Annotated in this window: 51 protein-coding genes (1 of these 51 running past the window's edge); 21 read left to right on the top strand and 30 right to left on the bottom strand. The window is 45.2% G+C overall.

Features of this window, described 5'->3' with window-relative positions:
* Together A3735_RS04540 and A3735_RS04535 are read right to left on the bottom strand one after the other, a co-directional pair.
* Positions 1-1,143, bottom strand: the 5' portion of a protein-coding gene (locus A3735_RS04540; RefSeq protein WP_197485666.1) for an efflux RND transporter periplasmic adaptor subunit. The gene continues 606 nt to the left of window position 1, outside the view; 1,143 of the gene's 1,749 nt are visible here — the first part of the coding sequence; its start codon is at positions 1,141-1,143; its stop codon lies off the left edge, out of view.
* Positions 1,144-1,264: 121 nt separating this feature from the next.
* Positions 1,265-2,629, bottom strand: coding sequence for a TolC family protein (locus A3735_RS04535; RefSeq protein ID WP_068637650.1), 1,365 nt, complete (start codon positions 2,627-2,629; stop codon positions 1,265-1,267).
* A 1,147-nt stretch (positions 2,630-3,776) separates the two neighbouring features.
* On the opposite strand from A3735_RS04535, the gene A3735_RS04525 reads away from it, so the two are divergent.
* The gene (locus tag A3735_RS04525; RefSeq protein WP_068507004.1) at positions 3,777-4,775 is read left to right on the top strand and encodes a putative solute-binding protein; all 999 of its coding nucleotides are present in this window, start codon (positions 3,777-3,779) and stop codon (positions 4,773-4,775) included.
* A gap of 68 nt (positions 4,776-4,843) precedes the next feature.
* On the opposite strand, the gene A3735_RS04520 is transcribed toward A3735_RS04525, so the two are convergent.
* The 3 genes from A3735_RS04520 to A3735_RS04510 all read right to left on the bottom strand — a co-directional run bounded on the left by A3735_RS04520 (position 4,844) and on the right by A3735_RS04510 (position 7,992).
* Positions 4,844-6,571, bottom strand: coding sequence for a bifunctional protein-serine/threonine kinase/phosphatase (locus A3735_RS04520; RefSeq protein ID WP_068507072.1), 1,728 nt, complete (start codon positions 6,569-6,571; stop codon positions 4,844-4,846).
* A gap of 48 nt (positions 6,572-6,619) precedes the next feature.
* Entirely contained in the window at positions 6,620-7,432 is an 813-nt protein-coding gene (locus A3735_RS04515; protein WP_068507001.1) for a formate/nitrite transporter family protein, read from the bottom strand.
* A 215-nt stretch (positions 7,433-7,647) separates the two neighbouring features.
* The gene (locus A3735_RS04510) at positions 7,648-7,992 is read right to left on the bottom strand and encodes a copper-binding protein (RefSeq protein WP_068510116.1); all 345 of its coding nucleotides are present in this window, start codon (positions 7,990-7,992) and stop codon (positions 7,648-7,650) included.
* 125 nt (positions 7,993-8,117) lie between these two features.
* On the opposite strand from A3735_RS04510, the gene A3735_RS04505 reads away from it, so the two are divergent.
* The gene (locus tag A3735_RS04505) at positions 8,118-8,570 is read left to right on the top strand and encodes a hypothetical protein (protein ID WP_068506996.1); all 453 of its coding nucleotides are present in this window, start codon (positions 8,118-8,120) and stop codon (positions 8,568-8,570) included.
* Here A3735_RS04505 and A3735_RS04500 read toward each other — a convergent pair.
* Positions 8,567-9,229: an HPP family protein gene (locus A3735_RS04500; RefSeq protein WP_068506990.1), complete on the bottom strand. Its 663-nt coding sequence runs from the start codon at positions 9,227-9,229 to the stop codon at positions 8,567-8,569. The genes A3735_RS04505 and A3735_RS04500 overlap by 4 nt on opposite strands.
* A gap of 132 nt (positions 9,230-9,361) precedes the next feature.
* On the opposite strand from A3735_RS04500, the gene A3735_RS04495 reads away from it, so the two are divergent.
* Entirely contained in the window at positions 9,362-9,661 is a 300-nt protein-coding gene (locus A3735_RS04495; RefSeq protein ID WP_068506983.1) for a hypothetical protein, read from the top strand.
* A gap of 164 nt (positions 9,662-9,825) precedes the next feature.
* Here A3735_RS04495 and A3735_RS04490 read toward each other — a convergent pair whose 3' ends face one another.
* From A3735_RS04490 to A3735_RS04485, 3 genes are all read right to left on the bottom strand, one after another.
* Positions 9,826-10,260, bottom strand: coding sequence for a PilZ domain-containing protein (locus A3735_RS04490; protein ID WP_068506981.1), 435 nt, complete (start codon positions 10,258-10,260; stop codon positions 9,826-9,828).
* A gap of 153 nt (positions 10,261-10,413) precedes the next feature.
* On the bottom strand, positions 10,414-10,575 hold the full coding sequence (locus A3735_RS28700; RefSeq protein WP_082865452.1) for a DUF2986 domain-containing protein: 162 nt from the start codon (positions 10,573-10,575) through the stop codon (positions 10,414-10,416).
* A gap of 133 nt (positions 10,576-10,708) precedes the next feature.
* Entirely contained in the window at positions 10,709-11,191 is a 483-nt protein-coding gene (locus A3735_RS04485; RefSeq protein WP_068506978.1) for an SCP2 domain-containing protein, read from the bottom strand.
* A gap of 151 nt (positions 11,192-11,342) precedes the next feature.
* Between A3735_RS04485 and A3735_RS04480 the strand changes: the two genes are divergently transcribed.
* Genes A3735_RS04480 through A3735_RS04470 form a run of 3 tightly spaced genes read left to right on the top strand, consistent with a single transcriptional unit; the run spans position 11,343 to position 14,152 of the window.
* Complete coding sequence (locus tag A3735_RS04480) at positions 11,343-12,338, top strand: peptidase U32 family protein (protein WP_068506974.1); 996 nt, start codon at positions 11,343-11,345, stop codon at positions 12,336-12,338.
* A gap of 23 nt (positions 12,339-12,361) precedes the next feature.
* Entirely contained in the window at positions 12,362-13,258 is an 897-nt protein-coding gene (locus tag A3735_RS04475) for a U32 family peptidase (protein ID WP_231882381.1), read from the top strand.
* 3 nt (positions 13,259-13,261) lie between these two features.
* Positions 13,262-14,152 carry a TIGR01212 family radical SAM protein gene (locus tag A3735_RS04470; protein ID WP_082865453.1) on the top strand — a complete coding sequence of 297 codons (891 nt, stop codon included), beginning with the start codon at positions 13,262-13,264 and terminating at the stop codon, positions 14,150-14,152.
* Here A3735_RS04470 and A3735_RS04465 read toward each other — a convergent pair.
* The gene (locus A3735_RS04465; RefSeq protein ID WP_156499399.1) at positions 14,149-15,606 is read right to left on the bottom strand and encodes a hypothetical protein; all 1,458 of its coding nucleotides are present in this window, start codon (positions 15,604-15,606) and stop codon (positions 14,149-14,151) included. The genes A3735_RS04470 and A3735_RS04465 overlap by 4 nt on opposite strands.
* 188 nt (positions 15,607-15,794) lie before the next feature.
* On the opposite strand from A3735_RS04465, the gene gmk reads away from it, so the two are divergent.
* The 4 genes from gmk (at position 15,795) to A3735_RS04445 (ending at position 19,489) form a co-directional block, all read left to right on the top strand.
* The gene (gene gmk, locus A3735_RS04460) at positions 15,795-16,445 is read left to right on the top strand and encodes a guanylate kinase (RefSeq protein ID WP_068508644.1); all 651 of its coding nucleotides are present in this window, start codon (positions 15,795-15,797) and stop codon (positions 16,443-16,445) included.
* A 94-nt stretch (positions 16,446-16,539) separates the two neighbouring features.
* Complete coding sequence (gene rpoZ / locus A3735_RS04455; RefSeq protein ID WP_068508646.1) at positions 16,540-16,755, top strand: DNA-directed RNA polymerase subunit omega; 216 nt, start codon at positions 16,540-16,542, stop codon at positions 16,753-16,755.
* Between the two features lie 199 nt (positions 16,756-16,954).
* Positions 16,955-19,069 (top strand): bifunctional (p)ppGpp synthetase/guanosine-3',5'-bis(diphosphate) 3'-pyrophosphohydrolase, encoded by a 2,115-nt coding sequence (locus tag A3735_RS04450; RefSeq protein WP_304439959.1) that lies wholly within the window; start codon positions 16,955-16,957, stop codon positions 19,067-19,069.
* Positions 19,070-19,093: 24 nt separating this feature from the next.
* Positions 19,094-19,489 (top strand): RidA family protein, encoded by a 396-nt coding sequence (locus A3735_RS04445; protein WP_068508651.1) that lies wholly within the window; start codon positions 19,094-19,096, stop codon positions 19,487-19,489.
* Here A3735_RS04445 and A3735_RS04440 read toward each other — a convergent pair.
* On the bottom strand, positions 19,486-20,364 hold the full coding sequence (locus A3735_RS04440; protein ID WP_068508652.1) for an NAD(P)H-binding protein: 879 nt from the start codon (positions 20,362-20,364) through the stop codon (positions 19,486-19,488). The genes A3735_RS04445 and A3735_RS04440 overlap by 4 nt on opposite strands.
* A 110-nt stretch (positions 20,365-20,474) precedes the next feature.
* Between A3735_RS04440 and recG the strand changes: the two genes are divergently transcribed.
* The 3 genes from recG to A3735_RS04425 all read left to right on the top strand — a co-directional run bounded on the left by recG (position 20,475) and on the right by A3735_RS04425 (position 25,132).
* Positions 20,475-22,568 carry an ATP-dependent DNA helicase RecG gene (recG, locus tag A3735_RS04435; RefSeq protein WP_068508654.1) on the top strand — a complete coding sequence of 698 codons (2,094 nt, stop codon included), beginning with the start codon at positions 20,475-20,477 and terminating at the stop codon, positions 22,566-22,568.
* 80 nt (positions 22,569-22,648) lie between these two features.
* Complete coding sequence (locus A3735_RS04430) at positions 22,649-24,064, top strand: aminoacyl-tRNA deacylase and HDOD domain-containing protein (RefSeq protein WP_197470228.1); 1,416 nt, start codon at positions 22,649-22,651, stop codon at positions 24,062-24,064.
* A 129-nt stretch (positions 24,065-24,193) separates the two neighbouring features.
* Complete coding sequence (locus A3735_RS04425; protein WP_068508656.1) at positions 24,194-25,132, top strand: sel1 repeat family protein; 939 nt, start codon at positions 24,194-24,196, stop codon at positions 25,130-25,132.
* Between the two features lies 1 nt (position 25,133).
* Here the strand turns inward: A3735_RS04425 and A3735_RS04420 are convergent, their stop codons facing one another.
* Positions 25,134-26,630, bottom strand: a complete 1,497-nt coding sequence (locus A3735_RS04420; RefSeq protein WP_197470227.1) for a DUF3336 domain-containing protein — start codon at positions 26,628-26,630, stop codon at positions 25,134-25,136.
* 102 nt (positions 26,631-26,732) lie between these two features.
* On the opposite strand from A3735_RS04420, the gene A3735_RS04415 reads away from it, so the two are divergent.
* The gene (locus A3735_RS04415; RefSeq protein ID WP_197470226.1) at positions 26,733-27,569 is read left to right on the top strand and encodes an ABC transporter permease; all 837 of its coding nucleotides are present in this window, start codon (positions 26,733-26,735) and stop codon (positions 27,567-27,569) included.
* A gap of 38 nt (positions 27,570-27,607) precedes the next feature.
* On the opposite strand, the gene A3735_RS04410 is transcribed toward A3735_RS04415, so the two are convergent.
* From A3735_RS04410 to A3735_RS04390, 5 genes are all read right to left on the bottom strand, one after another.
* On the bottom strand, positions 27,608-28,384 hold the full coding sequence (locus A3735_RS04410) for a peptidylprolyl isomerase (RefSeq protein ID WP_068508658.1): 777 nt from the start codon (positions 28,382-28,384) through the stop codon (positions 27,608-27,610).
* A 117-nt stretch (positions 28,385-28,501) separates the two neighbouring features.
* Positions 28,502-29,185 (bottom strand): respiratory nitrate reductase subunit gamma, encoded by a 684-nt coding sequence (narI, locus tag A3735_RS04405; RefSeq protein ID WP_068508659.1) that lies wholly within the window; start codon positions 29,183-29,185, stop codon positions 28,502-28,504.
* A 4-nt stretch (positions 29,186-29,189) separates the two neighbouring features.
* Positions 29,190-29,954: a nitrate reductase molybdenum cofactor assembly chaperone gene (gene narJ, locus A3735_RS04400; RefSeq protein WP_068508660.1), complete on the bottom strand. Its 765-nt coding sequence runs from the start codon at positions 29,952-29,954 to the stop codon at positions 29,190-29,192.
* 1 nt (position 29,955) lies between these two features.
* Positions 29,956-31,494, bottom strand: coding sequence for a nitrate reductase subunit beta (gene narH / locus A3735_RS04395; protein WP_068508661.1), 1,539 nt, complete (start codon positions 31,492-31,494; stop codon positions 29,956-29,958).
* A 2-nt stretch (positions 31,495-31,496) separates the two neighbouring features.
* Positions 31,497-35,240 carry a nitrate reductase subunit alpha gene (locus tag A3735_RS04390; protein ID WP_068508662.1) on the bottom strand — a complete coding sequence of 1,248 codons (3,744 nt, stop codon included), beginning with the start codon at positions 35,238-35,240 and terminating at the stop codon, positions 31,497-31,499.
* A 330-nt stretch (positions 35,241-35,570) separates the two neighbouring features.
* On the opposite strand from A3735_RS04390, the gene A3735_RS04385 reads away from it, so the two are divergent.
* The gene (locus tag A3735_RS04385; protein WP_082865087.1) at positions 35,571-37,415 is read left to right on the top strand and encodes a histidine kinase; all 1,845 of its coding nucleotides are present in this window, start codon (positions 35,571-35,573) and stop codon (positions 37,413-37,415) included.
* A gap of 110 nt (positions 37,416-37,525) precedes the next feature.
* Positions 37,526-39,316 (top strand): hybrid sensor histidine kinase/response regulator, encoded by a 1,791-nt coding sequence (locus A3735_RS04380; RefSeq protein WP_068508663.1) that lies wholly within the window; start codon positions 37,526-37,528, stop codon positions 39,314-39,316.
* A 50-nt stretch (positions 39,317-39,366) separates the two neighbouring features.
* Here A3735_RS04380 and A3735_RS04375 read toward each other — a convergent pair whose 3' ends face one another.
* Both A3735_RS04375 and A3735_RS04370 read right to left on the bottom strand, forming a co-directional pair.
* Positions 39,367-40,008, bottom strand: coding sequence for a response regulator transcription factor (locus A3735_RS04375; protein ID WP_068508664.1), 642 nt, complete (start codon positions 40,006-40,008; stop codon positions 39,367-39,369).
* Between the two features lie 176 nt (positions 40,009-40,184).
* Entirely contained in the window at positions 40,185-41,798 is a 1,614-nt protein-coding gene (locus A3735_RS04370) for an MFS transporter (RefSeq protein ID WP_068508666.1), read from the bottom strand.
* 379 nt (positions 41,799-42,177) lie between these two features.
* On the opposite strand from A3735_RS04370, the gene narL reads away from it, so the two are divergent.
* Complete coding sequence (gene narL, locus A3735_RS04365; RefSeq protein ID WP_068507590.1) at positions 42,178-42,822, top strand: two-component system response regulator NarL; 645 nt, start codon at positions 42,178-42,180, stop codon at positions 42,820-42,822.
* Positions 42,823-42,836: 14 nt separating this feature from the next.
* Here the strand turns inward: narL and A3735_RS04360 are convergent, their stop codons facing one another.
* Entirely contained in the window at positions 42,837-43,418 is a 582-nt protein-coding gene (locus tag A3735_RS04360) for a DNA-3-methyladenine glycosylase I (RefSeq protein WP_068507588.1), read from the bottom strand.
* 102 nt (positions 43,419-43,520) lie between these two features.
* Between A3735_RS04360 and A3735_RS04355 the strand changes: the two genes are divergently transcribed.
* Genes A3735_RS04355 through A3735_RS04345 form a run of 3 tightly spaced genes read left to right on the top strand, consistent with a single transcriptional unit; the run spans position 43,521 to position 48,025 of the window.
* Positions 43,521-46,322: a DUF748 domain-containing protein gene (locus A3735_RS04355; protein WP_068508668.1), complete on the top strand. Its 2,802-nt coding sequence runs from the start codon at positions 43,521-43,523 to the stop codon at positions 46,320-46,322.
* Between the two features lie 26 nt (positions 46,323-46,348).
* Positions 46,349-46,951 (top strand): 5'-deoxynucleotidase, encoded by a 603-nt coding sequence (yfbR, locus tag A3735_RS04350; RefSeq protein WP_068508671.1) that lies wholly within the window; start codon positions 46,349-46,351, stop codon positions 46,949-46,951.
* Between the two features lie 45 nt (positions 46,952-46,996).
* Positions 46,997-48,025 carry a zinc-binding alcohol dehydrogenase family protein gene (locus A3735_RS04345; RefSeq protein ID WP_068508673.1) on the top strand — a complete coding sequence of 343 codons (1,029 nt, stop codon included), beginning with the start codon at positions 46,997-46,999 and terminating at the stop codon, positions 48,023-48,025.
* A gap of 35 nt (positions 48,026-48,060) precedes the next feature.
* On the opposite strand, the gene trxC is transcribed toward A3735_RS04345, so the two are convergent.
* The 3 genes from trxC to A3735_RS04330 all read right to left on the bottom strand — a co-directional run bounded on the left by trxC (position 48,061) and on the right by A3735_RS04330 (position 51,922).
* On the bottom strand, positions 48,061-48,492 hold the full coding sequence (gene trxC, locus A3735_RS04340) for a thioredoxin TrxC (RefSeq protein ID WP_068508675.1): 432 nt from the start codon (positions 48,490-48,492) through the stop codon (positions 48,061-48,063).
* A 125-nt stretch (positions 48,493-48,617) separates the two neighbouring features.
* A complete protein-coding gene (locus A3735_RS04335; protein WP_068508676.1) occupies positions 48,618-50,690 on the bottom strand; it encodes a TRAP transporter large permease subunit in 2,073 nt (690 codons plus the stop codon).
* 173 nt (positions 50,691-50,863) lie between these two features.
* Positions 50,864-51,922, bottom strand: a complete 1,059-nt coding sequence (locus A3735_RS04330) for a hypothetical protein (protein WP_082865257.1) — start codon at positions 51,920-51,922, stop codon at positions 50,864-50,866.
* A 319-nt stretch (positions 51,923-52,241) separates the two neighbouring features.
* On the opposite strand from A3735_RS04330, the gene A3735_RS04325 reads away from it, so the two are divergent.
* A complete protein-coding gene (locus A3735_RS04325; RefSeq protein ID WP_068508677.1) occupies positions 52,242-52,517 on the top strand; it encodes an HU family DNA-binding protein in 276 nt (91 codons plus the stop codon).
* Between the two features lie 54 nt (positions 52,518-52,571).
* On the opposite strand, the gene A3735_RS04320 is transcribed toward A3735_RS04325, so the two are convergent.
* From A3735_RS04320 to A3735_RS04290, 7 genes are all read right to left on the bottom strand, one after another.
* The gene (locus A3735_RS04320; RefSeq protein ID WP_068508678.1) at positions 52,572-53,003 is read right to left on the bottom strand and encodes a helix-hairpin-helix domain-containing protein; all 432 of its coding nucleotides are present in this window, start codon (positions 53,001-53,003) and stop codon (positions 52,572-52,574) included.
* A 33-nt stretch (positions 53,004-53,036) separates the two neighbouring features.
* Positions 53,037-54,314: a dihydroorotase family protein gene (locus A3735_RS04315; RefSeq protein WP_068508679.1), complete on the bottom strand. Its 1,278-nt coding sequence runs from the start codon at positions 54,312-54,314 to the stop codon at positions 53,037-53,039.
* The gene (locus A3735_RS04310; protein ID WP_068508681.1) at positions 54,311-55,294 is read right to left on the bottom strand and encodes an aspartate carbamoyltransferase catalytic subunit; all 984 of its coding nucleotides are present in this window, start codon (positions 55,292-55,294) and stop codon (positions 54,311-54,313) included. The genes A3735_RS04315 and A3735_RS04310 overlap by 4 nt, the downstream gene beginning before the upstream one ends.
* 39 nt (positions 55,295-55,333) lie before the next feature.
* On the bottom strand, positions 55,334-55,831 hold the full coding sequence (gene pyrR / locus A3735_RS04305; protein ID WP_068508682.1) for a bifunctional pyr operon transcriptional regulator/uracil phosphoribosyltransferase PyrR: 498 nt from the start codon (positions 55,829-55,831) through the stop codon (positions 55,334-55,336).
* Positions 55,824-56,276, bottom strand: a complete 453-nt coding sequence (gene ruvX, locus A3735_RS04300; RefSeq protein WP_068508683.1) for a Holliday junction resolvase RuvX — start codon at positions 56,274-56,276, stop codon at positions 55,824-55,826. The genes pyrR and ruvX overlap by 8 nt, the downstream gene beginning before the upstream one ends.
* Positions 56,276-56,791 carry a YqgE/AlgH family protein gene (locus A3735_RS04295; protein WP_068508684.1) on the bottom strand — a complete coding sequence of 172 codons (516 nt, stop codon included), beginning with the start codon at positions 56,789-56,791 and terminating at the stop codon, positions 56,276-56,278. The genes ruvX and A3735_RS04295 overlap by 1 nt, the downstream gene beginning before the upstream one ends.
* Before the next feature lie 28 nt (positions 56,792-56,819).
* Positions 56,820-57,671, bottom strand: an 852-nt coding sequence (locus tag A3735_RS04290; protein WP_068508691.1) for a TonB family protein, incomplete at its 5' end; no start/stop codon positions are given.

Raw genomic sequence — 57,671 nt, 5'->3', positions numbered from 1 at the left:
AGCGTCTTCCATACGCATTAGTTCGGCCTCGATGTTGGATTCCGAATCAATCAGGAATTGCGCTGAAACAACAACGTCATCGCCACTAGACAGACCTTTAAGTATCTGTACCTTTGATTCCATGACCTCAACATCCCCCTTCATCGTCGATACAAGGCCTTCGAGACCGAGTTCTACAATGACCGATTTATAACGCCCGTCGCCCAGCGACTTCACGACACGATTGTGATTTCCTGCTTTGATAACAGCTGATCTGGGCACCGTTGTCATGGCCTCTTGTGTCATATTCTCAACGCGTAAATTCGCCAACATATGAGGTCGCAAGGCAAAATCTGGGTTGTGTACTCGCGCTCGGAATTGCAAGGTGCGTGTTTTCTGATCAAGAGACGGATAGATGTAATTGATTATGCCGTTCCATTTGCCATCAGGTGACGAATTGAGATTTATCGCTACACTCTGACCACGTTCGATGAGATAAGCTTGTCGTTCATAGACTTCACCACGAACCCAGACGCTTTCCAGCGACCCTATCGACATCACCTCAGTCATTGGTTTGATATGCATGCCTTCGCGCACTTTAAGATCGATGACAATGCCATCTTGTTCAGCCGTAAACTTCACCAATTGATCGACCTTACGTCTCTTCTGTAAATCATTGATATGGGTGTCTCTCAAACCTAGTGAACGAAGGCGTGACTTCGAAGCCTTAATCAGGTTTCTGTTTTTACTGCGCAATGCGGCAAGGTATTCTTCCTGCGCATTGACAAGCTCTGGACTGTAAAGCTCAAAAAGCGTTTGACCTTGTTTAACCGGATCGCCACTTGCAGCAACATTCAGCCGTTCAATCCAACCTTCTACCCGCGGATGAATATGGGAGATACGGCTCTCATCAAACTGGACGGTTCCTACGGTATCGATTGGCACCATAATCTCTTCGTTTTTAACCTTAGCGACTTTAACGCCGAGATTATTCTCAACAGTGGCTAAGATCTTCACTGTATTATCATCACCGCTGTCTTCTTCATACACCGGAACTAAATCCATACCCATCGGGGAGAGTCCAGGGCCATCGCGTCGATAGTTTTTATCCATCGGAGCAACCCAGTACATTGGTTTCTTCTCGCTACTGTCGGCGGAGGACATATCTCCATCACCCATTGTCCCCTGCATGAGTTGAGGGCCGAAAAAGGTCCCCAAGGCCAAACCAATGGCTAGGACAGTAATGGCTAAAATAAATTGCTTCATGTGTTGATTCTCCTTAGCTTTAGTTCAGCCAATAATTAATACGAGATAGAATAAGTTGTTCATTCACCAGCAAGCGCAAACGCTGCACTTTTGCGCTTTGTTCCTTCAGAAACAGCTCAGATACGATGCGGAAATTGCCCTTATCTGACTCGTAGCTATGCATGGCGCTGTGCTTCTGTTTGTCTAATGTGGGTAATATTTTTTCTTCATAAAGCACACGCTGATCGCGAGTGATGTCATATTGGTTGGCGAGATCTTTCAATGCAAAGCGAGCTTGCTCAAATGCTTCTGCACGCTCCAACTCAATGGCTGCCTGACGATGCTTAGCTGCGCTGATCTGGCTGGTTTGCTGACCTCGATTGAAAAAGGGGTACTGAACACTCACACCCGCTGAAAAGAAGTCGGCACGAGAAGATCCATCCATATTGTCGCCACTTCTCAGGCCGTAGCTCAACTCCACACCATAAGAGGGCTCCAAAGACTGCTCGGTCAAATTCACTTTGCTTTTTGCAATGTTAATTTTCTGATTTATCAAACGAATTTTTGGATGGTTTTGTAACGAAGAAACGAGGCCATTTGATTTAGCCAAAGTCAGTGTTGAAATATCAAAAGATTCCAGTTTCTTTGGCAATTGAGTACTCGTTAGCGTTTCGTTTGCGAGGGTATTAAGGCTATCCAGATTCTTTTGAAAACTTCGTCTTGCTTTGATCAAACGCTCTTCTAACTTGATGAGTTCGAGTTCCGCGCCAATCAGGTCNCTCTGATCCTTACTGCCTACTTCATATAATGATTGAATAAATTCATGTATTTGCTCTAGAAATACACGGTCTTCAGAAATGAGTTCAATATTCTGCTGCCAAAACCAAGCTTCTAACCAAGCTTTCTCAATGTTTTGTTTACGCCCTAGCCAATAAGCTTCCTGCTTGACGGTCTGAAGGCCCACTTTCTCCTGGTTAATATCTTCGCGCAGCGATAAGGTGTCGCCTTTGGGGAACATTTGTCTGACGCCTACCCGTAATTGGGTCATAGGCTCCTGATCAAATTCAAATGTGTCTGTCGGTAAGCTCTGTATCGCCGCAAACAGAGTAGGGTCTGGCAAAAAGTCACTCGCTTTTGCCTCAGCTTCAAAAGCCTTCGCCTGAATACCCAGGGACTTTAGCCTGAAATCATTGGCGCGAGCTCTAGTGAGCACATCAGATAGGGAAAGCAAGCCTCCTTGCTCAGACTGAGTTTGAACTGACTGGGCTTGAACTAACTTAGTCGTTTGCAAGGTTCCATTGCTTTCTTCCGAGGCATGGACAGATAAAACACTTGAAGCAACGAGCAAACCAGAATAAATATACATTAAACGTGACAAGACACGTTTTGTTTTAAAGCGAAACATAAGACAAGGTCCAAAGCTATTTAGCGAGCCCAAGGGCTATAAAATTAACTAGCGATAAGTAAAACTAAAAAGCGACGGGAGCTCCGAATTTAAGGCGGAACTTCCCTAAGGTCTTATGAAATGGGAGGAGGGAAAGAAGGTAATGTCTGTGGGTTTAGATAAAATGGCGCTGTAAAATTAAAGGCAGCCCTATCCGTGCTGACTGATAACGCGGAATTATGAAAAGCCGCTGAAGATGACTGACAACCAGCTTGTGCACACAAACAAGACTCATCACAACAGTCATTTGTGACTGAAGATGTAGTCATCTTCGTGGAGTTTTTTACGGCTTGAGCGGATGTCTCGTGACAAGAATCTCGGTCTGAAGCAGACTTCATTTGTTCAACATCACTTTCAGTTGATACCGAGATTGAATGATGAGGCATTATACTTTCGCTCATCAACAGAGTACTCGCCGAAGATATAATCGGAGATAGCATCATCAAAACGGCCAGCAAGACGCTTATTTGTTTTGAATACTTTTGTTTTATCTGTTTCAGAATACCCATCTGTGAAACTCTGGCACAAAAATCATGGAGCTGCAAGCGCCTTTACTAAATATCACGAAGATGCTTAAAAAGACTTAAACTGCGTTTTACACATACTTTAGGACACTAATGAATAGAGAAAGTTCAGTCTGGTTTATTGGCTTTGGATACAACGAGACTTATTCAACGCAGCATAAATATAATCTAAACTCGGTAACTACTGCTTTGTTCTCAAGGCCATAAATCTTAAACCTCGTTTAATCAGGATAACTAGGCCATTTTGACAATGGACTAAGAGGCCTGCAATTGGCACTTAGCCAACGTCAAGAAAAGCTTGATAACCTCGAATTTAAGTCTTCCATGAATACCTGTTCTTAGTGACCTCGCCAACGATCCATTACCATCAACTCAGAATAATAAATCCATGAGAAGGTTCATGCTCGCTTATGCGGCCATAGCTCATGCCAGTAACATATTAATTAGTTTAAAATATGACCTGCCTTCATTGATGTTTAATTGACCAATATCAAACCAGTCCCGACCTATCTTAAGTACGATATAGAGAGTAATTCATAAGGATTGAGCAGTACCTTACTTTAAAAATAACAAAGGGCTCTGATATGAAATACGCACTCTATACATTCTTTTCATTCGTAATATATTTATTTAGCACCTCAGCTTTCTCGCTAGAGAAGAAGTCCATCTGCACTTGGGATCCGGTGGGTACCAATGGTCCTGTGATGACTTTCTATGCTGACCTCAAACCTAAAGCTATAGCCTGGGGTATCGACCTCGAATTCAAGGCTTACACTGACGAGAAGGTTGCTTCCAATGACTTCAAAGCAGGCATTTGTGATGCCGCACACTTGAGTGCAATTCTGTCCCGCGACTATGTACCCTTTGGAGGCTCTCTTGATGCGATTGGTGGAATCATGTCGGATCAGGGGCTGAATAAAATACTGGCAACCTTAGCCAGTCCAAAGGCAGGCACCTTGATGAGTAACGGCAAATATGAAATTGTCGCCTCATTTCCCGTTGGCTCCATGTATGTATTCGTCAATGATAAATCTATTAACACAGTGCCTGACTTCAGCGGTAAAAAAATATCGGTTTTGAATGGTGACCCGCAAGCCTTCAAACTCGCCTCCCTGGCCGGTGCTTCTCCCGTTTCCACCTCTCTGGCAACCTTCTCTGGCCAGTTTAACAATGGCAATATCGATATTCTGTTAATGCCGGCATTGGCTTACAACACATTCGAGCTATACCACGGTTTAGGAGAGCAAGGTGGCATCATTGATTACCGTTTGTTTTACGGCATGCTCCAAACGGTTATCAAGAAGGAAAACTTCGCTCCAGATTTTGGCAACAAAATGCGTAAATACATGGTCTCTCGTCTCACTCAAATCCATAAGATGGTAAAAGATGCAGAAGACGAAATTCCTGCCAAGTACTGGATCAAAACAAGTGATGCATCCAAGTCTGAATTTGATACCTTTAGCCGAGATATTCGTTTGGCCCTAAAAGAAGATAGTACCTTTAACCCTAAGGCGCTGCGGCTACTATGGAAAATCCGTTGTGCTGAAGACCCTAGCCGCGCGGAGTGCAGTACGCCCGAATAGCCAACAAGTAACCCAAGCCTTTGAAAACTTATACGGGCGGTTGCCCCAAATCCAACCGCCTACATTGTTTACGTCATGCTGGCTTGATAAAGCACAATAATTAGTAAAATCAACGAGCTTAGCTGCCAAAAAAGTACGGGATTACGTTCCAACAACGGTGGCTTGGCTTTATTTACGTAGACTTTACTTGGATGATTCAGCTCATAAATAAACTCGGATACTTCACCATAGCGCTTTAAGGGGTCAATATGAACCGCCTTATTAATTGCGTAGTCAAACCAGCCAGGAACATCCCGCCCCTTATCGATGGATTGGTAGCCTAGCCGCCCTAGTGAACGCCGATCTTTAATCTTTGAAATATCATTGCCGTAAGGTAGTTCGCCACTTAACATCTTGTAGGTCATGACGCCTAGAGAGAACAGATCAGACTTGCTTGTTCCGCTTTCCCCCAAAAAGTATTCCGGTGCAGTGAATTGAGCTGTCCCCATAATGCCTTCGTTTTTACTGATCACCTCAGTAATTCCGGCTACTTTTGTTGCGCCAAAATCTATAATTTTTACCGTTCCCTGGCTATCAATCATGACATTATTTGGCCTTAAGTCCTGATGCACCATCTCTTGTCGATGAAAGGCCTGAAGCCCCTTAGCAATTTGAGTAACGATCTCTCGCACTGTTTTGATGTCCGGTTTAGGGTTATCCAGCATCCATTGTGCAAGCGTCTGCCCTTCAATATATTCGTACACTAAATAAATAAAATTACGCTTTCTATCAGGTTCAATTGCTTTCAAAACATGAGCATTGCTCACCCTTTTTGCAATCCACTCTTCCATCAAGAAGCTTTCCAAGTAATCCGGGTTATTTCTCATTTCTGTGGAAGGTGTTTTTATCACCACCTTCTTTTTTGTTTGTTGGTCTTCTGCTAGAAATACATGGCTACGACTACTGATATAGATATCACGTAGAATCATGTATCCATCAAACTCTTTACGAGCCTCTAATCTGGGGGCAGGAGGCAGCTGAGTAAGCTGCTGTTGTAACTCACTTAACTCTCGCGCCGGTAAACTATCGATGCTCACGATCTGCAAAGTTAAATTGTCATCGCTGCCCGCTGCCAGGGCTTCATTAACCAACTCTTTTGCCAAACTATCTGGTACTTTCCCTGTCTCCTCAAAAGCTCTCGTAATCGTATTCGCCAAATGCTTTTCAGTAAGAAACTCATACACCCCGTCAGTAGCAAGAATAAAGATATCTCCCTCACTTAGAGGAAGCGCTCGATAGTCCATTTCCAAAGTGTCATGAACGCCCAATGCGCGGGTCAGGTAACTCGTTTCTGCATCAACGACATGTCGATGATCCTTGGTTAGTTGCTCAAGGTTATTGTCAGCAAGCCTGTAGATACGTGAATCACCAGAGTGAAAGCAATAAGCAGTGTTCGACTTAATAACAAGCGAACTAAAGGTACAGATATAGCCTTTGTCTTTATTAAAGCGATGCGGGCTATTTTGGGTCTGCGCGAACAGCCAGGAGTTAGTTGCTTTAAGAACCCGTTGAGCAGAGGTCTTCACAGACCAGGAGTCTGATGTGCTGTAGTAGTCCTGTATAAAACCTTTAACCGCGGTTTCACTCGCAATCTGGCTTACATTGCTGCTACTAATACCGTCAGCCAAAGCGACCACCAGCCCTTTGGACGCGAGCAAAGGCTCTTCCGGGGCATAGGCTGCATGGAAGTCCTGATTCAGGTCTTTCTTTCCTGCAGTTGAATACTGACTAACAGATACTTTAAGTTGCTTAGACATAAAAAACCCCGCCATTTCTGGCGGGGCTCCTATTATATTATTTTAGTATTAAGCGACCTTACGCTCTGGATTAGTCCTAACATGCGTCCAGTATAGTGGCAGACCTACTAGTAAGAAGCCGCCAGCAAGGTTACCCAAAGCTGTTGGGATTTCGTTCCATACGAAGTACTCGTATAAACCAAAGTCACCGCCCATGATCATAGAGAATGGGAATAGGAACATGTTTACAATAGAGTGTTCAAAGCCCATAAAGAAGAAGAGCATTACCGGCATCCACATTGCAATGATCTTACTCGTTGCAGAGGTTGAAATCATTGCACCGACAACACCCATCGATACCATCCAGTTACACAGCATGCCACGAATAAATATCGTGAACCAGCCATCAGCACCATGCGCTTGATAACCCAGTGTTCTTGACTCACCAATGGTGCTCACTTTAGCTGCCAAGGCACCGCCGTCAGTGTTGTAACCATAAGTTAGAATAAACGAAGCAAAGAAAGCTGTGGTCAGTGCGCCACCAAAGTTACCAAGGAAAACCAAGCCCCAGTTTCTCAACATTTGCGGCACGGTACAGCCATTACGTTTATCAAGTATTGATAGCGGCACTAGCGTGAACACACCGGTTAACAAATCGAACTTCATCAAATAGAGCATGATAAAGCCGACAGGGAATAAAAGTGAGCCAACTAATAAACTGCCTGTTTTCACAATAACAGTAATAGCAAAGAATGCGGCGAGCCCTAGAATTGCACCCGCCATGAATGCACGTACTAACGTATCTTTGGTGGACATGAAAATTTTCTGTTCACCTGAATCAACCATTTTGGTGGCGAATTCACTCGGTTCGATATAGGCCATAATTAATCTCTCTTAGATTAGGTTTAAAAATTTACATAATCTGAGAGAGCATAGCTCGGGCCGTTTTTAGACTTCACATTAAATAACAATTACTTATATTCGTAATCACTGAAATCTATATACCTATAAGTGAATAAGTTAGGCTCACTTATAGAGAGCAAAACATGGCTTTGTTTAGTTTTGGTGCGATAGTTGACGCTGAAGCGAGATCTCACTTACTTTCTGATTTCCACATATTTCAGCCGATGCAAACCCTTTTCATCCAGCTCCAGTATAAAGCTAACCTTATCACCCGCCTTGAATGGCTCAAGTGACAAAGACTCACTAACTCTGAAAGTCATCAACATAGGGGCCCAATTGAGTTCGGGAATCGGCCCATGTTTGATATTCACTAAGCCCTCCTCTGCAGCAACTTGGGTAATCAAACCATAAGCTGAAACTTCCTGAATCGTTTCTCCCATTATTCCTTCTGTCGTGCCATGGCCATTATTGATTGGTTTAAGCGGTGTACTGCAGGCCGAAAGCAAGGTGATCATGCTAAGCAAGACTAATAGGCGCATAAGTGTCATCTCCGAATTTAAAGTAGCTAATTTTAGCACTATAGCCTTTAGCATCGTCCAGAGGTAGCATGTATTGGTCTATTGGCTACATAGCTTTCAATCGAGTCTGACCCCCTTGAAAAAAGATGATTAAGAAACTTAAGTTTCAGCGCCTTTTGGCGATGATTTATATCGGTGCAGCACTGGGAATCATACATTTCTGGTGGCAGTTCTTTAACGGCTCGCTCTTTTCTATCGAAGAGCTAAGAGCACTGATGCCACATTTTGAAGGCTATTACTTGTGGGAAAGAAGCTTTGTGCTGCCTGATTTAATTCTGGCCTTTGGTATGCTAGTTTCTGCCCTGCCTTTGTGGTGCAACCAATGGATGCAAAAGGGCCGAGTACTCGCAGCAGCCTGCGCCGGTGCGGCACTGTTCCTGGGGTTACTGGATTTGAGTTATGGTTTTTCGAGTGGTCTCTACCGCTTAGACCACCGTTTTGCAGGTGTCGTATTAGAAGCCGGCTTATCGATCACGGCAGTTGGCCTCTTAGGTCTAATCATTTTACTTTTTAGCCCCCAACAAGCTCGACCAGATTAAGCATCTGCTTCTAGCGACTCCTTCAGTAGTATCGTCTTCAATATATCGGGGTGGGTAACGATCCCGACAATCTGTTGATTCTCGAATACCGCTATCGCGTCCAAGCCATACTCCAACAAAGCTGGTGCTAAGTCTTCTACCTGAGTTTCTGGGTGGGTTGATAACAACGATTCGTGACAGAAGGCGTTTAGCGAGCTTTTCTGCGTTTCCTCGAGCTTACCACCCTGTGGGCTCATTAGAAAAGGGACGATCTTTTTATCAGATAGCATTCCGCAATATTTCTGTTCCTCATCAAGAATGACCAGGTGATGTATTTCATACTTCTGCATAATACGCCAGGCATCTTCGAGCGTCTTATCTTTGCTGATACTCAGTACCGGCGAGCTCATAATATTCTTCACTCTCCCTAAAGGGCTCCGGGCGGGCTTAACTTCTTGGTAGGCAGAAATCGCTTTCTGCTGGCTTGCACTCGGCTCCGCGGGTTTCTGCTTTGACTTTTGGCGATGATCTTTAAAGTCTTCGGGGTCGGTTTCAGCTTTAGAATGAACTTTCTGTATTTCAGTCAGTTCATCCGCTGGAGGAATATCACGAACCCTAAACTTTCGGTCTAGTGGTGTAACGAGCCCTTTCCCTACATCGTGTACAAAAAATACGGCCATGCTGTCATGTCACCTTCATATTGGAATTCTAAGCTTATATGAATATAAATCGGCCGTTGACCTACATCAATGAGCTTTTTTTTGTAGCGCGCTATTCTGGCGTTGACTTGTAGCATAGTAGGAGTAGTGAAAATGTCTTCACATCATGAGCAAATTGAGAAATTTGCAAAGAAATTAGAAGAATGGGATTACAAAATCGACCGCATGGAGCACAGGGTAAAGGACTTGCCTGACGAGCTACGATCAATCGCACAAAATAAATATCAAAAACTGCTAGATTATCGTTCAGGACTGAAAGAAAAAGAGGAACAGCTTGTCGCGTCCTCAGAGCATGCAGTGCATGAAATTGAGAAATCCGTCGAAGAGGTCTGGGATACATTCGGACTATTATTCAAAGACGTAGAGATGGAAGTCGAAGTCGAAGGCACCTGAGCTGGTCAGAAGGTTCCAAAAAGTACGCTAGTTAGTTGAGTAAGCCGTAATACATTGTTCATTGTGTATTGCGGCTTTTTGCTTTCTGTTATACGTTTTTGATCATATTCGATGACAGGTTTGCTTCACAATACTCGCCCTGCCTGAATGTGACTCACCGCGGACTAGCGCGGAAAGCTGCCCCCATTCTTGCTAATCCATTCCTGAGAGGCCTGATTCCAGGTCACTCGCTTACCCAACTGTTCCTGCAAGTCTTTTCGATACTCGGCAATATGACATACCTGTTCGATCATACGAACTTTAAAGGCGTCATCATTGTCGAGAAACTCTACGCCCAGCTCGTATGGGCTGCCTTGCTTGTCACTTTGCTCTCGGCACCAACGAATAATTGCATTGACCTTAAATACCGGCTTAACCGAAGGTATTTTCAGCTTCACCACAGTATCTTTGAAAAATGAAACATTGGAATCAAAAGACAGACCACCCTGGCTGATATTATTAATCTCCAGATTGAGCTGCTCGCGCGTACTCAAAGGCGTAACCTGTATACCAACCTTGGACGGGTGGCGAATATAAGCTCGTGGTGCGGGTGTATTCATCGCTGCGGTACATCTCTTAGGCTAAGTACAAAATGCTAGCTGCTAACAATATGGATCGAAGTGAGACTTTTGTCACTTTTTTATAAGATGAAAAAGATTAATTTTTTGGAAGGTACACGGCCACCCAAGAAAAGGCTATAAGCCGACAATCTATTAGTCGTTTTTGATCTCAGTTAAGGTGTTTTCTTCTTCCATTACAGCCCGTTCTGCTTTGGATATATAGCGAGGTTTATCATTCTTCTTAGGCGCCAGTTTGGCATTTGCCTTCTTAAGTTTTTTCTTGAGGATGGAGTTCAGCTTCTTTTTACGATTCATCAAATCTGGCCTTTAACGATAGATAGGGGGATTCTAGTCGTTAGGAAAGCTTGGTGGAAGCTTGGTGGAAGCTTATATACCCAAAACAATGGATTACCTCCTAAGCGGACGGGCGCTATTGGAGTAAGAGTATTTAGCTAAATACTGTCACATACTCTGCAGCACTTCTTACGGCAAATAGCAGCTCTGGTGGCAAGTCATCGAGATCCAGGCTATCCATCAGGTTTTTGATCTCAAGACCCAGATCAGTGTCACCCTCAATCACCAAGTCACGCTGGAAGAACAGCGTATCCGGGTCTTCTTTTTGGGCCGCGAGCAAAATAAAGCTACGCAAACTACCGCGAATACAAACGTCCGTCTGCGCATCCTTCTGCATTAATATCTCGTTTCGAGGACCACAACTAAAGAACCAATTGATATCCGCATCGCTAATCTCGATTTTTAGCCAACGCTGTTTAAGAAAATCCATGTCACCTTGATCCAAGGCTGACTTAAAGGCCGCTTTCAGCACTCTTTTTAGCACTAAACTTTGCAGGCCAAAAGGCATATGGCGAACAGGTTTGACCAAAGTCAAAGGTAATTTTGGAAGCAGAGTTCTCGGGCTCGACAATAGCATTGTAGCTTCCTCCTTAAGACGTGATTAGCGAACAGATATTAAAGGAAACTATATCCCGGCAAGTTGGTACATAAAATACCCACCAATAGGGATAGTGACTAGCCGGGGGATTCTTCACAATGGTCAGACGTATTATTTCGAGTATTTCTTTATGGATTTGGTCTGTCCGGCTGGCAGTTTACCAGCCTTTAAAAAAGCGGTAGATAGTGGTGCCAGTGCCGTCTATGTAGGATTTAAAGACGAAACTAATGCACGTCACTTCTCAGGCTTAAACTTCAAAGAAGAAAAGGTCTCACAAGCCTTAGCTTATGCGCGATCCAAAGGCGTTAAGTTATATATCGCGGTGAATACCTATGCCCAGCCCGAAGGTTGGAGTAAATGGCAACGAGCCGTTGATGTAGCCGCCGATATTCAGGCCGATGCGCTAATTTGTGCTGATATGGGGGTGCTGGATTACGCCACCCAAAAGCACCCCAATCTAAACCTGCACTTGTCGGTTCAGGGCTCTGGCACAAATGCTGAGTCACTAAGTTTCTACAAGCGCAATTTCAATGTTCGCCGCGCTGTGCTGCCACGCGTCTTATCACTCAAGCAGGTGGCGCAAGTTGCTAAGAAGTCGCCTATCGAATTAGAAGTCTTTGCCTTTGGTTCTTTATGCATTATGGCTGAAGGGCGCTGCTATTTATCTTCATACCTAACCGACCAATCACCCAATACTTGCGGTGCCTGTTCGCCTGCAAGCTTTGTTCGCTGGGAAGAAACAGAAGACGGCCTGGAGTCACGTTTGAACAATGTGCTAATTGACCGTTATCAGGAAGATGAAAAAGCAGGTTACCCAACCTTGTGTAAAGGCCGATTTGAAGTGGAAGGCCGTCTCTACAATGCACTCGAAGAACCAACAAGCTTGAACACAATTGGCTTAATTCCTGACTTAACAGAGATCGGCATCAAGGCTGTAAAAATTGAGGGTCGACAACGCAGCCCGGCTTATGTTGAACAGGTTGTCTCGGTTTGGCGCAAAGCTTTAGACAGCTATCAGCGCGACCCGGATAACTTTAAAGTGAAACCCCAATGGAGCAAGCCACTCGATAAAGTCTCTGAAGGCTCGCAAACCACTTTGGGCGCTTATACGCGCGCCTGGCAATAAACCCCGCAGATTTAGGGAGTAATATGATGAAATTATCACTAGGCCCAAACCTGTTTTTTTGGCCAAAACAGCGCGTGTATGACTTCTACCAAGAGATGCTCGACAGCCCTGTCGATGTTATTTATTTAGGCGAGACGGTGTGTTCTAAGCGCCGAGAATTAAAAACTGCTGAATGGCTAGAGCTAGCCAAGGAACTATCGGAATCAGGTAAAGAAGTCGTAATTTCCAGTCTGGCGTTATTAATGGCAGATTCTGAATTAAGCACCTTAAAGAATATTTGTGAAAACGCCCCGGTTCAAGTTGAAGCGAACGATATCTCTGCGGTGCAATTATTATCGCGCAAAGGAGTACCCTTTGTCTGTGGTCCTAGCACCAATATCTACAATGCACGCACTTTATCAATTATGGTCAGAAACGGTGCTCGACGTTGGGTTATGCCGGTTGAGCTCTCGGGCCATTGCTTACAAACCATTCACGACGAGGCAAGTGATCTTGGTATCCGTGAGAAGATTGAAACCGAAGTCTTCAGCTATGGCCATCTTCCTCTCGCTTACTCCGCGCGGTGTTTTACCGCACGTTACCTGGACTTACCCAAGGATGATTGTCGCTTTAGCTGCATTCACTATCCGGAAGGGCTAGAAGTAAAGAGTCAGGAGCAACAGGCCCTATTTAATATTAACGGCATCCAAACCCAGTCTTCGTCGGTTTATAACCTGCTTGCAAAGGTGCCTGAAATGAAAAAACTCAATGTTGATGTCTTGCGCTTAAGCCCTCGTGCTGAGGGTATGAGTGACATCATTCGTCGCTTCCGTGATGCGCTTGATGGCCAGTCGAGTGAAATTGCGCTTAGCGATCAGGATTGCAACGGTTATTGGTTTGGCAAGCCGGGTATGGATATGCAATCAAGTCAAATGGTTTAAGTTGTGAGTGTTGTGGCTGGAAGGCCTTATCTTTCATTTGGCCAGTATATGCAACAGCGCCATGGTGAGCATGTCCATAAGCTCTCTCTCAACGCCTCCTTTACTTGCCCTAATCGAGACGGTAGCAAAGGTATTGGTGGCTGCACCTTTTGTAATAACGCATCCTTCAGCCCCAACGCCAAAGCGCCAGACTCAATTGAGTCACAAATAGCACGCGGCAAAGCGGTGATCGCCAAGCGTACCGGAGCCAAGAAATTTCTTGGCTACTTTCAGGCCTATACCAACACCTATGATGAGGCCGAAAACCTAAAGCGCTTGTATGATCGTGCTTTAGCGGTCGACGACGTCATTGGCTTGTCGATAGGGACTCGCCCTGACTGTGTTCCCGATGAGGTGCTCGAACTGCTCTTGGCTTATCAGGAGCAAGGCTATGAAATATGGTTGGAATTAGGACTACAAAGCGCTAATGATGAGTCACTCCTGCGGGTCAACCGTGGTCATGGCTGGATGGAATATGAAGATACTTGTCGGCGTGCTCGCGATATGGGGATAAAAGTATGTACGCATTTAATAGTGGGGCTTCCTGGCGAAGCAGCCCTTGATAGCCTGAAGTCCTTAGATAAAGTCTTGGCACTGGGAACAGATGGAATCAAGTTCCATCCGCTTCATATTGTAAAAGGAACGCAGCTAGCACGAGAATGGAAGAAAGGTTTGTATGAACCTGTCGCTGAGCAAGCGTATATCGATACCGTGGTCAAAATGCTTGAGCGCCTTCCTAAAAACGTAATCGTTCACCGGCTAACCGGAACAGCCTCGCAAGACATTCTGCTTGCCCCACAGTGGTGTGGGAAGAAGTGGCAAATACTCAATGCCATCAATGATCGGCTCAGTTAATGTGAGTCAAGGTGTTCTAGCAAGCGCCTTGCGGCTTCCTTAAACTCGGTATCCGGAAAGTTCTCGTCAATATAGTGCAAGAATGCACGTGCTTTTTCCGGTGTCTTGGACTTCGAAAGAATAGTCTTAGCGGCTAGTAAATATAACTTCGCCAATTCCGGGCACGAGTCAAATCGTTGGTGCGCTTCACGTGCTAACCAAAGCACCAGTTTATACTCTTTCATTTGATAAAACGCTTCAGCCAGATCGAGGCTCAGTTGAATATCGTGCACCAGGAACTTCTCTTGCTCATTGCGCAGCATTTCAAACAACTCATAAGCTGCCAACTTCTGCCCCCGACCCAGTAAGAGTTCAAAAAACAAGTGACTATGCTGTTCCAGGCGAACCAGGTCTCGGCGCTCTAGCAATAGCGTATACAGCTGATGGACTCTCAAGTCAGACCGCTTTCCCTTGCCTTTCATACTGTTTTCCAAAAGAGACAAGGCTTTGGAAAAGTCACCATCTTTGATCGCGATATCTAAGTCAGCATTGATTCGTTGTGAGCTGTCAGTTGGCGTATTGTCTTGTTCGCTCTCAAGCGCTTTGACACTGCTCACCGATGAAAAGAATTCATAACGCTTTAAGACGTAACCCAAAACCGCAAACAGGGCTATAACAAAATATGCCGTCAGCAGCACACAAACCGGAGCAAAAGCAAAGGAGGGTAATACAGGGTGAAGCAAATCTGCGATCACCAATACGCTCAAACAGCTCATCGCAAAAAATGCAATCAAGCTGACATAAGATAAGTGCATCTTTTTAATAATGCTCATCCAACTAGGTGGAGCAGATCCATGGCCGCCTTGCCGTTTATCGCTATACAGCAGCATAAGCAATACACTGGGCAGAATCGATAAAACAAGTAACGCGTAGGTTAGGGCAAGCCAGCCACTAACATAATTCAGTAAAAGTATGGGGGGCGCAAAGCAAACGATTAATAGTCCGGTAATAATCAGGCTCGTCTTAGCCTGTTTAAAATCTAAAGCCGAGGCAATTCCTGGCACCCCCCCATTAAATGAGCTTGAACCTGTCGTCGATGATAAGCGAGTCGCCTTACTATAGCTCCGCGCTACCTGCACAGAGAAGTTCACAAGCACTAGAGACAAGATACTAGCAAGTAGCAGGGCGAATATCGCATTTAAGTGCATCGCTAGTGCACTAAGGCCTAACAACAAGGAAAGCAACAAAGCGTCTGTTTTAAATGGCAGACCGAAAAAACGCTGTTGCATTGACCAAAATGGAGGCATCTCGTGACGCTTCTCAAGAAAAGACATGGGCTTTTTACAATGTGGGCACTTAGCCTTCTGCTGCCTTTCATCACCATCGGGCATGCAAAGCTTATCGTAATGACGCTCGCATGACAGGCAATGCCAGATTGCCGGAGAAATCGGGTGATAATGACAATATTGTTTCACAGGGTGTTTATACCAACAGTATTAGCCGTTCAATAAAATTCGTCTGTAGCGCTTTATCAAGATCTACTGAGACTAAGAGATACTCTTTTTAGCTGAAATTTAGCATAATGCTCCACATCGCATTAAATATAGTTGTTTTAGCTGATGAATAACAGCCTAGACATTGCTTAGAATCTGGAGGAGAAAGAGTGGGTAGCACAGGTGAAAAGTCTAAAGAAGTTGCAAGGCAAGGGCGTTTATATGTCGTTTCAGCCCCTTCCGGAGCAGGGAAAACAAGCCTGGTAGCAGCCTTACTCGAAGCCGACTCAGGTATCGAAGTTTCAGTTTCTCATACCACTCGCCAGGCTCGTCCCGGGGAAGTCGATGGCGTTAATTATCACTTTGTCAGCATCCCCGAGTTTGAGCAGCTCATATCTGAATCTGGCTTTCTAGAGCATGCAAAAGTTTTCGATAACTACTACGGTACCTCCAAGACCTGGCTTGAGCAGCGTATGGCGCTTGGGCAAGACGTTATTCTTGAAATCGATTGGCAGGGTGCGCAGCAAGTAAGAGAACTGATGCCAGATACCGTGAGCATCTTTATCCTACCTCCATCTAAAGCCGCCTTGCGCGAACGCTTACAAGGGCGCGGCCAAGATAGTGAAGAAGTCATTGAGCGCCGCATGGCCGATGCAACCAGTGAAAGTAGCCATTATCATGAGTACGACTATCTGGTTATTAACGATCAATTTGGCGATGCATTAAGCGATCTATTGTCGATTTTTAAATCAAATCGGCTAGACACCGCCAGTCAAAGCGCGCAGCATGAAGAAATATTGACCGAGCTATTGTCTTCTTAGAGCGTTTTTCGTAGTATGTTCGGTCGTTTTTGGGTGGGACTGTAGTTCTGCCTTATTTATTGAGTAGTGCGTCTTTTCCAGAGGTGAAAATTTAATGGCTAGAGTGACCGTTGAAGATTGTTTAGATCACGTTGATAACCGTTTTGAATTGGTAATGGTTTCAACCAAGAGAGCCAGACAACTAGCAAATGGCGGCAAAGAGCCTTTCGTAGAGTGGGAAAATGACAAACCTACTGTTGTTGCCTTGCGTGAAATTGCAGAAGGTTTGATCAATGATGATGTGATCAAGCGCGAAGAGATTTCTTCTTAATCTGCTGAAAAATGAATAAATTATGTGGTTTTCTTGAGAATTACTCTTGAAAATCATCTGTTCTCACTTAAGATAGGTGAGAGCGCATAAAGCTGAATGGAAACGTTCGGCTTTTTTTTGCTTTAGAGCTTATCCCCCTCGTATTTTAAGGCACTCGTGTTTCTAGAAACATATTATTAAAGAACAGGCAGAACAGGCATTGATAGAATCACTCGAAGCGGCAGTCAGAACTTATCTGGATGACAACAAGGTCTCTATGATCTTGCAGGCTTTCGAGTGTGCTAAAGATGCACACGAAGGTCAGTACCGTCGAAGTGGCGACCCATACATCATCCATCCGGTAGCCGTTGCCAAGATCCTTGCTGGTTTGCACATGGATCACGAAACACTAATGGCCGCACTGCTTCACGATGTCATTGAAGACACCGAGGTTACCAAAGAAGAGTTAGCCGAGCAGTTTAATGATACTGTCGCTGACCTGGTCGATGGCGTAAGTAAACTGACGCAGATAGAGTTTAAGTCCAAAGCCGAAGCGCAGGCCCACAACTTCCAGAAAATGACCTTGGCGATGGCCAAAGATATTCGTGTCATTTTAGTCAAACTGGCAGACCGCCTGCACAATATGCGTACGCTGGGGCCTTTGCATGCCGAAAAGCGTCGACGCATTGCCACCGAGACCCTGGATATCTACGCGCCAATTGCCAACCGACTGGGCATCAACAGCATTCGGGTAGAGCTAGAAGACTTAGGCTTTGCCGCCATGTACCCGATGCGAGCCAAATATATTGGCCAGGCAGTGCAGAAGTTACGTGGCAATCACAATGAAATTCTTGCCGATATTCAACATTGCCTTGAAGATAAGCTCAAAGAACGCGGTATTAATGCTGAGATACTCGGTCGCGAGAAGCACCTGAACAGCATTTATAAAAAAATGAAATACCAGCATAAATCCTTCCATGAAATTATGGATGTTTATGCCTTTCGAATTATTACTGACTCTGAAGACGATTGTTATCGCGTGCTCGGAGCCGCCCACAGTTTATACAAGCCGCTGCCCTTTCGTTTTAAAGACTATATCGCCGTACCTAAAGCAAATGGCTACCAGTCTCTCCATACGACACTTTTCGGTATGCACGTTAATATCGAGATTCAGATTCGTACTAAGGATATGGAAGATTTGGCTGACTACGGTATTGCTGCACACTGGCAATATAAAGATGAGTCAGATCTCGCCTTGGCCAATCAGGCGCGTATTGATCGCTGGCTAAGCGGCCTGAAAGAACTTCGTGAACGCGCCGTTGACTCTATGGAGTTTATTGAGCACGTTAAGATCGACCTCTTCCCTGACGAGATCTACGTATTCACACCCAAGGGAGCGATTCTCGAATTACCTGCGGGGGCAACCCCAATCGACTTCGCTTATGCCATCCATACCGATATTGGTCATGCTTGTGTCGCCTGTCGCATAAACAAGCAACTTGCCCCCTTGAGCGTACCTCTACAAAGCGGGCAAACGGTTGAAGTCGTCACCGCCCCTAGCGCTAAACCAAGTAGGGCTTGGCTGAATATTGTCACAACCGGTAAAGCCAAGAGCAGCATAAGGCACTACTTGAAAGACCAACGCGAAGCCGAAAGCCTAGCGCTTGGTAAGAGCTTGCTCGATAAGTCACTCTCTGGCATTAATGTTTCCTGGAAAGATATTCCTGAAGCACAGATTCAAAAAGTTCTCGAACATAACCAAGCCGAGAGCATGGATGTACTCCTGCGCAATATCGGTTTAGGTCAGCGCATGCCGTTCATCATTGCTCGTCAATTGATGTCTGATGCAATACAAGATGAGGCTGAAAACGAAGCTCAAGATACCTCTACAGTGTCCATGATGATCAAGGGCTCAGAAGGAATGAACCTGTCTTTCGCACATTGCTGCCACCCGATCCCGGGCGACCCGATCGTAGGCTTACCTGACACAGGCTCTGGCATCACCATTCATTCCGAGGGCTGCTCAAAAATTATGAACCTAAGCAACAATCAGGTTCAAATGCACTTATCCTGGGTGAAAGATATTACCGATGAGTTTACCGTTGAATTGAAGGTAGAGCTTGAACGCCAACGCGGCATTATTGCCGAGCTAGCCGCAGCGATAACGCACGCCGAAGGTAATATCGAACGAATCGGCGTGACGGAACAAAACGCCAAACTAAGTGTTGTTAGTGTTGTGCTACATGTTCAGGGTCGACGACACCTGGCTCGAGTTATGCGCCGAATTCGCTCAATCAAAGCCGTTCTAAGGCTTACCAGAGTCATATCAAAATAAAGTGATTAGCTTCCAGGAGGAAATATGAGTAACAAGTCCATTATTCAAACAGCAGATGCACCGGAAGCAATCGGAACCTATTCCCAGGCAGTAAAAGTCGGCGAGACCGTTTTTTTATCTGGCCAGATCCCGCTGGACCCAAGTACGATGAGCCTGGTAGAAGGCGATATCAGCACGCAAATCACGCGAGTATTTGATAACCTTACCGCTGTATGCAATGCCGCAGGCGGTACACTTCAAGACATAGTTAAACTCAATATTTTCCTGACAGACCTAGGACACTTCGCCACCGTGAATGAAATCATGGCCAAGTATTTTGAAGCGCCTTATCCCGCAAGAGCCGCCATTGGCGTCGCATCACTACCTAAAGATGCTCAGGTTGAAATGGATGGCATAATGGTGATGAATTCATCTATTTAGGTTTGTCTTAACATCGCCTGATAACCTTCTCGGAAAGTCGGATAGTGAAGTTGATAAGCACTATCCAACATTCGCCTATTGGAACACTGCTTATTTCCGCTTCGCCGTTTTGCCTGCTCGGAAGGTTGGGTATTGATGGTCAGCCCCAAGTGCTCTGCTAGCCAGATAATCACTTCATTAAGATCTACTGGTTCACTATCACTAGCAAGATATAGCGGCTCCAACGCTGAGCCTTGAGCATTCAAGCGAATTAAGTGCTCAATAAAACCCACGCAATCATCTTCATGAATACGGTTACTTCGACGTAAGGCTTTACTTAAAATAGCCGCGCCACTTTCCGCAGACTGCTTTACCTGATTAATTAACTGGCGACGAGAACCACCATAGATCCCGCTAAAACGAATAATCGTGCTGGGTATGCCGCTGTGTCGAAGTAGACCTTCCGCTTCAAAGATAAGCTTTCCTGAAAACTGTTTTGGTTCACAAGGGCTTTGCTCATCTATCCAACTATCATCATTCTGGTGATAGACACTGCTACTGGAAACAAAGATCAATCGCTTTAAGCGCTTCGGATTAGGAAGCATCGTAAGCGTGTTTTCTAAACCCGTGACATAGGTATCACGATAAGCCTGTTCGGTGCGCTGGGAAGGCGTCAGGCAATAAATCAGGTAATCAACACCATCAGTCAGGACTTGTGAAAACACCTCTTCTAAACTCGATGCCTCTCGAACATCTGCAGCAAGATAATGAATGTCATCCTGAGACATTTGAGGTCTTCGGCGTAAACCAAAAACTTGAAAGTCACTTGAAAGCCTCTTCGCTACGCGCCCACCGATTTTACCGCAACCGACTATCAAAACCTTCTTACCTTGCATAGCGCCAAGCCTTTTCTATATGATTTGTCGCTAGTATAAAACGAAGTACTCTAAAAGACATTCGTAGATGCATCGAAGTACCTGCACTCACACAAAAGGGTTAAATCGGCATGGCAGCGCTGGAGGAAATAGAGCTTACGCAGTTAAAAGGTGTGGGCGCCAAACTGGCTGAAACACTTTCCAAGCTCGATATTCACAACATGCAGGACCTACTCTTCCACCTGCCTTTTCGTTACGAAGACCGAACTCGTATTCACTCTGCAGCCTCGCTTCGCCCCGGCATGCAAGGCTTGTTTGAAGTGGAAGTGCTCGGTAGTAGAGTCGTTCATGGAAGAAGGCGTAGTCTAGAAGTCAAAGTAAAAGACGCCAGCGGCACCGTTACACTGCGTTTTTATCACTTCAGCGCAGCTCAAGCCCGGCAACTTCAAAAAGGTACCTACCTGCGTTGCTATGGTGAGGCCAGGCTTGGAAAGCTGGGAATAGAATTCTATCACCCTGAGTACAATATCATCACAGGGGACGAGAAGAATACCGCACCCGAAACTTTAACTCCGGTTTATCCCTTAACCGAAGGAATTCAACAAGCAAGACTCCGTGCAATCTGTCGTCAAGCGCTTGGCTGGCTGGATCGCTGCGATGTCCGCGATCTACTGCCGCCTAGCATTCGAAAAGCCTACCAGCTACCGGAACTTAAACATGCACTAAGTTACTTACATGCTCCACCAACCGAAGCCGACCAACTCGCTTTGCTAGAAGGGCGGCATTTATGTCAGCAACGCCTTATTGTTGAAGAATTACTCGGGCATCACTTAAGTCTGTTAAAACTCCGCAAAGGCGTACAAAGTCACCAAGCCTTGCCTTGCCAGAATAATAGCCAGCTAGGCACTCAACTGCTTGAGCAGCTCCCCTTTGAACTAACCGGTGCACAAAAAAAAGTGTGCAGCGACGTCGACCATGACCTAGGCCAAGCCTTCCCCATGCTACGATTGGTACAAGGCGATGTCGGCTCAGGTAAGACCATCGTTGCGGCCTTGGCAGCCTTAAAGGTTGTAGAGTCGGGTGCTCAAGTCGCTTTAATGGCTCCCACTGAAATTCTTGCCGAGCAACATCTATTGAACTTCAGTCAGTGGTTTGCCGAGCTTAAGCTTCCTGATGGCAACTCGATAGAAATCGCATGGCTAAGTGGTAAGTCAAAGGGCAAGACCCGAGCAGCCGCCTTGGGAAAAATCGCATCGGGTAATGCTCAAGTCGTCATCGGCACACATGCTTTGTTTCAAGATGAAGTGAAGTTTTCACGCTTGGCCCTGGCGATTATCGACGAGCAACACCGCTTTGGTGTTCACCAGCGTTTATCCTTAAAAAACAAAGGGCAAGACTCCGGTTTGGTGCCACATCAGCTCATTATGACCGCCACGCCCATACCCCGGACATTGGCAATGAGCGCCTACGCCGACCTCGACACCTCGGTAATCGATGAACTCCCCCCAGGCAGACAAAAAATAGAAACCTTTGCCATTCCAGATAGTCGACGCTCCGAAATGGTTGAACGGGTTAGAAAATCTTGTGAAGCCGGCTGTCAGGCCTATTGGGTTTGCACTCTTATAGAAGAATCTGAAGCCCTGCAGTGTCAGGCTGCAGAGGAAAGCCTGGCCTGGTTACAAGCTCAGCTAGGAGGTTTGGTTGTCGCCTTGGTTCATGGGCGAATGAAGGCTCAGGATAAAAGCCTAATCATGGATCAGTTCAAAGAAGGGCGTATTGATGTATTGGTTGCTACGACTGTTATTGAAGTCGGTGTGGACGTTCCCAATGCGAACCTTATCGTTATTGAAAACCCTGAGCGCTTAGGGCTCGCCCAGCTACATCAGTTGCGCGGCCGCGTAGGAAGGGGCGCTTTAAAAAGCTATTGTGCGCTAATGTACCACCCACCTCTATCCGCCAATGGCAAAGAGCGCTTAAGTGTAATGCGCGAAAGTAACGATGGCTTTGTCATTGCCGAGAAAGATCTGGAGTTAAGAGGCCCTGGTGAAGTTCTGGGTACCCGGCAAACCGGTATGGTCGAATTTCGGATTGCAGACCTTCAACGTGACCAAAATTGGCTTCCTGAAGTCAAAACCATGGCTGCACAAGTGTTTGAGGACTCCAAGCTCAGTGAACTATTGATTCGTCGATGGGTCGGCGCAAAGCGTGTTTATGGCGAAGTTTAGTATTTTTGTTACCTTCGACTAAATTGACGAACTGTTTTGCTGGATTGATCTACACTTAGCTTATTGATATGGAAACGCTTATGGATAACAAAGAGTTAAATGACATGATACCCGCGGTGGTGAATAAAGTTTTTGAACAATACCAGAATGATGCCGAAATTAATTTGACTGAAGCGGACCAGCCAGTGTTAGTTGACCGTGAAGGCATTCCCGATAGCCAGATTCTGAAAACCATCTTGATGGCAGACACACTAGGGCGTTCGCAGCTAATATTTTTAGCCGACAGTATGCTGGATGTCGACAGTTTGAACAGTAAGGTAGGGCGCTCATTCGAAGCGCTGCCACATGAGGATGTACACAGCCTAATCGCCGTGCATAGCATCAAAACGCTTCCGGCTATTCCGGATATCACCGGTTTACCGGCGATTGTCGATGCTCGTGTCATCGAACAGGATACCGTCTATATCGAAACCGATGAAGCAGATAAACTGATCAAGCTGAGTAAAGAGGCCTTTTCAGCCTCAACTAGAAAAGCTAAAGTCGAAAGCTTTGCAGTGCCTCTATCATCGATACCTTACAACATAAATCAACCAGGCAGTGACCTTGAGCAGATCAATCAAGCGATTGAGAAGTTTACCTCCTTACGTATTAAACAGCGCTTGGAAGACACTCTTGAGCTTCCACCTCTGCCTCAGAGTGCACAAGAAATTATTCGCCTTCGCTCCAACCCTGATGCAGGCGCTGATGAACTGGCAGATATCATCGAAAAAGATCCAAGCCTTGCTGCTCAGGTAGTTAGCTGGGCTTCCAGCTCATTTTACAATGCACCCGGAAAGATCAAGTCAGTTCACGACGCGATCATCAGGGTATTGGGCTTTGATATGGTGATGAACCTGGCAATGGGTTTAGCTCTGGGAAGAACACTAAAAGTTCCTAAGGATGAGCCAAAAGGTTATGCCCCCTATTGGCAGCAAGCCATGTGGCTAGCTCTAGGTACGACCTCAATTCTAAGCAAAATTGACCCGACTTATCGCCCCAGTTTCGGCTTGTCTTATCTTTCGGGCTTGCTGCATAACTTTGGTTATTTGGTGCTTGCACACGTCTTCCCGCCTCACTTCTCGTTGATGTGTCGCTATATTGAAGCAAACCCCCATTTAGACAGTGGCTATATTGAGCACTTCTTACTGGGCATTACTCGTGAACAAATTGGTAGCCAGCTGATGTCTGTCTGGAATATGCCAGAAGAAGTCATTATTGGCTTGAGACACCAAAAGAATCAGGCCTTCGAAGGTGTAAATGCTGAATACGCCGGTTTACTGCAGCTCACTCAACATATGCTGGCTGACGCAGGCGTTGTTCCTAAACCAGCCGACAAACTTGATGAAAGTATTTATACCCGTCTGCACATCACACCAGAAAAAGCCGAGGAAGCTTTGGCACAATTACTGGAAAGCAAAGATGATGTTGCAGCCGTGGCGGGTCTCATGGGGCGTTAGTTTACTTTACTTGTTAGAGAAAGCCCGGACATCGTCTCGGCCTTTCTCTATTTATATTTCATTAAAGTGTACATACTCTAAACCAGTGGTAGAATAGCTGAAGGATTATTTAAATAAGGATAGCCGGTAGTGTTTAGTGGTAATTTGATCAGTCGTGCAATAAAACTCTCACTAGTGATAGCTCTAGTAATCCAACTCAGCGCCTGTGCAACGAACTTTAGACAAGCCTTACAAAATCTAGAAGCACACAACTATCCTGAAGCCCTTCATTATTTCGAGCAGGACGCAAAGCTCGGCTACCGAATTCCCGCATTGCATGCAGCGAACCTTTATATCCTCGACTATCAAGTCCCTAGAGATCTGGAAAAATCCCGTCTTTATCTCGATATCGCAGAAAAAGCAGATTATGGGCGCTATGACCAAGCTTATGACTATTACATACCCTTGATAAAAGCCTACCAAATTCTTGCTGACACTGAAGAGCCAGATAAGTCATTAGCTTTTAAAATCCTGAAAAGCGAAAAGTACCAGGAGTATTATTGGGCATTGGCAGTATTAGCGCATAGCAGCCTGGTTGGGCACGGGACTGAGCGTAATCTTGACAATGCACGCTACTATTTTGAGAAATCGATTGAAAACCAGGTTTTTGACAGCTCCAATGCTTTCTATGCTTGGTGGCTGGCAACATATCCCAATGATTCATTTAGAAACCCGCAACGTGCTTTAGAAATGATAGAGGATATCATCGATGATGAGGACCTTTCAGACCGCCCTCTTTTTCTAGACACTGCTGCTGCCGTTTATGCGGCTAATGGTTTATTCGAACGAGCAGTAATCACGCAAAGGGATGCTTTATCGAGTTTAAAATACTATAGCGCCAAGCACCACTATATGGAGCAGTACCAAGCACCTCTCAACGCCCGCTTGGAATTGTATGAATCTGGCAAACCCTGGATATTTTCGGATGAGGAGATCGCTTTGTGCGGCTACGACTCAAAGCGTTGTATGAAATCACTACTTTCAGTAACGCCTATTGATAAAATGTCCCTACAGCTGGACATGCACTAACTTAGGTTTTTTGAACCTGTTTCTTACGCCGCTTCATCTTCGCATGTAGCAGGTCATTTTCTCCATATTCTTCCAAAATTCGCTCCAGCGTTCGCTCTACTTTGCTGGTAATACGAATTCGCTCCATCTGTGACCAGGTTGCCAATTCCCCTTGTCGAACCAGCTCTAGTAACTCGGCTTCAGACAGCGGGCTAAGTATTTGCCGAAAATCGAATTTTCTAAAATCCGGGTAGACATTAATATTGGCGCTGTATTCCTGGTTTAGCACCGAGGCAACGGTATTCATCAAGACATTAAAACGCGTCCAGTTTGGAGTATATTTCTGACTCACGGCACAAGTTGCTTTGGCAAAACGGCTAGCACTCTTATGCGTTAGCCAGCGTACCCAACTTGGAATTCTCGTGTTATCCCAACCATCTTTAGTAAACAATACGATCGGATTAATCAAACTTCCGATATAGTGATTCACATCGTATAAACGAGCCAAACGCTTAGCCGGCAAGTCATCACTAAAAGAACCGTCTATCCAGCGTCGTGTGGGTAGATAGGCTTGACGCTCACCAAGCTCATTCTTCGCTTCCAACATGACAGAAGGGAAAATACCGGGCACTGCACACGAAGCAAGCACAGCAGTACGAATATAAACATTTGGTGAAGTAATCGCATTCAACAAACGAGAGGTCTGATGGAGTTCTGCAGGCGCTACGGAAATATTGATCCGACGGCCTGTGAGTTCATACGCTTCTTGGAAGGTCAGATCAGGTACCAAACGATTGAGCACATGCTCTTCAAAATCTTTGATATCAGCGCGCTTTCTCTTTCCATACAAGAGCTTTTTAAGCCAGCCTGCATTTTCTTTCGCCTCAGCTAACATTCTCACTGGCTGAATGAGTTCTTTTAGCTCCAAATCTGTATGCGTACCAAATATGGCTGTAATGACCGAGCCCGCACTAGCGCCTGATATAACACTTGGTAGAAGATTTTGCTGAAGCAAGGCTTTTACAACACCAATGTGGAAATGTCCAAGTGCACCGCCGCCACTGAGCATCAGCGCTGTTCGGCCGTAGCAAAGGCTGGCTCGATGAAAGAAGTCTAGGCGCTCTTCATAATCGATCTGCGAGGCATCTAATTCTGCGATATGCTCTATGGACTCAACTATCTCATCGACATACTCTTCGATAAGTTTCTTCGTACCATACTTGGCATGGTTATAGAGAACAGGCTTACCCATTCCCCCCATATTGCCATGTATACCTTCATTCAGAGCGAACAGTAAGCCATGATAATTGTTGTCTCGACGAAGCCTCTGAAGAGCTTCTAGACGATGACGAATCTGTTTGTAGTCATATTCGCTTGTATGCTCAAGCTCTTTCCATTCGCTGGCACCCGAAGCCAGGTCATGTTTTTCTGCCGCACTGCACCAAGCCTGATAGCTTTCTGCAGCGGCCATGTTGATTTCAAGCTTAGCTAGTTTCTTGGATGAGCTTTCAAAAAACACTCGTACTCTCCGAAGTAAAGTCATGATTGCTTTCAAGCTTAACAGGAGATACCACTTTTCGCCGTATTATTTACCATTTTATGAGTATTCTTCAGGTTTTGTATGACCCAGATCATTCTTGAAGTGCCATCGCTTTACTCTGCTCCATGTTATGATACGCGCCGTCCTTTCAATCACTTCGAGTTTCCGATGACTATTGAAATCATTCCCTTTGAACGCTTGCTCATCGCTTTTATCCCTACTTTCTTTGTGATTGCTCTAATGCGATATTGGGGGCTGGCATACGGAAAAGCCTGTTACTCAATCATCCGCATGCTACTCCAGCTGCTATTAATTGGCTACGCGCTGATCATGATCTTCGAATCAGAAAGCAGCTTGCTCACCTTGGCTGTTCTATCAGTGATGATGCTGGCATCGAGCTGGATATCTCTAAACACGCTGTCAGATAGCACTGGCAACAACGCACTATCAACAAAGGGACGCTTTCAGTTATTCAGTAAAGCGCTGATTGCGGTATTTATTGGTGGCGGTTTAATGCTTGCTCTGGTCACACAGCTAGTGTTACAGCTAGACCCTTGGTACTTGCCACGTTATATGATTCCACTAGCCGGGATGATTTTTGCAACCTCAATGACCAGCATTAGTTTGGCTGGCGAACGTTTACAGGCTGAACTTCGTAGTGGCCATGTTTACGAAACTGCACGGAATACGGCTTTCAACACGGCAATGATTCCAAATATCAATGCAATGTTCGCCGTCGGTCTGGTCTCGCTACCTGGAATGATGACGGGGCAAATACTCTCTGGCGTATCGCCTTTTATTGCCGCTCGCTATCAGATAATGGTGATGTGTATGCTATTTGCCGCTGCAGGGATCTCTTCAGTCATTTTTATGACCTTGAGCCGATCATTATTAGATAAGAAATTGGAGTCAGAGTAAAAACAGCCATTTTTACTCTGACCCCAAATATGGGGAGCTTACTGCATTAAAGGGGAGTCGGACACACTAAAGTCGAAACCTTCAATGTCGGCATCCATAATTAATGAATGAATATACTGGGCAATCGCTTTACGTCTAACCTTTTCATTCAGGTAATCAGAAATTCGTTCTTTAACCATCTCATAAGGTAAAGCTTTACCTTCTTCTTTGTGGTTAATGAAAACAACATGCACACCATAACGGCTTTCGATTGGCGCACTGGCTAAACCTTCAGGACAATTGAATAACTGACGTTCGAATTCTGGCACAGTTTGGCCTTTACCAAGCTGCCCAAGGTGACCACCCGTCTCTTTTGAAGGGCATTTGGAATGCATCTTGGCCAGCTCTTCAAACTGCCCAATATTTTCTTGTAAGCGTTTAATCAGTTGCTCTGCCAGTTCCGTTGCTTCGGAACGAGCATTGGCATCATCGGGTGATGCATCAAGCAAGATATGACGCGCCTCGACCAAGGGGCTGGTCATGAATTTTTTAGGATTTGCTTCAAAATACTGACGGCAATCATCTTCACTGGCCGAAGGTACTTCGACTTCGGTATCTAACAAAGCTTCAAGAAACGCATCTTCAGTACTCTGGGCTTCTTGGCTCTTTGCACCACCTGCTAGATTTAAAGCTTCAGCACGCTGCTTAAGAAGCTCACTGATAATCAGAGACTCACAAGCCTTATTTTTCGATTCCGTGTGCGTTTGGGCCACGTGGTACTGCATTTCTTTGACGATGGCTGTTTCATCAAATTCTGTTTGATTCACTCGGATCATATCTAACTCCAACTTAGTCTATATTTTCAAAGGGGTCAGACTCGATTGAAACTAAGGTTTCAATCGAGTCTGACCCCTTTGAAAATATCCCCGCGCTTTGCGGGGATAAGATGGCTATTAAGCCTTACTACGTACAACCTGATAGTTACGAGAGAAGTACTTAACTGGCACACTCCAAACATGAACTAAACGGCTGAATGGGAAGACCAAGAACAAAGTCATACCCAAGGCTACGTGTAGCTTAAAGATTGGGTGAACATCAGCAATCGCTGCTGAAGCTTCAACGCCGTTAAACAAGACCATATTTTGCGCCCAGCTCATTAGCTTAACCATTTCAACACCATCCAGGTGACCCATCGATACGAAGATCGAGATCAAGCCTAGTAGTAGCTGAACCAACAACAAGAGTAGGATAAGGATATCCATTCTTGAGCTAGTCGCTCGCACTCGCTCATTACCTAAACGACGCTTAACAAGAATCACCAAGCCATATAAGCACACCAGGCCAAAGAAGCCACCCATGCCCATTGCGACCATTTGCTTGAAACTATCGCTTACGCCAAGTGTTTCCCATACCACATGTGGCGTTAATAGGCCCACAAAGTGCCCCATCAAAACCATAATGATACCCACGTGGAAAGGGCGGCTGCCTTTTCGTAATTGAGCACTTTCTAACATCTGGCTTGAACCAGTTTTCCAGGTATATTGATCGCGGTCGTAACGCACAATCGAACCTAAAACGAACACTGCCAAAGCAATGTAGGGGTAAATTCCAAAGAATAAATGATTTAAGTAATCCATTTTCTTATCCTCTCTTATCGGAGATAGAAGATTGTGACGAGGACGGCGTGGCATCAAAACCTACCCAGTTAACCGGGATATCTTGGTCACGACGCTGAGCTTCGCTGGGTCGACGCGTTGAAGACTCGCAGCTTTTATCTAGTGACTCAGCACCAAACTTCACTTCTTCCTCTTCCCATTCTTTGTCGATTGCTTTTTTCGTGTCATCTCGCTTCTCATCAGCGATTTGCTCACGAATTTCGTCCAATTCGATCTTACTGTCAGCAAAGTCCAGAAGCGCCTCAAACAAAACCGAGTAATCACTTTTACGTTTTTCCAAGCGACACTGGATCAAGCCTAAAATATGCTCCATTTCCTGCAACCAATTCTGGGCGTTCTCTTTACCTTGGGTTGAGAGAAACTCCAGGAACAAGGGGATGTAGTCAGGCAACTCGTGCTTGTCCAGCTCTAAACCTGCTTCGCGGTACATATCGACCAGATCTACCATTGCCTGGCCACGATCACGGGATTCGCCGTGTACGTGCTCAAACAACCATAGCGCGACCGAACGTCCACGATCGAATAGACCACCGTATTCACTCTGCCAGTCCATTAGATCCATCGCTGCCCGGTTTTCAATAAACGCCAGCAACTTGGTTTCGATGGCTGGCGCTAGGCCAGCCTCCGCTACCACTTGATCCAATTCACCTTTGTAAAGAAGGATGTCTTCCCGTGGGTAATCCATCAAACAAGATACAACAGCTAGCACCTTCGCATTTGAAGTATCCATCTTAGTCACCTCCTGAAACCGCGATGATATTCGCTCGGTTACTTGGTTTGTTACCACCAAACATGTTGACTTCGTTGTTACCATCGCTACAGCCATTGCCGAAGCTGAAACCACATGAACTCTTCATGTCGTAAGCATCTTCTGCGTAAGCTTTATGGCTTGATGGCACGACGAAACGGTCTTCGTAGTTAGCAATCGCCATGTAACGATACATTTCTTCAACCTGTAAGGCTGTTAAACCCGTCTTCTTCAAAACTTCCAGATCTTCTTTGCCTTCTACTTGCTGTGAACGCTTGAATGAACGCATTGCCAGCATTCTTTCTAGTGCATTCACAACTGGCGCTTCTTCACCGGCCGTTAGCAAATTAGCCAAGTACCGTACCGGAATACGCAGTGACTTAATGTCTGGAATCACACCGTCCATACCAATACGACCCTGCTCAGCAGCATTCTGGATTGGGGATAGTGGTGGGATGTACCAAACCATTGGCAGCGTACGGTACTCTGGGTGTAACGGTAGCGCTACTTTCCAGTCCATTGCCATCTTATAAACAGGTGATGCTTGAGCCGACTCAATCCAGCTATCAGGAATGCCTTCAGCGCGTGCCGCATCTTGCACTTTAGGATCATTTGGATCTAGGAAGATATCCAACTGTGCCTGGTACAAATCTTTCTCTAGCGGCGTTGCTGCTGCTTCTTCGATACGGTCTGCATCATAAAGAAGTACACCCAAGTAACGGATACGACCTACACAAGTCTCAGAACAAACTGTTGGCTGGCCCGCTTCGATACGTGGGTAACAGAAAATACACTTCTCTGACTTACCAGACTTCCAGTTGTAGTAGATCTTCTTGTATGGGCAACCCGATACACACATTCTCCAACCACGACACTTGTCTTGGTCGATCAATACGATACCGTCTTCTTCACGCTTGTAGATCGCACCTGAAGGACAACTTGCAACACAAGCCGGATTCAAACAGTGCTCACATAAGCGTGGCAAGTACATCATAAAGGTCTTTTCGAACTGACCGTAGATGTCTTTCTGCGCTACTTCATTGAAGTTTGAATCAACTTTACGTTTAGCGAACTCCGTACCTAGAATCTCTTCCCAGTTTGGGCCCCAGTTGATCTTCTCCATGATTTTGCCAGTGATCAGCGACTTCGGACGAGCCGTTGGCTGATGCTTGCTTTCTGGCGCAGTATGCAGATGCTCGTAGTCGTAATCGAATGGCTCATAGTAGTCATCGATTTCGGGTAGGTCAGGGTTACCGAAGATATTCGCCAACACACGCATCTTGTTACCTTGACGCGGTGTCAACTTACCATCGTTACCACGGACCCAACCGCCGTTCCATTTTTCCTGGTTTTCCCACTCTTTAGGGAAACCCACGCCTGGCTTAGATTCAACATTGTTAAACCAAGCGTATTCAACACCGTCACGGCTCGTCCATACGTTCTTACAAGTGATAGAACAAGTGTGACAGCCGATACATTTGTCCAGGTTCAGGACCATGCCTATTTGTGCACGTACTTTCATCGCTATGCTCCTCGCTCTTCAGACGACTCGTCCAACCAGTCAACTTTGTCCATCTTACGGACGATTACAAATTCATCTCGGTTACAGCCAACGGTACCGTAGTAGTTAAATCCGTATGCTTGCTGTGCGTAACCACCGATCATGTGAGTAGGCTTCATAACCGCTCTTGTAACAGAGTTATGCATACCACCACGTGTCTTGGTTGTTTCAGCCCCCGGCATATTTATTTGTCGTTCCTGTGCGTGATACATCAAGCTCATACCTTCGTTTACACGCTGGGAAACGACCGCACGACATGCAATGGCACCGTTAACATTGAACACTTCGATCCAATCGTTATCTTCGATGCCTGCTTTTGCTGCATCAACTTCCGAGATCCAAACAATCGGACCACCACGTGAAAGGGTCAACATCAACAAGTTATCAGAGTAGGTTGAGTGGATACCCCATTTCTGGTGAGGTGTAATCCAGTTCAATACGATCTCTTTGTTGCCGTTTGGTTTCTTGTCTAACAAAGGCTTAACTGTCTTCATGTTAACTGGTGGCTTATACAAGCACTGGGTTTCACCGAAGTCACGCATCCACTCATGATCCTGATAGAACTGCTGACGACCTGTCACTGTTCTCCATGGAATCAACTCGTGTACGTTGGTATAACCTGCGTTATAAGATACGTGCTCATCTTCCAGACCTGACCAGGTAGGAGAAGAGATGATCTTACGAGGCTGCGCCTGAATGTCGCGGAAGCGGATTTTTTCCTCTTCTTTCGGCTTAGCCAAGTGTGTGTGATCTTTACCGGTAAACTCTGACAGTGCAGCCCATGCTTTAACCGCTACCTGACCATTAGTTTCTGGTGCCAGGCTCAAGATCACTTCAGAGGCATCAATTGCCGACTCAATCTTCGGACGACCCTGATGCGCGCCTTCTTCAGTGTGCTTATAGTTAAGCTCACCCAAGAACTTCACTTCATCTTCAGTGTTCCAAGTAATACCCTTACCACCATTACCTAGTTTCTCTAGCAATGGGCCAAGCGAAGTAAAGCGCTTATAGGTATTCGGGTAATCACGTTCAACAACGGCTAGGTTTGGTGCCGTCTTACCTGGAATCAGGTCACACTCACCTTTCCACCATGCTTTCACACCCTCTGGCTGAGCAAGCTCTCCTGGTGTGTCGTGCTGAAGCGGTACCGTGACCAAATCTTTCTCAACACCCAAGTGGCCTTCACAAAGTTCAGAGAACTTCTTGGCAATACCTTTGAAGATATCCCAGTCAGATCTCGATTCCCAAACCGGGTCAATCGCTTTAGAAAGAGGGTGAATAAACGGATGCATATCCGACGTATTCATATCGTCTTTTTCGTACCAAGTTGCTGTAGGTAATACAACATCTGAATACAAGCAGGTAGTCGACATACGGAAGTCTAGCGTCACTAGCAAGTCGACCTTACCCTCGACTGGCGTATCGTGCCACTTAACATCTTCTGGCTTCTTGGCGCCACGTTCATCAAGGTCTTTACCTTGAAGACCGTTCTTAGTACCTAGAAGGTGACGAAGCATGTATTCATGACCCTTACCTGACGAACCTAATAGGTTTGAACGCCAGATAAACATATTATGAGGATGGTTTTGAACATCATCCGGATCTTCACAAGCAAACTTCAAAGAACCGTTCTTCAATTGATCAACCGTGTATTCTTGAGGAGTTTTACCTGCCTTCTCAGCATCTTTAGTCAACTGCAATGGGTTAATTGCTAATTGAGGTGCTGATGGCAACCAACCCATACGCTCTGCACGCGTATTGTAGTCAATGATAGAAGCTTGCCACTTAGACTTATCAGCCAAAGGTGACACAACCTCTTCCATTTCCAATTTCTCATAACGCCATTGGTTTGCGTGATTGTAGAAGAAAGAGGTACCGTTCATTTGACGTGGTGGACGCTGCCAATCCAAACCAAATGCTAGCGGTAGCCAACCACACTGAGGACGCAACTTCTCTTGTCCAACATAGTGAGCCCAACCGCCACCAGATTGACCGATACAACCACACATCATCAACATGTTGATAACGCCACGGTAGTTCATGTCCATGTTGTACCAGTGGTTCATCGCCGCACCGATAATGATCATGCTGCGACCAGTCGTCTTGTTTGCATTGTCTGCAAACTCTCGTGCGATCTTGATGATCTGCTCACGCGGCGTACCGGTGATTTTTTCTTGCCATGCTGGCGTGTATGGCTTGTCTTCGTCAAAACTTGATGCTGAATTTGCACAGTTTAAACCGTGCTCAACACCGTAGTTTGCAAGAGTCAGGTCAAATACAGTTGCAACCAACTTCTCACTACCATCTGCTAACTTAATTTTCTTAGCAGGTACTTTACGTAGTTGATTCGCATCGTGATCAGTATGATCAAAATAACCGTATTCGTGCTCTTGTCCACCGAAGTAAGGGAAGGAAACTTCAACCACTTCGTCTGCACTATCTTTTAGTGATAAGCCTAATTTGATCTCTTCGCCGGTATTACCGTCTAGCTGATCAATATTCCACTTACCTTTTTCACCCCAGCGATAACCTATTGAACCGGTAGGTGAAACCAACTCATTGCTCGCATCGTTAACTGCAATCGTCTTCCACTCAGGGTTGTTTTCTTGACCCAAGTTACCATCGAGATCAGAGGCTCTTAGGAAGCGACCTTGCTGTAAGCCTTGATCAGACTCTTCTAACATAACCAAGTAAGGGAAATCAGTCTTGGTACGCACGTATTCAGTGAAGTAAGCACTTGGCTTATCTACGTGAAACTCTTTCAGAATAACGTGGCCCATTGCCATCGCTACTGCTGAGTCAGTACCTTGCTTCGCGTGAATCCACTCATCGGTCAACTTCGCAACTTCTGAGTAGTCAGGTGTAACGGATACAGTCTTAGTACCCTTATAGCGAACTTCAGTGAAGAAGTGAGCATCAGGTGTACGCGTTTGTGGAACGTTAGAACCCCAAGCAATGATGTAGCCAGAGTTATACCAGTCTGCAGATTCTGGTACGTCAGTCTGCTCACCCCAAATCTGAGGAGATGCTGGTGGCAAATCACAGTACCAGTCATAGAAGCTTAGGCAGTTACCACCGATCAAGGATAAGTAACGAGCACCTGCCGCATAAGAAACCATCGACATCGCAGGAATTGGCGAGAAGCCGGTAATACGGTCAGGACCATATTTCTTAGCAGTGTAAACGTTAGAAGCAGCAATCAGCTCATTAACTTCTTTCCAGTCAGAACGAACCAAGCCGCCCATACCACGTTTTTCTTTGTAGGATTTAGCTTTTGCCGGATCGTTAACAATCGATTCCCAAGCTTTAACCGGGTCACTATGCTGGGCTTTAGCTTCGCGCCATAGCTTCAATAGAGCTTTACGTACCTTTGGGTACTTCAAGCGGTTTGCACTATAGATGTACCAGGAATAACTCGCACCACGAGGACAGCCGCGTGGCTCGTGGTTAGGAAGGTCAGGGCGCGTACGAGGATAATCAGTTTGCTGGGTTTCCCAGGTTACCAGGCCATCCTTAACATAAATCTTCCAACTACATGAGCCAGTACAGTTGACCCCATGTGTTGATCGTACAATTTTATCGTGCTGCCAACGACGGCGATAGCCATCCTCCCAGCCACGATCCTCGTTGGTTGTTACGCCATGCCCTGAGGCAAAGTCCTGCTTTTTCGTTTTGAAAAAACGTAACCTGTCTAAAAACTGACTCATTTGTGGTTCCTCACCCTTGTTTGTTTATTCCCATCACTTAACTTCTGTCATGGCCAAACAAACGATTATTTTTGAACAATTGATATTCAAAGCACATTGGCAGTATTGTGTACATAACACGACTCCATTAGTGCGATTGCTCTCAGTATATGGAGGGGCAAGAATATTGAAATTGATTTGCATCAATTTACACCAGGCGGCTCTGGTCATAAAACAGCCAAACTACCCACTTAGGGTTATCGTGAATTATTTTTAAGATATTGATATATAATAGATTTTTATTTTATCGGCCTTACTACATCAGGCTATGGCTTTTTAGGGGTATTACCCGTGTTACAACGCAATCAGCAGTTCATTCACTCAGTGATGAGTTACATAAACTTGTCACTGTTTACCATCATAGGTATCACCTTATTATCGATATTCTTTTCTTTTTGGGTGACAGAGCAAGCCGATTCCGATGCTCATGCGATTAACCTCTCAGGTTCAATGCGCATGCAGACCTATCATATAGGCTTAACCGCTACTCACTCCCCAAATGACATCGGGCCGCTAATAGAAAAACTAGACCAAACCTGGAATAACACCCTTTTTACTAACCTTCACTCATCCCTTTCAAACCCTGACTTGGAACAAGCTTTTACAAACGGCTACCAGCATTGGTTTGAGATCGTCAAACCACGTTTGAAGAACGGTGAAAAACCAATCCCCGAAACACTTACCTTGCTCAACAAACAAGTTGATCTAACCGATATTCTGGTATCTGAGCTTCAGCTAGAAGCTGAGTCAAAAATTCGCACACTTCGAACCTTCCAATTATTTGCCATGCTGTTTACCACCTTGGTTGGTAGCCTGATTTTTTATCTGCTTAAAAACCGTGTAGAAAGCCCCCTGGGCCGCCTGACAGAAGCTGCAAAAATGATTCGTGATGGCTACATCCAGCAGCACATCGACATTCCTGGTAAAGATGAGCTGGCTTTACTAGCACAAACCTTTAACCAGATGAGCCAATCAATCGCTGAAACTTATCAACAGCTAGAAAGCCGGGTTGAAGAACGAACCAAAGAACTAAAACGAAGTAATACCGTCCTAGAATATTCCTTCGGCGTTGCCAGGAAAGTACTGGAAGATCAAGACAAGAGCCTGGATTACCAAGAAATTATCAATGATCTAGGCATGATACTAATGGTTAAAGATATTGAGCTCTGCCTATTTACGACACAAGGCGAACGCCCTTATTTGCAGATTGACATGCATGATGATGATGAACAGCTTTGCAATCGCTTTACCTGTGAAGGCTGCCGCGGTGACGGACCTTTCAATCAATTAGCTGAGGATGCTTTGATATATCGATACCCAGTCATTCATCAAGCAAAACAGTATGGTGTGATCAAATTACCTCAATCGAAAGACAAACCCCTTCTCTTATGGCAACAAAAATTGGTCCAATCTAGCGCTGACCAACTAGCCATCGCTTTATCTTTACAGGAGACCAAAGAGCAAGAACACCGCTTGGCGATGCTTAGTGAGCGTACAGTAATGGCCCGAGAGCTTCACGACTCTCTAGCTCAATCGCTCTCTTACCTGAAGATTCAAGTAACACGCTTACAAAAGTCACACGATAAGAAAAAGTATGAGATGCAACAGCCAATTATTGATGAGCTGAGTGAGGGCCTTTCATCAGCTTACCGTCACTTACGTGAACTACTCACCACCTTCCGCTTAAAAATCGATGATAAAGGTTTACATGGCGCAATTGAGCAAACCATTAAGCAATTGAGAGCGCGAACCGAGATGCACATTAACCTGAAGAATTCACTGAAGAATATTCCTTTGAGTCCTTCTGAGGAAATTCACGTGCTACAAATTCTTCGTGAGGCCAGCCAGAATGCTGTCAACCACTCCAAGGGTACACGCCTGGATATTAGCTTACTTCAGCAAACTGACAAAACCATCCAACTGGAAATTAAAGACGATGGAGTAGGGCTGTCCAGCAACCCAGAAAAGTTAAATCATTATGGCCTGGCCATCATTCAAGAACGCAGTCGGCACTTGAACGGTGAGCTAGTTGTTAAGAGCTCTCAAGAGGGTATCCAAGGTACTCAAATCCAGCTTCGTTTCTCACCCAGTTACCTCAGAGAAAGTGATGAAAGTAAAGTTATCATACGCTCGTAACACGCAAATCACATTTCTCCCATTTGAGCGGTGACCTTACTTGGCATCGTTCTGCACACCAACTAACATAGAACGCTTCACTCTAATCGCTTAAAAGACCAATAATAACGATGACAAGCCATTACGAAAAAAGCGTTGAAGAGCTTCAGCTCGAATATGCAAACAAGCGTCGCTTCCCCTTCATAAAGTTTTCTCAGTCACTTGAAAGTGAGTTCAGGGAATATCGACACCAACGCTTACTAGAACGAATTCCTGCAATTGGAGTTGCCGCATTATTCATTTTTTTCTTATTTGCTTTACTAGATATCTACACGCTCCCCGAGTCTGTCTACGTCGTCACAACCTGTATTCGTCTGTTTATAGTTTGCCCTCTCATCGCTATAACAATGATCGCCGCCCGAATGAATTGGTCGATACGCGCGTATTCAAGTCTGTATATGAGTGCCTACATAGTCTCTGGCTTAAGTATCGTTGCTATTATGTACACTACACGAATTAATGATGCGCAAATGCCTTACGACGGTGTGTTGCTGCTCTTGGTTTTTGGCTATTTCCTAATGGGCTCGCCGTATACTTTGGCCACATTAGGTGGAGTGATCGTATCGCTGGGCTATTTTACCCTTGAGCTCAATCTGAACTCTCCCAGCCATATTATCAGCTCAAATGCTGCGTTTATTATTACACTCAATTTTATGGGGGCGATTGGCAGCTACATGCAAGAACGATCACGGCGTAGCCTCTTTCTCAATAAGAAGCTGGTTGAACTTGCAAAGTCTAGAGACCAGCAAGAAATATCCTCACGTACGAGGCTGTTAGCCACCGCCAGTCATGACTTGAGACAGCCTCTACACGCTATGAACTTACTTATTGAGACCTTAGAAAACCAGCTTCCCAAGGGAGATTCTTTAGCCTTAACACAAAAACTTAAGCTCGCCATTAATCAACTAAGCCAGTTACTTAGCTCTTTACTCAATATCTCAAGGTTAAATGCCGGCATTGTTGAAGCAAAGAATACAAACTTTGATCTTTCAAGTTTGATCGGCTCACTAATTCCCGAGCAAAACATTCGTGCGGAAGAGCTTGGTATGACGATTCGCACCGAAGGCCCCTCACCTTGTATTGTAAAAAGTGACCCAATCTTAGTCGAGAGAATATTTCGAAACCTTTGCGAAAATGCATTTAAGCATGCCGATGCAACCGGAGTAAAAGTCAATTGGTACAAAGAAGGCAAAACTATCTTCTTGGAAGTGGAAGACAATGGCAAAGGAATTCCTGAAGAAGAAATGGAAAGTATCTTCGACGAGTTTCATCAAACGGATCAATCTGACAAGCAAGGTATGGGCTTAGGGCTTGCGATTGTCAAACAGCTAAGTGAGCTATTAGAAGTCAAATACGGCGTCAGAGCAGGAAAACATAAGGGCGCATGCTTTTGGCTAGAGCTGGCGCAAGCCTATTCTCTCGAGAAACCGATTAACAATGCACCAGCACAAGTGCCACGCCCCAGCCCTGATAAGCGCATTCTCCTAATCGATGACGACCAAAGTGTCCTGGATTCATGCCAAATACTGTTAGCCAATTGGGGCTACTCCGTCGCCGCAGTTAAGAACCCTTACGATGCGTTAAGCTGCAGCGAGTCAGAAATTTTCGACCTTATTATCTGCGACTATCGCTTTCCTGCTTATCCACAAAATGGCATTGAACTGATACTAGAGATGAGAAAAAGAGCAGCGACCGCCACGCCCGCAATTTTAATCACAGCCGACACTCAGCAAGAAGTCAGCGAAGAAGTCAGTCAGAGTTTTGTTGAACAGGATCTAAATATTACCGGAATCGCCTTTAAACCATTAGCTCCCGCCAAATTAAAGCTAATGATTCAGCACTACTTACAGGCAAAGAATTAGCCTATTTGAGGCTAATTTTTAAGCCGCTACAATGAATGGCCGCTAAGCAATTATTCTAACAAGCCCAAATCAACTGCTACCCGAGCACATTCAGTGCGGTTATGTACGTTTAGCTCGCTAAATAAGGTCTTCATATGGCTCTTGATCGTATGCTCGGTCAAATGCAGGCGCTGGCAGATTTTCTTGTTTGGTAAGCCTTCACACACTAACTGTAAAACTTCCTTTTGCCGAGGTGTTAACTCTGGTAATTCAGCAACTTGTTGTGACTGATAAAAGTCTGGCAGGCAATTCTCGCCTTCCATGACTTTTTTTATCTGATTAAGGATCACTTCACTGCTGCTGGCTTTACTAATAAAACCACTAGCCCCAGCCTTAAGGGCTCGCTGAACATCCCTGAGTTCCTCGGAAGCTGACAAAATAATTGCCGGGATGAATATTTTCTGCTCAGACAGGTATCGAAGAATAGACAGCCCCCCCTCATCAGGTAAGCATAAGTCGAGCAATATCAGGTCATAACCCTGATTTTGTCCAAGGTGATTTTGAGCCTCTATCACGCCATGAGCACATTCGATCACAACCTCTTCGCTCAAACGCTTAAGCACAAATGAAAGCCCTTCCAGGTAGACTGGATGGTCCTCTATCACTAATAATTTCAGTTCACCACTCATCGGCGAAAAGCAAGAAGCTTGCATAACAGTATGATTACCAGGCTGATGTTATATTTGTTTTTTAGCATGCATATTATGCTGATATTAACACCTGCTTAGCAAGCCAATTATTGGCCATTTATTAACCAGTAAACATAAAAAACCGCGCTAGTTGCGCGGTTTTTTATTTTAAGCCATAACTTACAACTTATGGATTGTCGTTATGGATTATAGTGCTCGCAGCTCTTACGTAGGTAGAACCACCAGTTAAGAACGATACATACGGCGTAGAACGTTGCGAAGCCATATAGCGCGTACTCAGGAGTCGTCGCCTTGATTTGCTCACCCAATACTTTAGGCATAATGAATGCACCGTATGCTGCCACCGCTGCAGTCCAACCCAATACCGGACCTGCTTGCTCTTTATTGAATACCTGAGAGATGGTACGGAAAGTAGAACCGTTACCAATACCTGTTGCAGCAAACAAGACTAAGAACAATACAAAGAATGGTACGAAGAATTCTTCAGGTGTTGCTGACTGGTAAGCGGCTTTCATGAAGTAAGCCACACCAATTGCACATGCCACCATAATTACCGCACAAATCTGAGTAACTAAAGCACCACCTACTTTATCAGAGATCCAACCACCAACTGGGCGAATCAAAGCACCGATGAAAGGCCCCATCCAGGCGTACATTAAAGCACTTGGCCCATTAGGGTTAGCCGTGTTGTGTGTCATCACACCATCAACCATCACGTGCTGGAAACCAAATACAACTTTAATCGTTAGCGGGAAAGATGCTGCAAAACCAATGAATGAACCAAAAGTCATTGTATAAATAACTGTCATTGCCCAAGTATGCTTGTTATCAAAGATTTTGTACTGACGCGTTAAGCTCTCACCGATCTGACCTGGAATCGCTTTCAAAGCAAATACTGTCGCTGCGATAACAATAGGTAATACGATCCACTTACTTACACCAAAACCTGAACCACCCACTTTCTCAGGAAGCATCAACCATAGGCCGAAGATTGCACAAGCAAAGCCAACCAGCAACATCATTGAAATTAAGCCGAAAGAACCAACAGGGCCAGGAATACTTGGCGAAATGTGGTCTTCACGCAAGTTATTCATACCGAACCAGCCAGCAAGTGCGAGAGGAATCAGGAAGAGCAACCACACGAAGCCTGCATTTTGAATCCATGCTTCAGTACCTGCAGGAATCTTACCGATCAAGGTACCTGAAGTATTAACTAGCGTCATTGACTCGCCGCCTAGTGCGCCGAACATGCCAACAGTCATCGCCAATGGAACCAGAATCTGCATCGTAGTAACACCAAAGTTACCCAGACCCGCATTCAAACCTAGCGCCAAGCCCTGCTGCTTCTTAGGAAAGAAGAAACTGATGTTTGACATTGAAGATGAGAAGTTACCACCACCAAAGCCAGATAGAAGCGCTAGTGCCTGGAAAACCCAGAAAGGTGTTTCAGGGTTAGACAGCGCGATACCTGTACCGGCTGCAGGTAGCATGAGTAATGCTGTGGTAAAGAAGATTGTATTTCGGCCACCCGCCAAACGGATAAAGAAGGTGCTGGGTATTCGTAGCGTTGCACCCGTCAAACCGGCAATCGCCATTAAAGTAAATAGTTGTGATTTTTCATAGGGGAAGCCCAAGTTCAACATTTGAACCGTGATGATGCCCCAATACAACCAAACCGCGAAGCCGCAAAGCAAACTCGGGATAGAAATCCACAAATTTCGGTTGGCTATTTTCTTACCGGTGGATTCCCAGAACTGCTCGTCCTCCGGATCCCATTTTTGAATATCCGACATAGAATTTCTCCCAATGTTATAAATAATGCTAAGTCACGTTCATCATGCGCAAGCCTATAAACAAGAACAATCGACTCAAGGGAGTAGGCATTTCTTCACCCTTTACTTACCCCCCAATACCTACTACTGGGTAGTACCCTTGCCAGCACCTGCATTGTCGCTACGCTGCGTAAAACAAGGGGTACAACACATGCGACCAGAAGTAGGTACATTTCGGTGCCTACTCTCTCTAAGCCTCCACGAGTAAAGCCTGTCGAACATGATTCACGTCAATTTTGAGAACCAGGGTTCTTGCCAAATGGCGCGTTCTAAGACAGAGTTGCGACTAGATAAGATTCTTAAACCAGAAACTAAGCGCCGCATAAAGGTTGAAGCACTCATGAGCCAGATCCCCGCCACCATATTATTAGTTGATGACCACCCTTTATTAAGAAAAGGACTAACCCAGCTGATTGAATTCGAAGATGAGCTAGAAGTCATTGGTGAAGCAAGTGATGGGCATAGCGCCCTAGAGCTTGCTAAAGAGCACGAGCCCGACCTAATCGTGTTAGATCTGAATATGCAAGGTATGGATGGTTTGGAAACACTTAGAGCCATGCGAAATGCCGAGATCACCTCCCGTATCATCATGCTAACCGTAAGCGATAGTGATGAAGACGTTGTTTGCGCTATTACTTATGGTGCCGACGGCTACCTGCTTAAAGATATGGACCCTGAGCAAATACTGGAAAAGCTAAAAGAAGCCGCGCTTGGTAAAATGGTGATCAGTGAGAAGCTAACACATGTTCTGGCCGGAGCAATACGAGGCGGCAACGATAAGAAATCGAACTTATTAGCCAAACTAACCAGCCGGGAACACGAGATCCTGAAACTCATAGCCAAAGGTATGAGCAACAAGCTTATTGCCCGTGAACTCGATATCTCTGACGGAACCGTGAAGGTTCACGTCAAACATGTCCTGAAAAAACTAGGTTTGAATTCTCGAGTTGAAGCCGCAGTATGGATGGTGAATCAGAAGGGCTAAACTTCACTCAGCTTTTAGCTCACTTTTGACCACTCTGGGCATGTCACCAGGTGGTCATTAACCATCCCCACAGCCTGCATAAAGGCATAGCAAATAGTCGGACCGACAAAGGTAAAGCCGCGCTTTTTCAAATCTTTCGACATTGCTTCGGACTCTGGCGTTACAGCCGGTACATCTGCCATCGTCCGCCAGCTGTTAACTATCGGCTTAGCGCCAACAAATGACCAAAGGTACTTTGAAAAGTCACCCTCATTCTTTTCAATCTCGAGAAATTCGCGTGCATTTTTAATAATAGAGTTCACCTTAAGCTTATTTCGAATCACACCTGAATTAAGCAGTAATTCATCTATCTTCGTCTGGTCATATTCTGCAATACGCTTAGGATCGAAATTATCATATGCTTCGTAATAGCTTTTTTCTTTTCGTAAAATCGTAATCCAGCTCAAACCCGCTTGTTGGCCATCAAGGCAAAGTTTGGCAAATAGATCCTGGCTACCCCACCTTGGCTTACCCCAAATTTCATCATGATATTGCTGATATAAAGGGTCATTACCGCACCAGGGGCAACGTTTCTCTTGTGAGCAGTTTTCGGTCATTTTTTAGTTCCTTTTTAGTTCTTTATTGCTCAGCTCGTTTTATAATGTCAGCTTCGCGGTTCAAGGTTCTGTTCTAAAATAGCCACTCTAGAGGGTTACACTGTGTCGACCATCCTTAATTTCAAATCCAAGAAGTTCTGGCTCATTCTTTTCTTTTTAATCTACAGTGTATTCGGCTGGTTTGCTGTACCTTATATTGTTAAGCAGCAGGCCATCAACTCCCTTAAGGATATTGCAGCCTGGGATACGCAAATCGAATCAGTTGTTTTCAACCCTTACGCACTATCTCTAGCCGTTCACGGTTTCCAAGCTAAGGATGAGTTCCAGCAAGATAGCGTCAGCTTTGATCGATTCTACGTCAACTTTAGCGCCCTCGGTTCATTGGGGGGGCGCATAGCTTTTGATGAAGTCAGTTTGACGAGGCCTAGTATCAATGCTCAGCTTGACGAGCAAGGTCTGTTAAATTTCCAGCGTGACTTTGTAAAAGCTGACAGCGAGGCAGCGCCAGAGGAAGTCGATAACTCAGAGCCTTTAGCCTTCTTTTTCGGCCTGATCTCTATCTCTCATGGACAGGTCAACTTTACCGATCGCTCTAGCGATGAAACCTTTAGGCTAAAGCTTGAGCCTCTCAATCTCGCATTAAAGGACTTCTCGACAGACCATAATGATGGTGGCAACTACTCACTAAACCTCTCACTAGGCCAGGGTCAAGAGCTTTCATGGAAGGGACAAATTGGCATTGCCCCTTTTTCTTCTAAAGGCTCTTTGGCCTTGAGCAATCTTCGCTCTTCAAGCTTCTGGCATTACGTCAAACCTTTCTCTCCCTACTCACTTAATAACGCACTGATTTCACTAGAAGGCAGCTACGATACTGAATTTAGTGACCAGAGATCACACCTGCTGATCGAAACTGGCTCGGTGTCGCTTTCTCAGATTGCCTTGGCTGAGACTCAAGATACAGAGAGCTTATTTACACTCGATTCAGTGTCGCTTAGCCCTATCAATTTTAATCTGGAAGAACGTACAGCTAAGCTGGGCAACTTGCTAATAGAAAAGCCCGTGTTATTTGCTAAAAAGGATGAGACCTCACAAATAAATTTGCTACGTCCACTTCAACAAGAAAAGCTTGCTACTGATACCAACGAAAGTGAGGCCTCAGAGCCTATAGCAAAAACCAGCAACGACACAAGTCACTCGACTCAGGAAGCACCTTTCAAGTGGTCAGTGACATCGATAAAGCTAAAAGAAGGGCTGATCAATTGGCAAGACGCTAGCCTGGAAACACCCGCCGATATAAGTCTCGAAAATATATACCTTGAGCTTGGAAAGGTCTCCTACGAACTTGATAAAGCCTTTTCCTATAATGCTTCCTTTAATACCGGAGGGGCCAAGCAAAGTCTTTCAGGCCAATTGGCTGCCTTACCACTCAATGTCGAAGGTGATCTTTCACTTTCAGCCCTGCCATTACACTGGTCACAACCATATATAGGTGAGCAACTCAATGTGCTGCTTGAACAAGGTCAACTGGATCTATCATCAAACTATCAATTAAGCATGACAGACTCAGGCTTGTCTGGAGAAATCACTAGCAATACTTCAGTCAATAACCTTGATATAAAGGAGAGTATTGAAAGACAAGAGGTAGCCGGCTTCAAGACCTTCGCTCTAAAAGGCGTCAAGCTTAAGCTGGCAGGCGAGCAGCAAGCCCCTTCAATTTCAGTTGAAACAGTACAAATTTCCAAGCCCTATGCGAGAGCTAAAATCTCTGAAAAAGGCGAGATGAGCCTGGCTCAACTAAGTAAATCAAAACCGAGTGAGACAGAAGAAGGAAACACTGTAACAGAAGATCATTCGCAAGAAGAGCACAAAAGCGAAACAGCAGGAGAACAAGACCAAGCAAGTCAGCCTGCGAATATTGCCATCAATCGAATTATTATTGAAGAAGGCCGCTTCGACTATATCGATGCTTCATTAACACCGGTTTTTAATACTTATGTCGAGCAATTCTCCGGCGACATCACTAATATTTCTTCAGACATTGATGCCCACTCAAAAGTGGCACTATCTGGAAACCTCGATACCTATGGAAAAATTGCCATTAATGGCACAACTAACCCACTCAGCGCTCAACCTAATACTGCCTTAGATATTCAGGTCAACAATATTGACCTAAGTACCGCCAGTCCATATTCGGCTAAGTATGCTGGCTACCTGATCGATAAAGGCAAGTTGGATCTTGACCTGGCTTACGACATCAAGGGCTCTAAGCTGAAAGCGGACAATAAAGTCTTTATAGATCAATTTAACTTTGGAAAGTCTGTCGATAGCCCCGATGCCACAGTCTTACCACTTCCTCTGGCTATAGGTATTATGAAAAACCTCGATGGTGAAATAGATATCGACCTACCAATTAGTGGAGACTTGAGTGACCCGAGCTTCAGCTTTGGCGGCTTACTGCTAACAGCTTTCACAAACCTGATTACCAAAGTGGTAACCAGCCCTTTCTCTATCCTAGGCTCCTTGGTTGAAGGTTCTGATGACATATCATCTGTGAATTTTTCTGCTATGTCTTCGTCAATCGATGCGCTTGAAAGTGAGAAGATTCTTAAGCTTGCTGAAGCTTTGAAGAAGCGTCCTAATTTAAGTCTTGAAGTACGGGGCGTAGCAGATAGAAGTGTCGATCTAGAACCTGGTGGGCAGGTGCTTGGCGAAGATAAACTAGCAGTGCTTGCGAAGAGTAGGGCACTGGCCATCGCTAGTTCCTTGGTGGAGATTGGCGGAATTCCAGAGCAACGGATATTCACCCTCGAACCTAAAGTTGTCACGAGTGAAGCCTCAAAAGAGTCCCCGTCTGCCGAACAGGCTCCGACAGTAGCCTCGATTTTTACAATCAAGCCCAACTAAACCCATTCGCAAACATAGAGAAAGCCATGCACAAAACTATTAGCCACTTCTTCGCCTATGTCAGCCGGCTTAAATGGATTAAACGTTGGAGTCTAATGCGTAATGCAATTCATGAGGATGTCGCGGTGCACTCATGGGAAGTCGCTACGATAGCTCATATCTTGGCAATCATTCATAACAAAGACTGCGATCTAAATAATAAAATAGATGCAAACCATTTGGCTGTCGTTGCGCTTTATCATGATGCGACAGAAGTCATCACTGGCGACATGCCTACACCGGTAAAATATCACTCCGAGGCGATGCGTACCGCTTACAAAGGGGTCGAAGAGAAAGCACAGCATGAGTTGCTTGCCCTGCTGCCTGCTTCCTTGCATCAAGATTTTAGTAGTATCCTGCTTGAAGATACGCTCCCGGAGCACTACCTGGTTTTGCTCAAAGCCGCTGACCGACTTTCCGCTCTTCTTAAATGCCGGGCAGAATTGCGTGCAGGAAACCGCGAGTTTGAACAAGCTGAACAGGAAATCAGTTCACGCCTTAATGATATGAACCTTGCACCAGTACACTACTTTCTTGAAGTTTTTGCTCCCGGCTATGATATGTCGCTTGATAACTTGCTGGATGCCTAGTGTTTTGCCATGATTGTTTAATCAAAACCCCAGAGTGATAACCTTATGAAAGCGATTGGCCTAAACCAATATCTAGCAATTGAAGACCCTGAAAGCTTAATCGACTTCGAAGCGAATATGCCTCACCCCACCGCGCACGACCTACTAGTTAAAATCGAAGCCATTAGCGTCAACCCTGTTGATACAAAGGTTCGGGGGCCAAAATCGCAAACTCTAGAAGAGACCAAAATACTTGGTTGGGACGCTTGTGGTGTAGTCGTTTCCGTAGGTGAAAGCGTCACCCTTTTTAGCCCTGGTGACAGGGTGTTCTATGCCGGCGATATTACACGGCAAGGTTGCAATAGTGAGTTTCATTTAGTCGATGAAAACATCGTAGGTTATGCACCACGCTCCCTTGATTCAGCTAATGCCGCAGCCCTTCCACTCACAGCAATTACGGCCTGGGAAGCCCTTTTTGAAAGGTTAAATATTTCAATTGATGGCTCAAGAGCAGAACACGCCAAACCCACGATTTTAATTATCGGTGGTGCAGGCGGTGTTGGTTCGATCGCCACTCAAATCGCCACAAAGCTTGCCGGGCTTGAAGTTATCGCAAGCGCGTCTCGCCCTGAAAGCAAAGCTTGGTGCGAGAAAATGGGTGCCAAACATGTAATCGATCATAGCAAAGCTTTAGATAAACAACTTTCTGATATTGGTATTCCTAGCGTTGATTATATTCTCTGCTGTAATAGCACCGATCAATACTTCGATCTTATGATAGACGTAATCAAACCGCTTGGAAGAATCTGCTGCATTGTTGACAATACGGCCCCCTTGGAAATGAATAAACTGAAATCAAAGTCAGTGAGCTTCGCTTGGGAGTTCATGTTCACCAAAGCCATGTTCAAGACACCAGACCGGATCGAGCAACATCATATTCTTAACGAAGTGGCACGGCTCGTTGACGAAGGTGAGTTCATCTCCACACAGAATCAAATATTATCGCCTATCTGCGCAGACACTCTACGCCAGGCTCATGCCCAACTAGAGCAAGGAAAAACAATAGGGAAGCTCGTCATCGAAAGCTGGGAGTAGAGAGCAACTAGCAAACTATAATTGAAAACATTCTCTTAAATGTTTTCTTCTATCCATTTCGTTAATTGGGCTAAGGGTAAAGCTCCAGAAATCCTGGCAACTTCTTTCCCGCCTTTGAAGATTAATAAACTCGGGATAGATTGTATTCGCCAACGGGCAGCTACTTGTTGATGCACTTCAGTATTCAGTTTTGCAAAACGTAACTTCGGTTCTAGTTTCTTGGCTGCTGCATCAAACGTTGGAGCGAATTGCATACAAGGCCCACACCACGAGGCCCAGCAATCCACGATCACCGGGATCTCATTATGACCAACAACAGCAGCGACATTCTGCGCAGTGATATCCATTGCTTTTCCAAGAAATAACGCTGACTTACACTTTCCACATTTTGGCTTTTCTTTAAGTCTCTCTTCCGGCAACTTATTGCTAACACAGCACTTTGGACAAACTATTTTTATTACACTCATAGTAAGTTTTTAGCTCCTTAAGAAAAATACGAAAGCGATCAATTGAGTAGGTACTCATCTCTTCAGTAAATTATAAACAAAAAAAATCCCCGACTTGCGGGGATTTTTTATTTGCCTAACTCAACTTAGTAGGCAACCAGTAGAGGTCCAAAGGCCACGATGAGCAATACTGAGCCCATTGTCATCATTGGCATCAGAATACGCTCATTGCGCTGGTAGAAGGTACCATCCTTAACTTCTTCATCAGCTTTAAGCGCTTCTTCTTCACCCACCACTTGGCGTGTTAACAAGTGATTCAATGCTACCGGCGGGCTCAAGTAACCCAACTCAAAGGCAACCAAAGTCATCATCCAGAAGTGAATTGGATCAATACCAGCCTGGTAAGCAACCGTAGCGATTGTTTGGCTTACCAGAATTACCGCACCAAAGGCTTCCATAATCATACCCATGACAACCAACGCACACACCATAAGGGCCATTGCTGTCCAGATACTTGAGAAGTCACTTGGGAACATCTCAACAACACCGGTTCGTTCGATCATACCACCCAAACAGATACTACAAGCTACCAATAGTAGCAGGGCACCAATTTCAGCCGTTGTCTGGTTGGTGGCTGTACGCACACAGTATTCAATACCTTTATGTGGCTCGGTTGACTTACCATCTTCACTCACCATGTCTTTCTTGGTGATATGTTCAAAAATAAGAATAACGATCATCATCACAGGTAAGATTCGCGCTGCAGAGAACTCATCCAACTGAACGTTTAAGGCCATGTTATAGAACATAATAACGCCACCCATACAAAGGATGTAAGGAATGAGAGGCTTAATTTGCGAAAATGTCTCTGGCAGTGCATCACCAACAGAGGCTAATTGAATCTTGCTCTGACGGTTCACAAACATAACCATAATAAAGAACATAAAGGCACTTAGCGCAAAGACCCATACACCCCAGCCAAATAGTTGGTCGGTCGTTACTTCACGGTTCATGAACGCGATAACAACAACAAGCAAACATGGTCGCAATACAACACCCATACTACCTGACATCGCCGTGGCTGCGAGTGCCAGATTGCGGCGTGCGCCAGCTGCTCTAATTTCGTGATAGATTACTGCACCAGCAGCGATAACGAAGATACCAGAGCCACCTGTGTAGGCAGTCGGTACAGCAGCAAGAACAACCACAACAAAAGCCAACATTTCCGGAGGCATTTTCCAAGGCTTAAACAGGTTCAGAACCAAACCGGCAAAACGGGTTTGTTTCAAGAGCATACCTATCCAGACATACAAACCAACGTTCAGGAACATGTCCGCCAGGTCCATCAGTGTATTCAGATAGATACCTATCCCTGGCATGTGGCCATGAGAGAAGAAGAAAATACCCGCAATGATGGCCATCGTGGAATAGAGAGGAACCGATAACAAAGCATAGCCAATATTACCGCCAGGTTTTAGGTGAGCAGGCACCTTAATCAAATTGTAGATACTGACGATCAACAATAAGGCTATGCCATATACCCAGAAGTTATGCAGCATCGCTTCTTCAGACGGGAGGTTGGTACCATCTGAGTGAGCCAACTCCCGGAAGGCAAAAACCGAAGTCAACAAAACACAATTAGCAATAACCTGTGCAGAGCTCGACACATAGTGATCAAGTCGGTGCAAGACCGGGCGCATGGCAATATGGTGGCGCTTCAAGGTTGCCGTCATTGCACACAAAAAGATCAAGGTTATCAGGATGAACTTTTGGGAAACTAAGCCAACGCCTATCGCGTCAGAAACAAACAACTCTACTGCTCTGAATGCTTCAACGCTCGGGGTAATACGATCGCTTATTTCTTCGTAAGCTGTAAATTTATTCTGACAATCCTGACGTGCATTCTCGATAGAGGTACGAATTAAGTCCGGATCGACAGGTGCAGCATCGAATAGATCTAAACCTAAATCATCATCTTCGGTTTGAGCCAAACGTGCTTGCAACTGCTCTTCAACATTAACGTTTGGATCACAGGTAGGTGCGACAGGATCAACTCGAAGCTTATAGTAGCCCGGCCAGTAATGCTCCCCAACCTGTAATATCTGATTATGGATATCACTACTGGTACTAAAAACAACAACCAGTAACAACAAAATACAAGCTGGTAATGACGATAGCCACTCAGAAATTGAGCGGCCGCTTTGTGTATTGGAAGCCACGTAGTCCCTTCTCCCCGAAAAATGAATTGGTTTATTATTAGCCAAAAAAAAAATGCCGGTAGATTATACCGGCATTCCTTAGTAGCAGACTAGCTGGAGATTGACTTTCTTTTTTTCAAAAATGGGCAAATCACCTTGATTCAAGCATATTAAGGTGATACAAGTCTCATTTTTTAAAACAAGTCATCCAGTTCAACAGTTTCGATATCATCAGCGGCATTCTCATCCCAGAAAGATCCAAGTTGACCAACTGGAGTTCGGTGCCCCATATTTTCTGTCCACATTTTATCTGAAATTCGGGTGATCGCTTCTGTTGCTGCTACGTCCAATAAACGATACTGCTTATTCGCTTTATGATTAGTGATGTGCTCAGCATGTCGCTTAATAACCGTTCTTACACGCTCCATGTCACCTTTAGAATAAGCGGCGATAATATGGAAAACGTGCGCCAAACGGATATGCGCATTTTCACCAATCTGGTCAGCTTGCTCCAATCGCTCCCAAGCATTTTCACCCTCTGGTAATGCACCAGGTAACAAGCTCCAAACCGCTGCTTTTAACGCTAAAGGGACGCCAAACCACGCCCGGTTATCCAAACAACCCGCACCACGTTCTGCTTGTGCCGCAATGTTTTTAGGCACCCCGGTACCAACACCCGAGAGAATATCGTGGTTCAAGGACAAAAGACCATTAATCAATCCCGCCAACCAAACAATCTGATCAAACTCTTGCTCAAGATCAGGACACTCACCACCAATTTCTAAACCTCCATTAAACTGAATCAAGGCCAGCCAGCCTTTGTAATAACGCTTCGCAGCTCTTACATGGTGATTTTTCTGGGCGATCAATGAATCTTGCGCCATATCTGGCTGCTGTCCACGAATGTATCGCAAGTACGCAAGCTCTTGTTCAAAAGCTCTTGCTTCTTCACAACCACCAGCACCTAAGTTTAGAAGCACTTCCAACTCCCAGGGCTCTTCAGTGATTCGGCCAATTGATTCAACCATCGCTCCCAGCGCTTCAGCACCAGTACAACCCGCAACCAAGTCATCAGTCGTCAACAACTGAGGTACAACGTGCGCCTCGGCCAACAGGGTTATCGCATCACCTGTAGGTTTAACCATTGGCTTAACCAAAAACTGGTTAATCGCTTTACAGCCGCCCAGTAAAGACGACAACACTACGGAAAGAACAATCCATTTTATATATGTACGGCTGCTATTCAGCTTCACAATAGGCTCCTAAAAACATTCAGATACTTTCTGCAATCGCGGATTATCTACGACTTGATAGAATTTTAGTGAGATCGATGGCACAAAGATTAAAATTCGTGCCAAAATTATACGCGGGTTCCGTAAATCAAAACTCAATATGGCTACCAATTTGAAACAAGTTCACAGATATTTCATTTTTTAACAAATTTTGCTTTTTTTACTTTTACCCATTGCAAGCAAAGCGATCTGGACTATCTTTAGGGTGTACAAAGTCCTCTGGACTGCAGACCCTGTCTGGCGTGTACCTAAGACAACAATCTCAATTAAGGTAAAATTCATGAAAAAACCTGAACTTGCTGCTGCCATTGCTGAAAAAGCGGACCTAACCAAAGAAAAAGCCGGTGAAGTCCTGAATATTCTGACCGATGAAATCACCAATGCAATGAACAAAAATGATACCGTAAGCCTGATCGGTTTCGGCACATTTTCAGTCAGAGAGCGAAGTGCTCGTACTGGTAAAAACCCTCAAACTGGTGCAACAATCCAGATTGCTGCAAGCAAGTCTGTTGGCTTCAAGCCTGGCAAGTCACTGAAAGATGCAGTGAACGGCTAGCTGGCCTGAGCCAAATTCAAAAAAGAGGCTTTCAAGGCCTCTTTTTTATTTCTACTAAAGTTTTATCGAAACCTGTAGCTTCGCTAATAAATCCTGACTAATCCCCTGTACCTTCAATAAAGCATCCATAGATTCATAGGGCCGGCCATCAATAATCTTTTGCGCCAGAACCTTACCCACACCCGGTAATGTTTGCAAAACGACAATGTCATCCTGATTAATATCAATCAGCTGCTTACTAAGGCTAACTTCACATTCCGTTTCTGCTTTATCCTCACCATTATCTTTAGGCTGACGCGTATCTTCTACCTGGTATATTTTCGGCGGACTAGGCTCTCTCTCACTCACGCGCTCAGCTAATAGCTTTAGTTGCTTCAGCTCTATCAGTATTTGTTTCTGCTGTTCAAGGCTTTCATTAGTATTTTTTGCTAATACGTAAAGCCCCCATAAAACACAAACAAAGCCAAGGAATCCGATAATACCCATACCTTATTCTCCAATCCTATGTGTAAGGTGCAATCAATCTAACTCGAAAGAAATCCTACCATCTAGAATAGTTGTCAGTACTTGCCCCTTCAAACTTTTTCCTATTAAAGGTGTGTTTTTTCCATGAGAAATGATTTTGTCAGCACTCAACTGACGTTCACCTTCAGGAGAAAAAACACATAAGTCAGCCACGGCTCCTACTTCTATTTTCGGACAGTTCCTGCGTAAAACCTTGCTAGACCCTCGAGTCATCGCTTCAATAAATCTGGGCAGACTTATTTCTCCGCTGTCCTCTAAACGCATGGCAAAGGGCAAAAGAAATTCTATATTACTCATTCCCGCTTCAGTTTCAGCAAAAGGCGCTTGTTTCGCTGCAGCCTCATGTGGACGATGAGCGCTGGTGATCGCATCAATCACACCACGGTTTACACCATCAACAAGTGCTAAACGATCCCGCTCTTCTCTTAACGGCGGTAAGCAATAATAAACACTATTAAAATCCTCAATACACTCATCGGTGTAGAGTAGATTCTGAATCGCAACATCTGCCGTAATATTTACACCTGCAGCTTTTGCTTGCTCAAGCTGAGAAACAGATTCAGCCGCCGACAATTGAGAAAGGTGGAGATGCACTCCCGTTGCTTTAGCTAACTGAATCAATTGCGCAACGGCGATGGTTTCAGCCAAAGAAGTAATGCCTTGCAGGCCAACGGTGGTACTTACTTCACCTTCATGCATGACCCCTTGTTGTAATGAGGGCTCTACAGGGTTCACAAAAACGCTCATCTCATGCGTTTTTGCATATTCAAAACAGCGCTTGGTCACGGCTAAATTTTTAAGCGGGTTGTAAGCGTTACTCAAAGCCACACATTGCGCTTTCTTCAGGGATGAATAGGTAGCTAACTGCTCTCCTTTTAGTCCCTGCGTCAACGCACCAATTGGTAAAACTCTGCAATAGTCCGTCTGTGCGCTTAGCTCTCTAATCAACTTTGACACAGCTTGAGAGTCATTGACCGGCCGGGTTTCTGGAGTACAGCATAAGGTCGTCACGCCACCCGCGGCGGCGGCTTTGGTTTCACTTGCGATACTGCCTTTTATGGAGTTTCCTGGCTCTGGCAAAGCGACAGAAAGATCAATCAAGCCTGGTAATACATAGGCTCCATTCAATTCTTTTGTAGGAGTGCCACTTATCTCGGCAACATCGATTGCCTCGATCAGACCATCTTTAATCAGCAAGGTTTCAAAAGGAGCCCAGGACGCGCCGGAGTCAGAGAAAACTAGACGCTGACCATTTTTAAGAAGCATGCTCATTTTGACTCCTCACTGTTTTTCTCTTCCGTTTGACCACTCATTGCCATCGACATAACCGCCATTCTTACAGCAATACCATTAGTGACCTGATCCAGGATCACTGACTGCTCGCCATCTGCAACTTCCGACTCGATCTCAACGCCGCGGTTAATCGGCCCCGGGTGCATTACAATTGCATCAGGTTTGGCTAGTGCCAAGCGCTCACGAGTCAAGCCATAAAGCTGAAAGTATTCCTGCTCACTCGGTAGCAAAGCTCCTTGCATTCGTTCACGCTGCAATCGAAGCATAATAATCACATCAAGGTCTTTTAGGCCTTCATCCATATTGTTATAGACATTAACATCCAATGACTCGACACTTTTCGGCAGCAAGGTATTAGGAGCTATCACTCTTACTTCATCAACACCGAGTGTATTCAGCGCTCTAATCTGGGATCGTGCAACTCTTGAATGCAAAATATCACCCACAATTGCGACTTTCAGGCCCTCGAATTGCCCCTTATTCTGACGAATAGTCAGCATATCCAGCATTGCTTGTGTCGGGTGGGCGTGCCAACCATCTCCTGCATTCACAATAGCCACACCAGGTGTGACAGACTCTGCGATAAAATGCGCGGCACCACTCGAGGCATGTCGAACAACAAACATATCACTGGCCATCGCTTCGAGATTACGCAGCATATCCGAAAGCGATTCGCCTTTTGAGGTAGCAGAGGTATTAATATCCAGATTAAGTACATCGGCGGATAAACGCTTGGCAGCCAATTCAAAGGTGCTTCGAGTCCGTGTACTGGCTTCAAAGAAAAGATTCACGACAGTTTTGCCACGCAAAAGGGGAACTTTTTTGATGTTCCTTTCGCCAACTTCGATCAATGAGTCTGCGGTATCCAAAATTTCTGTCAGGAGCTCTTTACTGAGCCCAGATACCGTCAAGAAGTGCTTGAGTCTTCCTGACTTAGTTAGTTGAATAGGCGCCTGCATGAAAATTTCCTGTTAAAAACCGTCGTCGTTGAAATGTAGTTACTGTATTTTTAGGTGTAGATTCTCTGGACCGATAAGCTTTATACGCTGCCCCTCGGCTAAAGATAATTTCGCCCCAACCACATGAGGTGCGATTGGAAGCTCCGGACGCCCCACATCTACCAGTACAGCCAGTGTAATACTTGCTGGTCTGCCGTAATCAAATAGTTCGTTCATCGCTGCACGCACAGTACGGCCAGACATTAAGACATCATCGAATAAAACGATATGCTTATCTTTTGTTTCGAAGGGCAAGCTAGATGGCTCAACTTTTGGATTCAAACCAATTTGAGTAAAGTCGTCGCGATAGAAAGATATATCAAGCTCACCAATCAGTTTTTCATTCGCCAAACTTTTTTGAATAGCCTTAGCGACCCAAACACCGCCGGTGCGAATCCCGACAAACTCATAGTCAGTGATATTCTTTTCTGCCAAATAATGGCTTAGTTGCTGTGACATCGCACCCAATAAGGCTTCTACAGCTTGTTCATCATGCATTGTCAGTTCCTTTATTGTCACTCATTGCTGCAAACCAGCTTTCTAGTATTAAACATGCTGCGGCACCGTCAACCGAGTGATCCCCAAAATCTACGTACCGACCCGTTCTAGCTTTCACCGCCTGCTTAGCTTCGAAGCTTGAGAGCCGCTCATCCATCATATCGACTGGTTTATTAAAACGGCCTTTTAAGCGCTTACCGAACTTCTTCGCTCGCAATGACATATCGCTTTCAGAGCCATCCATATTCAAAGGTAAACCAACGACAAAGCCTGTCGGTTTCCATTCTTCTACCAATTGTTCAATTACTTCCCAGTCAGGAATCCCCTCTCTGGCTTTAATGGGAGCAAGCTCTGATGCGGTTTTAAGTAGGCTATTCCCACAGGCAACACCGAAGCGCTTTACACCAAAGTCAAAACATAAGTAGGTCAAGGCTTCATTGGTCATTAAGCGTGACCTATCTGGCCACTGAGCTGGTCTGCCTTAATACCGAGAATATCCATCGCCATTGTCAGTTTTTTGCTATCGTCGTCAGCAAACAATATGTCCTGAGACCCGGGGCAAGTGAACCAAGTGTTTTCTGTGAGCTCACCTTCTAACTGCCCCTCTCCCCAACCAGCATAGCCAAGGGCAACCAGATAGGTTTGTGGCCCGGTTCCCTGTGCAATGGCTTCAAGGATGTCTTTAGATGTGGTGAGTTTCAGTCCGGATGATAACTCTAGCGTAGATTGCCAACATTTTTCACCATCATGAAAGATAAAACCACGATCTCTTTGGACCGGCCCGCCAGCGTAAATTTTGGCATCAGTATCAATCGTCATACTGATATCTAACTGTTCGAGTAACTCAGCCAAGCCAATATCGGTAGGGCGGTTAATCACAACGCCCATTGCGCCATCGCTGCTATGATCACAAATATACGTCAGAGACCCTGAGAAGTTTGGATCTTTCATCTGGGGCATTGCGATCAGAAACTGATTTTCTAAATGGCTACAAATAGCTGGATACTCCACTCTTGTTATAAGAAAAGGTGCGAATCAATTCTAATACATCTCGCTCTTTTCTTACATTCTTTGGAAAGGGCGCAAAGGGCGCCGCTCGATGAACAATATCTCTGGTTTTGGAGTCCAGAACTAGATCTCCTGAGCTCTGTAACACGACAACCTCTTTAATCGTGCCATCGGAATAGATAGAAATTGAGACGCGGGGTTTACCATACAAGCGCTTCCCGGCATCTTCAGGAAAGTTCAGACTGCCTGTCCGCTCTATCTTATTGACAACGTGCGCCACATATTGAGAATCGACCGCTTTCATTGTCGAGGCTGCGGTCAAGCGAGTCACCCTTGGGCGTTTAGCATAATTTTGCCTCTGCCTATCTAAATCAGCTTCCAGTTCAGCTATTTCGAGGCTTCGTTCCAGAATGGACTTTCGAGGCTGCACTTCGGTGGGCTTATTTTCTTCTTGCACACGATCAAACAGGCTGGGTCTTAGCCTTTCGCCCGATACCGAGCTGATCACCTGTTTATCACGCTTTTCTATACTGTCTTGTGTTGGCGCTGGAGAGCTGGCTAATTGCTCCAGGGCATTGAACTGCTTCGATTCAATCGGCGTCGTGACTCTCGCTTTTTCTTCTAGCGTACCGCTGCCAAGCTGGTTGGTCTCGGCAAAGAAGTCCGCCTTATCTGGCTTGGTCTCATCCTCAAAGCGAGAAAGCGTAATTTCCATAGTAAACGCCACGGGCTCCGGATCTTCTTCCAGAAAATCGGTCAGGATAATTAAGCTATGTAAGGCCAGCGCGACAAAAACCGTAAAACTAAGACGATCAGTATCGCTAACACCCAT

The organism is Oleiphilus sp. HI0061 (assembly GCF_001635675.1).
This window is presented reverse-complemented; position numbering and strand designations above follow the sequence as displayed.

What these genes read in the sequence shown, in the direction of transcription:
- A3735_RS04525 (WP_068507004.1), top strand. Translation starts at nt 3,777, where the DNA reads ATGAAATACGCACTCTATACATTCTTTTCATTCGTAATATATTTATTT.
- A3735_RS04520 (WP_068507072.1), bottom strand. Translation starts at nt 6,571, where the DNA reads ATGTCTAAGCAACTTAAAGTATCTGTTAGTCAGTATTCAACTGCAGGA.
- A3735_RS04515 (WP_068507001.1), bottom strand. Translation starts at nt 7,432, where the DNA reads ATGGCCTATATCGAACCGAGTGAATTCGCCACCAAAATGGTTGATTCA.
- A3735_RS04510 (WP_068510116.1), bottom strand. Translation starts at nt 7,992, where the DNA reads ATGCGCCTATTAGTCTTGCTTAGCATGATCACCTTGCTTTCGGCCTGC.
- A3735_RS04505 (WP_068506996.1), top strand. Translation starts at nt 8,118, where the DNA reads ATGATTAAGAAACTTAAGTTTCAGCGCCTTTTGGCGATGATTTATATC.
- A3735_RS04500 (WP_068506990.1), bottom strand. Translation starts at nt 9,229, where the DNA reads ATGGCCGTATTTTTTGTACACGATGTAGGGAAAGGGCTCGTTACACCA.
- A3735_RS04495 (WP_068506983.1), top strand. Translation starts at nt 9,362, where the DNA reads ATGTCTTCACATCATGAGCAAATTGAGAAATTTGCAAAGAAATTAGAA.
- A3735_RS04490 (WP_068506981.1), bottom strand. Translation starts at nt 10,260, where the DNA reads ATGAATACACCCGCACCACGAGCTTATATTCGCCACCCGTCCAAGGTT.
- A3735_RS28700 (WP_082865452.1), bottom strand. Translation starts at nt 10,575, where the DNA reads ATGAATCGTAAAAAGAAGCTGAACTCCATCCTCAAGAAAAAACTTAAG.
- A3735_RS04485 (WP_068506978.1), bottom strand. Translation starts at nt 11,191, where the DNA reads ATGCTATTGTCGAGCCCGAGAACTCTGCTTCCAAAATTACCTTTGACT.
- A3735_RS04480 (WP_068506974.1), top strand. Translation starts at nt 11,343, where the DNA reads ATGGATTTGGTCTGTCCGGCTGGCAGTTTACCAGCCTTTAAAAAAGCG.
- A3735_RS04475 (WP_231882381.1), top strand. Translation starts at nt 12,362, where the DNA reads ATGATGAAATTATCACTAGGCCCAAACCTGTTTTTTTGGCCAAAACAG.
- rpoZ (WP_068508646.1), top strand. Translation starts at nt 16,540, where the DNA reads ATGGCTAGAGTGACCGTTGAAGATTGTTTAGATCACGTTGATAACCGT.
- A3735_RS04445 (WP_068508651.1), top strand. Translation starts at nt 19,094, where the DNA reads ATGAGTAACAAGTCCATTATTCAAACAGCAGATGCACCGGAAGCAATC.
- A3735_RS04440 (WP_068508652.1), bottom strand. Translation starts at nt 20,364, where the DNA reads ATGCAAGGTAAGAAGGTTTTGATAGTCGGTTGCGGTAAAATCGGTGGG.
- recG (WP_068508654.1), top strand. Translation starts at nt 20,475, where the DNA reads ATGGCAGCGCTGGAGGAAATAGAGCTTACGCAGTTAAAAGGTGTGGGC.
- A3735_RS04430 (WP_197470228.1), top strand. Translation starts at nt 22,649, where the DNA reads ATGGATAACAAAGAGTTAAATGACATGATACCCGCGGTGGTGAATAAA.
- A3735_RS04415 (WP_197470226.1), top strand. Translation starts at nt 26,733, where the DNA reads ATGACCCAGATCATTCTTGAAGTGCCATCGCTTTACTCTGCTCCATGT.
- A3735_RS04410 (WP_068508658.1), bottom strand. Translation starts at nt 28,384, where the DNA reads ATGATCCGAGTGAATCAAACAGAATTTGATGAAACAGCCATCGTCAAA.
- narI (WP_068508659.1), bottom strand. Translation starts at nt 29,185, where the DNA reads ATGGATTACTTAAATCATTTATTCTTTGGAATTTACCCCTACATTGCT.
- narJ (WP_068508660.1), bottom strand. Translation starts at nt 29,954, where the DNA reads ATGGATACTTCAAATGCGAAGGTGCTAGCTGTTGTATCTTGTTTGATG.
- narH (WP_068508661.1), bottom strand. Translation starts at nt 31,494, where the DNA reads ATGAAAGTACGTGCACAAATAGGCATGGTCCTGAACCTGGACAAATGT.
- A3735_RS04390 (WP_068508662.1), bottom strand. Translation starts at nt 35,240, where the DNA reads ATGAGTCAGTTTTTAGACAGGTTACGTTTTTTCAAAACGAAAAAGCAG.
- A3735_RS04380 (WP_068508663.1), top strand. Translation starts at nt 37,526, where the DNA reads ATGACAAGCCATTACGAAAAAAGCGTTGAAGAGCTTCAGCTCGAATAT.
- A3735_RS04375 (WP_068508664.1), bottom strand. Translation starts at nt 40,008, where the DNA reads ATGCAAGCTTCTTGCTTTTCGCCGATGAGTGGTGAACTGAAATTATTA.
- A3735_RS04370 (WP_068508666.1), bottom strand. Translation starts at nt 41,798, where the DNA reads ATGTCGGATATTCAAAAATGGGATCCGGAGGACGAGCAGTTCTGGGAA.
- narL (WP_068507590.1), top strand. Translation starts at nt 42,178, where the DNA reads ATGAGCCAGATCCCCGCCACCATATTATTAGTTGATGACCACCCTTTA.
- A3735_RS04360 (WP_068507588.1), bottom strand. Translation starts at nt 43,418, where the DNA reads ATGACCGAAAACTGCTCACAAGAGAAACGTTGCCCCTGGTGCGGTAAT.
- yfbR (WP_068508671.1), top strand. Translation starts at nt 46,349, where the DNA reads ATGCACAAAACTATTAGCCACTTCTTCGCCTATGTCAGCCGGCTTAAA.
- A3735_RS04345 (WP_068508673.1), top strand. Translation starts at nt 46,997, where the DNA reads ATGAAAGCGATTGGCCTAAACCAATATCTAGCAATTGAAGACCCTGAA.
- trxC (WP_068508675.1), bottom strand. Translation starts at nt 48,492, where the DNA reads ATGAGTGTAATAAAAATAGTTTGTCCAAAGTGCTGTGTTAGCAATAAG.
- A3735_RS04325 (WP_068508677.1), top strand. Translation starts at nt 52,242, where the DNA reads ATGAAAAAACCTGAACTTGCTGCTGCCATTGCTGAAAAAGCGGACCTA.
- A3735_RS04320 (WP_068508678.1), bottom strand. Translation starts at nt 53,003, where the DNA reads ATGGGTATTATCGGATTCCTTGGCTTTGTTTGTGTTTTATGGGGGCTT.
- A3735_RS04315 (WP_068508679.1), bottom strand. Translation starts at nt 54,314, where the DNA reads ATGAGCATGCTTCTTAAAAATGGTCAGCGTCTAGTTTTCTCTGACTCC.
- A3735_RS04310 (WP_068508681.1), bottom strand. Translation starts at nt 55,294, where the DNA reads ATGCAGGCGCCTATTCAACTAACTAAGTCAGGAAGACTCAAGCACTTC.
- pyrR (WP_068508682.1), bottom strand. Translation starts at nt 55,831, where the DNA reads ATGCATGATGAACAAGCTGTAGAAGCCTTATTGGGTGCGATGTCACAG.
- ruvX (WP_068508683.1), bottom strand. Translation starts at nt 56,276, where the DNA reads ATGACCAATGAAGCCTTGACCTACTTATGTTTTGACTTTGGTGTAAAG.
- A3735_RS04295 (WP_068508684.1), bottom strand. Translation starts at nt 56,791, where the DNA reads ATGCCCCAGATGAAAGATCCAAACTTCTCAGGGTCTCTGACGTATATT.